This is a genomic window from Bradyrhizobium sp. CCBAU 11361 (genome assembly GCF_028128935.1).
Classification (GTDB): domain Bacteria; phylum Pseudomonadota; class Alphaproteobacteria; order Rhizobiales; family Xanthobacteraceae; genus Bradyrhizobium; species Bradyrhizobium niftali.
Genome location: NZ_LBJZ01000001.1, coordinates 504 through 58,174, shown reverse-complemented (window position 1 = coordinate 58,174; position 57,671 = coordinate 504). Strand labels below are relative to the sequence as shown.

The following is a 57,671-nucleotide window of genomic DNA, read 5'->3' as shown; positions in this document are numbered from 1 at the left end:
ACGACTACATGCCCGCGACGGTGGTCGGCTATTCCGAGTGGCCGAAGAACAGCCCGAACTATTGGGCGCTGCCTGCCATGGGCGACGCGGTGGGCTGGACCTATCGCAAGGACTGGTTTGCACGGCCGGAGATCCAGGCGGATTTCAAGGCCAAATACGGCCGCGATCTCGCCGTGCCGAAGACGCTCGATGAACTGCGCGACATCGCAAAATTCTTCCAGGGCCGCGAGATCGACGGCAAGAAGGTCTATGGCGCTTCGATCTATACCGAGCGAGGCTCGGAAGGCATCACCATGGGCGTGTCGAACTACCTCTATGATTACGGCTTCCAATATCAGGATCCCAAGAAGCCGTATTCAATGGACGGGTTCGTCAACTCGCAAGGCGCCGTGAAGGGGCTCGAGGCCTACAAGGAGCTCTACAAGTGCTGTACGCCCCCCGGCGCATCCAACTCCTACATGTCCGAAGGCCTTGATGCGTTCAAGTCGGGGCAAGTCGCGCTGCAGATGAACTTCTTCGCCTTCTTCCCGGGCCTCTACAAGGATCCGAACGTCGGTGGGGACAAGATCGGCTTCTTCAGCAATCCCGCAGGCCCCGCGACCCAGGCGACGCAGCTCGGCGGGCAGGGCATCTCGGTCGTTTCTTATTCCAAGAACCAGGCCGAGGCGCTGCAATATATCAAATGGTTCTCCGGTGGAGATGTGCAGAAGAAGTGGTGGGCGCTGGGCGGCTATTCCTGCGCCAAGTCAGTGTTGAACGATCCGGGCTTCCCGAACAGCGCGCCGTTCGCCGGCGAGTTCTTGAAGTCGATGGGAATGGTCGTCGACTTCTGGGCCGAGCCTTCCTATGCGCAACTGCTGCAAGCCGAACAGAAGCGCGTGCATGACTACGTGGTGGCGGACAAGGGCACCGCGCAGGAAGCGCTCGATGGCCTGGTAAAGGACTGGAAGGCGATCTTCAAAGAAGAAGGCAAGAAGTTCTAGGGCAAACGCCTGGAGCGCACGCCGAGCGCGCTCCAGGCTCTCTTCGGTAGAACCCGCAGGCGTCGCATGGACGACAATCGCGACGCCAGGATTGACCAAGGCCATGAACGATTTAAGTACCTCGTCGCAGATCACCTACCGGGCCGTCCCGATCCGACCAGGCGTGATACGTCGTATCCGCGGCCTTTCGGACCAGGCGCTCGCATGGCTCTTCATCACTCCGACGATCGTGCTGCTGCTGGCGATCAATATCTTCCCGCTGGTATGGACGATCTACCTGTCCTTTACCAACTACCGCGCCAATCGGCCGAACGCGCCGACGCTATGGCTGGGGACCGATTGGTACCAGTCGATCCTGACCGATCCGGATATCTGGGCGGCGATGCAGGTCACGGCGCATTTCGTGGTTTGGACCGTGCTGATCGAGACAGTGCTCGGATTCGGCCTTGCATTCCTGATCGACAAGAAATTCCGCGGCCATGGCCTGTGGACCACGATCATTCTATTGCCGATGATGCTCTCACCCGCGGTTGTCGGTAATTTCTGGACCTTCCTCTATCAGCCGCAGATCGGGCTGTTCAACTACGTGGTCGCCTTCTTCACGGGGCGCGGCGCTTCGTCGTTCCAGATGCTGGGAGACGTGACCCTCAGTCCGTGGGCCATCGTCATCGTCGACGCCTGGATGTGGACGCCTTACGTGATGCTGATTTGCCTGGCGGGGCTGCGGTCGATCCCGGATTACATTTACGAGGCAGCGGAGGTCGACCGCGCGTCGAATTGGCGGCAGTTCTGGTCGATCACGCTGCCGATGGCTCTGCCGTTCATCATGCTCGCGGTGCTCTTTCGCGGGATCGAGAATTTCAAGATGTTCGACATGGTCAACCTCCTGACCGGTGGAGGGCCGGGCTCGACCACGGAAGTCGCTTCGATCACACTGAAGCGCGCAGCCTTTGAGAGCTGGCGAACCGGCTATTCTTCGGCCTTCGCGATCATTCTGTTCGTGACAGTGTTTGGCCTTGCCAACATCTACGTCAAGGCGCTGAACCGGGTGAAAAGCCGATGAGCGCGTCAAACGCAGCCCACTCAGTCGTCGAGCCGTCGACCGGCACTCGCCGCTTTGCCGGCCTGCTCGTCATACTCTATGCCATCATAACGATGGTTCCGCTGATATGGATCGTGCTCACCTCGTTCAAGTCGCCTGACGATGCGATCTCCTATCCGCCGAAGGTCTTCTTCAAGCCCTCCCTTGAAGGCTATTGCAACGTCTTCACAACGCGCTCGCGCCAGACCCAGGAGTTTATCCAGACGCTGGGGCCACCGCAGGGGCTCTGTGACAACATCGCGCGCAGCCGCAACATGGTTGTCGCCGGGCCGTCGAACTATGTGCCGCGCTTCATCAATTCGCTGATCATCGCCTTTGGCTCGACGGTGCTTGCCGTCGCGCTCGGTACGCTCTCGGCTTATGGCTTTTCGCGCTTCCGTGTGCCTCTCAAGGACGACCTCCTGTTCTTCATTCTATCGACCAGGATGATGCCGCCAATCGCGGTCGCGATCCCGATCTACCTGATGTACCGGACCGTCGGGTTATCGGATACCCGTCTCGGGATGATCCTGCTCTACACTTCGGTGAATGTCTCGCTCGCCGTCTGGCTTCTCAAGGGCTTCATCGACGAAATCCCGCGCGAATACGAAGAAGCAGCAATGATCGATGGCTATACGCGCTTCCAGGCTTTCGTGAAGGTGGTTCTCCCGCAGGCAACGACCGGGATTGCCGCAACGGCAATCTTCTGCCTGATTTTTGCCTGGAACGAATACGCCTTTGCGGTCCTCCTGACCTCTGGCAACGCCCAGACCGCGCCCCCTTTCATTCCGATCATCATCGGCGAGGGCGGTCAGGATTGGCCCGCAGTAGCCGCCGGTACGACGATCTTCCTTGTGCCGATCGTGGTGTTTACGGTGCTGCTCCGCAAACATCTTCTGCGCGGCATTACCTTTGGAGCCGTCCGCAAATGAACCTTGATGTGAACACGTCAACGCCGCACGTCAGCCTGACGAGCAGAATGTTGCGGCGCGGTCCGCTGGAAGCGGTCGCGACGACGATCATTGCCGCAGGTGTGGTGATGCTGATGCAGCCGTTTTCTCTAACGCTTTATTCCTGGTCTTTCGTGGTCACTCTCTTTGGGACGGTGATGTTCACAATCGTCTCGAAGGTCCGGGAGTAGCGCTCGATGGCACAGATCAGGGTCGAAGCGCTCAATAAATCCTTTGGAGAGTTTCACGCAGTCAAGGGCGCGAGCTTTACGGTGGATGATGGACAGTTCCTTTGTCTTCTTGGGCCTTCCGGGTGCGGCAAGACGACAACGCTGCGGATGATTGCAGGACTGGAATTGCCGACATCCGGCACGATCAGCGTCGACGGTGAGGACGTGACGATGAACCGTGCCTCCGCGCGAGATATCGCCTTCGTCTTTCAGCTATTTGCGCTCTATCCGCACATGAATGTCCGGCGCAATATCGGCTTTCCGCTCAAATGCGAGGGGATTGGAGCTGCGGAGCGCGACCGGCGCGTGGTGGAGGCCGCTCGGATCCTGCGTATCTCCCATCTCCTTGATCGGTCGGTTTCGACCCTCACCGGCGGCGACCGTCAGCGCGTCGCGCTTGGGCGGGCGATCGTCCGCAAGCCGGAATGCTTCCTGATGGACGAGCCGCTCGGAGCGCTCGATACTGAAATGCGCGAGGCGATGATCCAGGAATTGCGCGCGTTGCATGACCGGCTTGGCGCGACGACCGTTTACGTCACGCATGATCAACTGGAAGCCATGGCAATGGCGGACCTGATTGCGGTGATGAACAACGGCGTGGTCGAGCAGATTGCGAGTCCGCGCGACATTTATGACCGGCCTGTTTCGCTCTTCGTAGCCGACTTCATCGGTTCTCCAGCGATGAATTTCCTGCCGTTTCGCGGTAGCCTGCAATCCGGGGCGCAGGCGATCCGGCTCGGGGATCGCGAAGTTGCGATACCCACCGCACGCGAGGCGTTGGTGGAGAGCGACCTTGTCCTGGGCGTCAGACCCGAGCATGTGCGCTTCTCCGATAGCGGGGTGGTGCGGGGCGAGATCTATGGGTCGGAATATCTCGGCACGACGCAGATCGTGACGGTGACGACGTCTTACGGCGCTCTCAAGGCCCGCTCGCCCGCCAGCATGCCCTTTCAGATTGGGGTGAATGTCGGGCTCGATTTTCGGCCCGATACGTTGTCGCTCTTCGATCAGGGGTCGGGACGGGCAATACGCACCGCATTGTACGAGGGAGGCGAGCATGGCTGAAGTCGAGATCGGGGCGGTCTCCAAGGCGTTTGGCAAGACGCAAGCCGTCGTCGATCTGTCCCTCACCATTGGAGACGGCGAATTCGTTGCGTTGCTGGGGCCGACCGGCGCCGGCAAGACGACGACGCTGCGTCTCGTCGCCGGATTAGAGGCGCCCGGCAGCGGTTCGGTCCGCATCGACGGACGCGATGTGACCAGTGATGCGCCGGCGGATCGCGACGTCGCCTTCGTATTCCAGCAATATTCGTTGTACCCGCATCTGACCGTGTTCGAGAACATGGCCTTTGCGCTACGCGCACCGACGCGCCGGCTGCCGGAGGCCGAAATTCGCGCAAAGGTCGAACAGGTTGCGCGTCTTCTCCATATCGAAGCCAAGCTCCACAGCAAGGCGACCCAGTTGTCGGGCGGGCAGATGCAGCGCGTTGCGATTGGCCGCGCTCTGGTGCGCTCGCCCTCGATCTACCTGATGGACGAGCCGCTTTCTTCGCTCGATGCCAAGCTGCGCGGTGAAATGCGCCTGGAGCTTAAGCGCATCCAGATCGATCTCGGCGCGACGATCCTCTACGTCACCCACGATCAAACCGAGGCTATGACCATGGCATCGCGCATCGGCGTGATGGAGGCCGGGCGATTGATGCAGATCGGAACGCCGCGCGAGATTTACGAGAACCCGGTCAACACCTATGTCGCTGCCCGGCTCGGCCAGCCGATGATCAACCTGCTGCCGGCCGGTCTGTTTGCGGGGGCTCCGTCGAGCGCCAAGACCATCGGGGCGCGTACCGAGCACCTGGCTATCACGCGCAATGGCGGAGACGTGTCGGCAACCGTCACGCGGGTCGAGCATCTCGGCGACCAGAGTCATCTGCACCTGGATCTCGGTGGCCAACCCGTTGTGACGTTGGCGGAGTCTGAGACCACGTTAGATGTCGGCGACGTCGTGTCACTACGCCTCAACAAGCCGCTGTTCTTCGACGCGGCCGGCAGGAGGGTCGCAGCATGAGCCTCGATCGGGCCTCCAGGGAAGAGCTGGTGCGAGCGCTTGCGGAAGCGGTGATCCAGCACGCCGACGAGCTGACCGGCCTTGATCAGGCGATCGGTGACGGCGATCATGGTTTGAACATGAAGCGCGGCTTCGAAGCCGTGCTCGCGACATTGCCTGGCCTTGCGGACAAATCACTGCCGGAAATGCTGAAGTCGATCGGAATGACGCTGGTCATGAAGGTTGGCGGGGCCTCCGGGCCACTGGTCGGGACTTTCTTCATGGAGCTGGGCAAGGCGCTTCCGGAGCAGCCGACACGTGCAGAGTTCGTCGCGGCCGCGGATATGGCGATTAACGCCGTGAAGGCCCGCGGACGCTCAGAAGCAGGACAGAAGACCCTGCTCGACGTGCTGGTGCCGGTGCAAGCGGTATTGGCCGCGGGTGGCGATGCGCGGGCGATTGCGATGGAGGCAGCGCAGGCGGCCGATCGCACGACGCCGATGCTCGCCATTCGCGGCAGGGCTTCTTTTCTCGGCGAACGTTCGATTGGTCACATGGACCCCGGTTCGCGCTCAGTGTCCCTGTTGATCGGCGCTGCAGCCAAAGTATTGGAATTCGAGGCAAGGTTATGAACAGTCAAGATCGCGGTAATGTCGGAATCGTCATCGTTTCACATTCGCCCAAGATTGCGGAAGGCGCGGCCGATATGGTGCGTCAGATGGTGGGCAATGCGGTGCCGCTCGCCTGGACCGGCGGCGATGTCGATGGAGGGCTCGGCACGAATGTTGCTGGAATCCTGGAGGCGATCGAGGCGGCGTGGTCCCCATCAGGTGTGGCTGTGCTCGTTGATCTCGGTGGAGCGGAGACAAATTCCGAGATGGCAGTGGAAATGTTAGCCGAAGATCGGAGGGCGCGCGTCGTCGTCTGCAATGCTCCGGTGGTCGAAGGAGCGGTGATTGCAGCGACGGAATCCTCGGGTGGCTCATCGCTCGCAGCCGTCAAGCGTAGCGCGGAGGAATTCTATGCATGATGCCCACGCCAGCCGGGCAGGTGAGACGTCGGTGCCGCTGACCGCCTCGGCGGTTCTCGTCAACAAGGTCGGTCTTCATGCGCGGCCGTCGGTCAAGCTCACGCAGTGTGCGAAGAGGTTTGCCGCAAAGATCGAACTCGCCCTCTCTGGAGATGGGCCTTGGACGGATGCCAAGAGTCCGGTGAAGGTGATGCGTGTAAAAGCTCCGCAGGGGGCGACGCTGCATTTCCGGGTCACCGGACCGGACGGAGAGGTGGCGCTTGCTGCCGTGCTTGCGCTTGTGCATGACGGTTTCGGTGAGGCTTAACAGCAGTGGCAGAGATCCAACTTATCGGCCGTGCCGCATCGCCGGGCCTCGCGTTCGGGCCGGTCGCCGTGCTGACTGCGGCCGTGGCCGGGCGAATGGCGAGCGAGGATCCGGAGCAGGAGGCTGCAGCGCTGCGGTCGGCGATTGAGGGGGCGAGGGCGGAACTCGCCGAGCAGATCAAGACGATTCAGAGTGAGGCGGCAGACATTCTGGAGTTCCAGGCCGCCATGTTGGAAGACGATGCACTAACAGACACGGCATATGAACTTATCGCGATCGGGATCACTGCCGACCATGCCTGGCGCCGGGCACTCGACCTAGAGATCGCCGGCTATCGCGCGGCTGAAGATGAATATTTCCGTGCCCGCGCCGTTGATATCGTTGACATCCGCGATCGCGTGCTTGCGCATCTGGGCGGTGTGGAGGCTGTCGCCGGAATCGCGGGCGGTTCGATTGTTGCGGCCGAAGATATCACGCCTTCGACCTTTCTTGCGACTGACTGGTCGCAGGGCGGCGCGATCGCGCTGGCCAGTGGCTCACCTTCCTCGCATGTCGCGATGTTGGCGCGCGCGCGGGGGGCGCCGATGGTCGTTGGATTAGGTCCGTTGGCGTGGCACGGACAGCCGCCGGTCTTGGCGCTGGTAGACGGCGACGCCGGAAGGGTCATCTTCGATCCGGAGCCGGAGACCATCCGTCTCTTTGAGCTGCGTATGGCGGCTGCGAAGGCCGAGCTGGCTGTCGCCGAGGCGACCAGCCTTGCGCCTGCCTTCGTCGCCAATGGTCGGCGGATAACGGTTCTGCTCAATGTCGCCGGGCCTGAAGACCTTGCAAACCTTGATCCCGCAATTTGCGACGGCATCGGCCTTGTACGCACGGAATTCCTGTTCGAGGCGGCTCACGGCCTGCCGGACGAGGAAACGCAATACAGGGTCTATCGAGACATTCTCGTCTGGGCTCAAGATAAGCCGGTGACGATCCGGACCTTGGATGCAGGCGGAGACAAGCAGGTTCCCGGTTTGACGGTCGAAGGTGAGAGCAATCCGTTTCTCGGCCTCCGCGGTATCCGCCTCTCGCTCGCGCGGCCGGAGGTGTTTCGCATGCAGCTCCGCGCGCTCTGCCGTGCGGCTGTCCATGGCACCCTGAAAGTGATGTTGCCCATGGTTGCGGTCCCGTCGGAATTGGACCGCGCGAACGAAATACTTGACGCGGAGTTCACAGCCCTCCAAGCGAAAGGAGTTGCCTGCGCTCGCCCGCCGCTCGGCATTATGGTCGAGGTTCCAGCGGCGGCGCTCTGTGCAGCGGATTTTGGCGCTGCATTCTATTCCATCGGTTCGAACGATCTAACCCAGTACACGATGGCGGCGGCGCGCGACATCGGCGCAGTCGCTGACCTTAATGACACCAGCAATCCAGCCGTGCTGGCACTGATAGCCGCGACCGTCGAGGCCGGGCTAAAGCGTGGAGTCGAGGTTTCGCTCTGTGGCGACGCCGCGGCCAACACCCACCTGACGGCGGCGCTGCTCGCGACCGGATTGACAACTCTCTCGGTGTCGCCGATTGCCGTCGCACGGCTCAAGGCCGCAATCGCAAAGGTGAGTTCATGAAGGACGATGTCGGCAAGGACACGCCCGGTGACAAGAATGTCGCAGAATACAAGATAATCCTGCGAAAGGTACTCGACAATCGGCCCTCGGGGACGCGCCTGAAGCTTGCGGCGGCGCTGGGCAAGAATCGCTCTTTCGTGAGTCAAATCACGAATCCGGCTTATCTGGTGCCGATCCCGGCGAAGCATGTCACGGTCATCTTCGACGTCTGCCATCCGTCCAGCGCCGAGCGTGCGGCATTTCTCGATGCGTATGGCCGCGCGCACCCCGGAAGACTGCGCGCACCCCACCGCGAAGCGCGCACGCGTGTCATTACGGTGACCGTTCCTGAACTTGGCGACGACAAGAAGAATCGTGCGCTCGAGCAGCTCATCGTGGATTTCGCCGCGCAGCTCGCGCGCTTTGCAGAAAGCGTCGGTTAGCCATTGAATTGAACTTTGGACCGGACTGGGAGAACGCTCATGAAAAAGCTGATCAACAGCGCAGATACGGTGCTCGAAGAAAGCCTTGACGGTCTAGCCGCAGCGCACGCGGATCTGCTTGTGCTTGGCCCCGAGCGCAAATTTGTGCGTCGTCGGACTCTGAAGCCAGGCAAGGTCGCGCTGATTTCGGGAGGCGGTTCGGGGCATGAGCCGCTGCACGCGGGCTTTGTCGGCCTCGGCATGCTTGACGCGGCTTGCCCCGGCCAGGTCTTCACCTCGCCGACACCTGACCAGATGATCGAGGCCGCGGAGGCCGTTGATACCGGCGCAGGCGTGCTGTTCATCGTCAAGAACTACGAAGGCGACGTGATGAATTTCACCATGGCAGCCGAGATGGCCGGCCGAGAAGTCGCAAGCGTGGTGACGAACGACGACGTGGCGGTCGAAAAGTCGACCTACACGACCGGTCGTCGCGGTGTCGCTGGAACGTTGATCGTGGAAAAAATGATCGGCGCCGCGGCCGAGACGGGTATGCCCCTTGCCGCGCTCAAGACGCTCGGTGACGACGTCAATCGGCGTACGCGATCGATGGGGGTCGCACTGCTGCCATGTACCGTGCCAGCGGCCGGACGGCCAAATTTTGCTTTGGCCGACGATGAGATGGAGATGGGCGTCGGCATTCACGGTGAACCTGGCCGTCGCAGGGTGCCGTTGGCTTCCGCGGATGCGATCGCCGCTGAGCTGGTCGAGGCAGTTCTGAAGGATCTTGGGCCCAGCAGAGGCAGCGAAGTGCTGCTTCTCGTCAATGGGTTCGGCGCGACGCCTTTGATCGAGCTCTATCTGATGGTCAATGCCGCCAAGCGGATCTTGGATCGCGCAGGAATAGCGGCAACGCGTTTCCTGACCGGTCCCTACGTCACATCGCTAGACATGGCCGGCGTCTCGATCACCGTATCTGTACTCGATAACGACGCCGCAAAATTGTGGGATGCCCCGGTGCATACCGCGGCTCTGCGGTGGGGAGCCTGATATCGGCTTCGTGACGAAGTGGTTTTGCTGCAGGCGAAGACCCGTCGCTTTCACACCGCCGGGGTCCGCAAGATCGCGCAGCGGGCTTCGGCGGCGTCCACGCCGACTTCGACGCGAACAGCACGGCAGCCACTCCAAATTAGTGCGATTTCCTTGACGCCCATTTGCCGAATTCGCTCAATCTTGAAGACGCTCAATCTTGAAGACACTGAATACGAGGGTTCGATTCCCTTCACCCGTTCCAGAACAATTTCAACGGCTTAGCGCGGATTTTCCGATGTCATTCTGACAAACAGGCTGAACACCGTTCCAATTGTTGCCGGTGTTGTCAGTCCCTGGGCTCGACGTTGTCGTCGCGATGCCCGCGAGCAGTTCACTGCACCAACCTCTACCGCTCTTTCGCTTCCATTCTTGCGCAATCACTGCCGATCGTCGTCGGCCGAGGTGACGGCACGCGATTCCAGCGCTGCAACGACGGATTGAGGCCGCGCCACGCAAAAGCTAATCGCTGGGAACTACCCTCAGGGCCTACCTGTCAGGTCGCAACCGTCAGAGAATGTCGGTCGGCGTGTTGGTGCATCATTAAGTAGAATCCCGACCACTCCTTTGCAGCGGATTCTAGTCCAGGTGCCTTGCGCGCAGATCTTGAAGGTCCTTTTTCAATGCCACCAGATCCAGCCCGCGAGGAAAAGTGAGGCGTCCAGAGCGGATCACGAGCCGGACATACGGATACCGTTCTTCGGCAAGCATCGGAGAACTGATCTTGTACTTGTGCCAATCTTCGACGATGTGCGCCTGTTGTTCGACGTTGTATGAGTCCCAGCTATCCCCGGGCGTGTAGTCGTAGCCGGCACCGACCGTCTGCGCCCAGAAGGAGCGCGCCATCGTCCAGTTTGAATCGTTGAACGCCTGCCACACGTGGGTCATTTCGTGCACGAAGAGGTCGCAAATGCGACCGAAGTTGTCGCACAAGAGGCCGAAGGTGGGGCTAGGCGATGCCAGGTTACTGAACGCGACATTGCCAAGATTGATGGCATACCGCATGCTCGGCACCATGGGATTGCTTCCTCTAAAGAACGGTCCATCGTTCGTCCACGGTCTTCCGCCTGCTCCCAGGCCATTGGTAATCGCGATTGTCTCCCACGGCGGCAACGTCGGGCCGAAGACGTTGCGCGCGAAATCCCGTTCGCTGACGTCCAGCACGCGCGCGAAGTCGGGTCGGCTTCCTTCACAGTCCGGCGGGGTCGGAGCCGCTGGGGTGGGCGCAACCGGTGGAGTGGGCGCAATCGGCGGGGGAGGCGGCGTACCTGGCGGCAGATAGATGAATCCCCCTCGCCATCCACCTTTCCCGCCGGTCGTACCGGAAGAGAACGCAAAATTCTGGCGGTCGGGCGACATCGCGCGGCAGCCTACATACTCGGCCAGGTACCAGTTCACCTGCCGTGTCGCTTGTTGGAAATCGCGCTGTTTGACGAGCTTGATGCCCGGAAAATTGAACTCGATGAGGTCCCAGGGGTCGATGCCGATCCGCTTGGCGAGGGATATCCAGGTCTCGCCTGCCGTCACCGCATGCCGGATTCCTGCTGGCGGTACATAGCTTTCGACGACAGGCTTCAAGGGCCTTTCCTGGTTCGGCAATGTGAGACCTCCCCTGCTGGTTCCTGCGGAACTGCGCGTTCTCGCCACCAATATCCTGGTCGCCGCTATCTCGAGGCGGTTCGATAGTTCCATTCATTCGGGCCACGAACTGGCAGTGGCAAATCGAGGAGCCTCATTCGTAGCTTGGAGGCGTAGACACGGAGCAATGTCGAACGAGCAATGTCCGCTTTAGCGCCGGCCTTTTGACTTCGAACCAAGCAGATCATGCGTTCCGCTGATGCTCACCGTTCCCGAGCACTCGAAGCCGCCGAAAATTCCGCAGGAGCCGGTGACCGTAACGCGCAAGTCTTTGCGTTGGTACATGTCGACCGAAATGCCCAGGCGCGAAAAGTCGTTCGCGCTGTTCGGCAGGATCAGATCGATGTGCTCTGCGGCCCATTGCGGTATATGCTTGTTGCTCTTCCAGAACAGTTCATTGCCGGCGTGATGCACGAAGTTCGGCCCGACCGTAAGCGCACCGTCCACACCCTCGAACACGAAGCCCGTTTCGTCGATGTGCACGTTCACCCGATCAGGCGCTACGGCGAAATGCAGCGAGGTGATGTCCTGGGGCTGCGGGTCCTTGCCGAATTGCGAGCTGTAGGCGTCGCTCCATTGTCCGCGGTCGCGCCCGAGCCCGAAGCCGTGGCGGCCCGGGAGATCCCGCGTTGAGAGCGGCCTGTCCGACAGCTTTGGGCGCCAGATCTCCCGAAACCCCTTGCCGATCGTTGCCGCCATCGACAGATCGAGGGCCCAATGCGACGCTTTCTCCGGGCTTTGCCCTTCGGCGAAGGCGTCGAATCCGTCGGTCGTCTTGGCAATGCGCAGCTTCTTGATCAGCTCTTCCCAGTCCTTGGGCAGGAAGGTGACGCCGTCGAGCGTGGTCGTCGCGGCAGCAACACCATACTTCTCGAGTTGGTGTCGGATGTAGGGCTTCTCGTCATAAAGGCGCACATCCGGGTTGGGGCCGGCAAAGTAATTCTTCAAATCGATCTGCGGCCGAAGCATGGTCAGTCGCGCCGCGATCTTCCGGTAAGTGTCGGTCGTCGTCGGATCAGTCGTCGTCATGGAACGCCCTCCGAGCCAATCCTCCCCTCAGATTGGTCTCACCCGAACGGGCTCGGGTTCAATGCCGGCTCGTTCGATCACGCTGCCGCCCGGCCCAGGTCATTCGAATTCCTGTCGCGCCAGCGCAGTGACTGTTTGAACCTGCCGATCGGAAACTGCGACCACCATCCGTGGGGTAGTGTGAACAACGAGGACGATCAAATGTCACTGCGGAGCAGGGTGTTAGACGTACTCAATGGCCCGGCGGTCGCACGCATGCGGTTCCGGTTTCCGATCCGCGGCAGCCATGTGACGATTGCGCCGCAAACGTTCCATCACGTCGCCCGCGCTATCCGGTTGGGGCAGGTCACCGTCAGACCTCCGACGGATCTCGCGGCAGGCGTTGCTGCGCAATACAACGATGTCGCGAGGACCAGGGCGGACGGCACAGCGGTTGCGGCGAACACGCTGGAGGTCGTGTCGGCGACGGGGCGGCTGGACGAGGCCTATATCGTCCACGAAAGCCTGCATGCGGCATATGATTTGTTGCGTACCGGCCTTGATGCCAATGCGGAAGAGGCGTCTGCGTACGTCTGCACGGCGCTCTATTGCCGCATGACAGGCCTGCCCCGCCCTCGCTGGGCCAACGGACCGATCTACGCCAATGCCGCAGAGGTCGCCCGAACGCTCCTGTCCCAGTATCAGAAGGGCGATCCCGGGATTCCCTGGGTCGGCGAGCATGAATGGAGGATGCTGCGCGCAGGTGTTGGCTTTGATCCGGTCTATACGAGCGGACCAGGCGGTATTCTCACGGGATGGCTCCTCGGCCAGCAATATACCCACGACGGCTAGAGTGCCGGGGCCGCATCCGTTTCAGGAAATGGCAGGAGCTTCCAACTCCTGCCGTTCATCGCCAACGGAGCCGACGCACTTGAGCGCGTCATGCGACCAGCAGGCCCAGCTTGCCGACCATCGCAAGCGAGCGTTGAACGCTTTCTCGCGTTGACAGCAACAACGGATCGGCGGGCTTCCCGGCACTATCCTTCTGGTCTACCTGGATGGTCGGGCCGAATCTTTCGGTCATTTCGGCCGTGATCTGATCGATAGTCCGCGCACCGTCGAGCAATTGCAGGAAATCCCTGGTCCGATCGTCCTCCAACTGTACCGTCTGGTGGAGGAGGTTGGTGACGAGCGGACCTGTTTGCGCTTGTCTTCGTGCGAGCAGGCTCGCCTGCGGATGGTCGGAAGCTTCCTTCAACAGAAATGGGCGCGAGAGCAGGAACGAAACCTCGCCGCTGCAAGCCAGGATGAACATTGCCTCCGTCAGCACCTTTTCGGCATCATCCGCGTGGCGGCCGCCCAGCAGCGCGCGGGCGCCATCGAGCAGCTCGCCAAATGATAATGCGCGCGGCCAGGCCCGGCCGAGACATAGATACGCAGCCTTCAAGAGCGGATTGGTTGCCGTGACCCTGCTGCCGTCCTGGTTCTCGAACTCCATCGCGGAATCGTCGGTCACGCAGGCGCCGGGGTCAACCGGGTTGGTCGTGCTCAGCAAATGGAACCTGGTGACGAAATCTAGGTCGATCTGGCGGGATAGCGAAATGCTGTCGTGGCAGAGCAAGGTGCGCCGAAAGCCGTTGCCGTCGATGAAGTCCTGATATTGATCGCGCGCCATGAACTCGCTTTCCGGGAAGCGCTGCAGCGTTGCGCGAACCTCCTCGGAATAGCCGGCAAGATAGCGTCGTGAGAAATCAGCGTCGCCCAGATATTGCAGGCCATGGCGGTTTGCGTCTTCGGCGACCTCATGCAGGAGAAATGCCTCGGCACCATCATCGAGATCGTCGTGAAATAAAAGTTCGTCGGGGGACTTGAGGACGCGGTTGTACTGGTCGCGCATAACTGCGCCGTGCACCGAGTTGGCCTTCGAGCCCTCGCTCAGGAACTTCAAGATCGCGCGGGCCTGTCCGACCTTCTCCTTCATGTCGGTGAGACGGCGGGTGTGATACCGCATCATGTCGCGGACCATGTCGCGAAGATGCGAGAACGGGTGCGCGTTGTAGCTCACATAGCAGACCCCGCGCGGAGCCAGGTTCTGCTTGAAGATCATCATCATCTTCTCGCGCACCGCCGGCGGCACCCAGGAATACACGCCGTGCGCTATGATGTAGTCGAACTGCCCGAAGCTCGCGTCGACGTTCATGATGTCGCAATGGAGGAGCTTGATATTGCTCAGGCCCAATGTGGCGATATTTCGCTGGCCGCGCTCGATCGTCACGCCGCTCAGGTCGACACCGACGAATTCGCTGTTTGGATATTGAAAGGCCATCGGCAACAGGTTGCCGCCAACGCCGCAGCCAAGCTCGAGCACCCGGCAACGCTCGACCGGAGCCGCCTGCATGCCGTAGACGGCAGCAATGGTAGCGAGATGGTTCGGATGAGTGAGCCCGTAGACGTGGCCAGGGTAGTAGACCTCGTCGTAAGGCGTTGGACCGGTGCTCGGGTGGCGATGCTCGGTTTGAATGTTCATCGTCCTCAATTCCACGAATATGCGAACTTGTCGTTCTCGATCGAGACCCGCGCTTGCTTGACTTCCTCCTTGGCAAGCGTCTTGCTGAGGAATTCGCGCGACAGCTCCGGGAGCAGGGTGTTGGTGATGATGTTGTCAATCATTCGCCCGCCGGAGTCCGGGTCGTTGCAACGTGACACAATGTGCTCCACGACGGCGTCATCGTAGCTGAAGGCCGCGTTATGGTTGTCACGGAGGCGTCGTCCGATCCGGTCGAGCTGCAACCGAGCGATCCCGGCGAGCATTTCGTCGGATAGCGGGAAGTACGGTATCGAGACGATGCGTCCGAGCAGCGCTGCAGGAAACACCTTCAGCAATTCCGGCCTCAGCATCTTGGCGAGCTCTTCCGGCTCGCTGCGATACCTTGGATCTCGCGAGAGGCCCATGATCAGATCGGTGCCGACGTTGGTGGTCAGGATGATCAACGTGTTCTTGAAGTCGATCCGCCGCCCGTTGCCGTCCTCCATGGTTCCCTTGTCGAACACCTGAAAGAAGATCTCGTGGACGTCGGGATGAGCTTTCTCCACCTCGTCGAGCAGAATGACGCTATAGGGCTTGCGCCGAACAGCCTCGGTGAGGCGTCCACCTTCTCCATAGCCCACATAGCCGGGAGGCGCTCCCTTCAAGGTCGAGACGGTGTGCGCCTCCTGGAACTCCGACATGTTAATCGTGATCATGTTCTGCTCGCCACCGTAAAGAGTCTCGGCAAGCGCCAGGGCGGTTTCGGTCTTGCCCACTCCGGACGGACCAGCCAGCATGAACACGCCGATCGGTTTCGACGGGTTGTCAAGCTTGGCGCGGCTGGTCTCAATTCGCTTGGCGATCATCGTCAGCCCATGGGACTGTCCAACGACGCGGCGGTTGAGGATCTCCGGTAGCTTCAGCACGGTTTCGATCTCGTCGCGCATCATCCGGCCGACCGGGATGCCAGTCCAATCAGAGACAACGGACGCCACCGACTGCTGGTCCACATGGGCATAGACCATCCGCTTTTCCGGATTGATGCTCTCAAGTGTGTCGAACTTGGCGCGCAGCTCCGCGCGGCTGACGGCCGGATCTTCGCCTTCCTTGGGCTCTGACAGGATCTCCCGAATGCTCCGGATGTCCTTGACGAGCTCCTGCTCTGTGGCCCAATCGGATTCGAGGTTTGTCAGCTTGTCCTTCAGTGCCGCGATGTCGTTGTCGATCGCCGTGATGCGGTCGCTCTCCTCAATCCCAAGATCGCCGTCGCTGACGAGCGCTGATCTCTCAGCTTCATGAGCGGCAATCGCAACGCGTGCATCCTCGATCAGGGCCGGCGTCGCGCTCTGGCTGATGGCCACGCGTGCCGAGGCGGTGTCAAGCAGGCTGACCGCCTTGTCCGGCAACTGCCGTGAAGGAATGTAGCGGTGGGACAGGTTGACCGCTGCGACGATCGCTGCATCCGAGATACGAACGCCGTGGTGCTTTTCCATCGGACCGAGAAGTCCGCGCAGCATGATACAGCAGGTCTCCACGTCCGGTTCATCGATCTGGATCGGCTGGAAGCGTCGTGTCAGCGCGGGATCTTTCTCGATATACTGGCGATATTCTGCCCACGTGGTGGCGGCGATCGTGCGCAGCGTGCCACGGGCGAGGGGTGGTTTCAGGAGATTGGCCGCATCACCGGTGCCGGCCGCGCCGCCGGCGCCGATCAGTGTGTGGGCTTCATCGATGAACAGGATGATGGGGGTGGGTGAGCTCTGGACCTCGTCGATCACCGACCGCAGGCGCTGCTCAAACTCACCCTTCATGGAGGCACCGGCCTGCATCAGGCCGATGTCGAGCGCACAAAGCCTTACACCGCGGAGCGGTGGCGGCACGTCGCCGGCGGCGATACGCTGCGCGAAGCCCTCAACAACTGCGGTCTTGCCGACGCCAGCTTCGCCGGTGAGGATTGGATTGTTCTGCCGCCGACGCATCAACACGTCGATCAGTTGGCGGATTTCTTCGTCCCGGCCAAGGATCGGATCCATCTCGCCCGATTTGGCCTTGGCGGTGAGATCCTGGGAGAACCGGTCGAGTGGCGTCGTCCCCTTGGGACCCGCGTGGTCCGCGCCTTCAGTGCCGGCGCCGACCAGGCCCGCACCGTCCATCGGCCGCATGGTCTCCTCGTCGGAGCCGGCCCAGACGGCGCGGCGCTCCGCAGCCAATGCGTCGACGTTGACCTTGGCGAATTCCTGCGAGAGGTTGTTCAGCGTGCGACGAATATCGTTCGATTTCAGGCCCGCCACGAGCAGATGACCGGTGCGGATCTGGGTCTCGCCGAAGAAGAGCGTGGCATAATGCCAGCCCCGATCGAGCAGATCGATGACCGAATTGGCGACGCCCGGCATGTCGGTTTCGTTCTTACGAAAGCCGTTGATCACGCCGGCAAGGTCCGACAACAAGCGCGCCCGGTCGAGCTTGTAGTGATCGACCGAGAGGCTGAGATCGTTGCGCTCCTGCTGCAGGATATGAAACAGCCAGTGCGCAAGCTCAACATTGCGATTGCCGGCGCTCTTTGCATGGCGCAGGGCCTGTATGAAGGCATCATAGCCGGCCCGGTTCAGCTTGCCCGTTACAGCTTCAATGCTGATGTCGGTCACGGCGGCTCCTCCTGCTCAATTCCTCCGCGGATGCTTGCCATCATGCGGAAATCGCTTCAAATTCCATAGCATTAGGCGATCAGCGCGATGGATAGGTTCAAATCGCCGCGGCATTGGCTGCGGCGCTCCGGCGGGCTCCCAATCGCTCACCGAGCTGAAAGCGGGCATCGCGGCGATATTCTTCCGTTGAAGTCCAGTTCGGCGAGACCCAGGTGGTCCATCCAAGTCGTCCACTCTGTCCCAGCCTGACCGGTACGACCTCTCCCGCAGGAATGGCGAGCTCCACCTCCCATTCCAATTCGTCGCCAACATAGAAGAAAACAGCGTCGGCCAATGGTTCCGACAGGTTGGGCGTTTCCGTCGGCAGGAACTGCTCGTACTGGGCAAAAGTTTTGACAAACACTCGAACTCTGATCTTGTCCTCGACACTGAACACACGCGAGCCGAGAAGGGCGTCCTGGCCGAGCCTCGCATGCGTTCCGCCGAGCCGGCTGCAGTGACTTGGGTCGAATGAGAGCCAGGTGCCGACGAATTCGTCGATCTCGACCTTGACGTCGAACAGTCCTTGCAGGAACCGCGTCAACCGTGATGCACACTTCGCCCTGGGCGCGACCAGTCCAGCGAAGCTGAGCTTCGCCATGTCCGGAACCGCATCGCGATCGGCGAAAACATCGGAGCCCAAGCCGGCGAATGAGCCGACATAGGCAATGAAGCGATCGTCCGCCGGGCGGTCATGCTGCGCGATCGGGCGCGCGTCGGCCCAGGCACGAAAGAAGAGTTGCAGGAAGCGTCCGTTAAGGAGGTCGAGAAAGCGGGGGAAAGCGTCATCCCGCATCAGCCACCAGCTGAGGCTTTCATCGGTGGTGGCAAGGGGCAGGGCGCCCTGCGGGCCCAGGAGGCCGAGAAATTTGACGAGTATCCTGAGCCGGCCACCCTGGTCGTCCACCGCCGCGAGGTTCGAGGCGGGGAACTCCAGATAAGGCACCTGGCCGAGGTCGACATATTCGTCGCGACGCGCGGCACTGTCGCCGATCCGCGGTCGATCCGGGTTGGCGCGCTCGAACTGGCGTAACGTATGGAAGAAATCGAAGCGCCAGGGCTCGGCCTTCATCTGGTCGATCAGCGTCATAGCGGCCTCCGCGTGCCCATGCGCGGTGGCCACCGCATGATCTCGCCGCGCTCCGGCGTCGAGATGACCGTCTGAGTGAAGGTGTTGAAGCCCGAATAGTCGGCGAAGAAGCGCTCCAGCACTGCCCCGAGCAAAAACACGCCGCTGCCCTCAAATGCCTTCTCGTCGAGCGTAACGGTAATCTCCAGGCCCCGTGCTGCGCCGCTACCCGTGCGCTCGCGCACGCGCCGCACGACAGGTCGGCTTTCTATGCTGCGCACGCCGCGGATCTTGCGCTCCGTAGCGTCGTCGAACTGATCGGCGAACAAGGATAGCATCTCGCGCAGCGCTCCGGCGTTCTTGCCGCCACCGCGCTCGACGAGGCCAAGATAGTTGAGGCTGAGCATATTGATCAGCCGCCAGCTGACAATCCCAATGTTGGCGATTTCGCTGCGGCTGCGCAGTTGGGCGATCACCGGCTCGCGTGGTGGCGTGGGACCTGCGACGCACATCAGATCGAGGGAGGTATCGTCAAGCAGACGAAAGTCCGCGCCGCCTTGGCCGACCGGTAGGTGCTCGGTGAGATGGCGATTGGAGCAGAGAGCCCGGACGCTCAGTTCGGCGACGGAGCCTTGGCCGCTCAATTCACCAGGCTCGAGCAGTGAGAGGAACATGTCCGTTCCGGTGTAGTCGGAGGAAGAACCGTATGTCTTCTCTTCCACTGTGCGGCGCCGAGGTAAGCGGCGGACGGTAAAATAAAGCCCGTCGACCGATCCGCTGGTCCGGTCGACGGCGGCCGAATATAGCGGGCGCACGGGCCGTTTATCCTTCTCTGCCGGCAGGTGCGCGTAGACCTCGAGCACCTGATGCGGTTCGTATTCCAGATAGCGGCTGCGATCTGGCACCACATGGTACTCGTAAGTATTCGACTTGACGGGAATGCGATCGCTCGTTTTCTCGAACAGATTGATCGCCGGTGCAGTATAGAGCCTGAAGGTCTCGGGGCGCACCGAGGCGGCCAGCCGCGAATTGTGTTCATCGAAAGCGAAGACAATATCGATCGATTTGCTGCGCAGTCGCGACATCACGCTGCGTAGTCCCGTCAAGTTTATGCCGAGGAACTTGCGTGGAAACATGAAATATTCTCGCAGCAGCTCCGAGCCGCGAAAGATCCGATTGTCGTTAGGAAACAGAGACTCGGTTTCGTCGAAGCCAATTTGCTGCACGCAATCATGGGGCGCACGAGTCACCACCGGATCGCCGAAGTCGTCGAGATGCCGGAAGTAGACTCCCGTGCAGTTCGAGATCAATTGCTCGTAGAGCGCGATGGCGTCGGATTCCGCGCCTGAGAGATAGATCGGAAGTTCGCTCACGCGGCAGCCTGCGAACCAGGTTTCCGGCTTGGCTCGGGCCTCTGCATCCGGTAGTTCCTCGTCGAGCCGGGCTGCGGTGCGATGGGTCAGCGACAGCTTCAGCCCCGCGATGACGTCGCCACCGACCGGGATCCCGAGCGCCTGCAGAGTGCCCGCTGTCGAGAAATACTCTGCGCTGGTGACGTCGAACGGCCAGAGCACGATGTCGCGGCAAAGTCGAAATCGGCAGGAAAGACTTCGTTCTCTCTCGCGGTAGGTCGCGTCGAAATAGGCGCCGCGTACAATCTTCTTGCCGTCGCGCAGCGCCGGGTCGGCGTAGGGTGGCCGTGCCGTGACGAGCATCGCCGACGGTGTGGGCGCAAGATAGTTCGGTACCAGCTGCTCAAGCAGGTTTGCAGTGAATTCCGGGAATTCGTGCTTGAGCTTGAGCTGAACGCGGGCGGCAAGAAACGCGGCGCCTTCCAACAGTCCGGTGATCATCGGGTCCGAGCGGTCCCGGATGAGGCCGCCGAGGCGCTCTGCGATGCCAGGATATTCTTCGGCGAAATCTCCCGCCTGCTCGTAGAGCAATGACAGTTCACGATTGTAGAAATCGAGGAATTCGCGATTCATGCTAAAGTCGATTGATTTGGATGTCGCCGCTGTCGAGGTCGACGTCGGCGACAAATTCCACGGGGACGTTGAGCGGCTCAGCCTTGAGGTCGGCGTGAACGATGAAGCGCAGCTTCAGCTGCTCAGGACCGACCGAGCCGTCGCGACGGACCCGGATCGTCTTGCGATCGAGTCTTGGCTCGTACGTCGTCAGAGTCTCGCGCAGGGCGTCGGTGAGTTCGTCGTCCGTGACCTCGTCGATCGAACGGTGGGCGATATCGGGGAAGCCGTAGTTCAGGATCGAGGTTCGAACGCTATCCCGCCCGCTCAGATCCAAGGTCGATTCCAGAGCAATGGTATTGAGGAGCGTTTCAAGGTCATGGGAGACCTCCCGCCGCAACAACGTTTCCGAGATCGGAAAGCGGCCTGCGCTGCGCCGCCCGGCAATGATCCGCTCACCGAACTCATCGCGCAGATTGAGCTTCTTGCGCGCATCGCGTGCTTCATGAGCCGAGCGAAAGGCCAGCATCAATGGAGGAGAAAGCCGGTCCCTCTTTGGAGCAATAGTCATTTACGGTCCCCAAGATGGCCGCCCGACTCGCTATTCTATTCCGCGGCGCATCAGCTTGTCTCCAAGATGATGTCGCCTCGACAGGCGGTCGGGCCCACAAAGACGTACGACCGCAATTGCGTCGCCTGGCGCCGGTTCGCGCTTATCGCAACCGGCGCCAGGTAGGGCCGACAATCAGGCCCATTCCTTGTTGGCGGGAACGTCCCAGCCAAACACCGGTGCAGCTCCAGCGCCGCCTTTTTCCGTCTGGGTCTTGTAGGTCATCTTGACCTTCGCAAAGTTCAGACTCACGTTTTCGGTGAGGCGATCTTCACCGTGTGATCCGCCCGTCGATACGCTGGTGACTAGGATGTGCTTCATCTCGATCTTGAGATACTCCAGCGGATTTTCACCCGCTTTGCGGACCGTGAGGATCGCCGTATCAATGTGCTTGCCGTTCGCGCAGACCTTGAAAAGCTCCGGCGTGGCCTTGTCGACGAAGTGTGTAAAGTGGAGATCCTGGACGCTGACCTTGCCGGCGCCGCCGCCCGAACCGCTGTGGAAAGTGCCTGACTGGCTCTCGCCGAAAGACCAGCTCAAAATATCGATTTCGTCCTTGTGCTTGTCGTCCAGCGACTCGCCCTTGATCGGATCGAGCTTCAAGAAGATGTCGACAGCCATAGCGTAGTCCTCTCAAATTTCTGCATGTTTACGGTTGCGATGTCGCGGCGTCAGGAACCGGGGCCGGGCAGGCGTGAAACCAGACTGAGGCCGACGTCCATCGCCTCCAATTGAAAGTGTGGACGAAGAAAGAAGCGCGCGTTGTAATATCCCGGGTTCTCCTCGTTTGCGATGACTTCAACCTTCGCAGCGGCCAGCGGCTTGCGCGCTTTCTGAGCTTCTGACGAGAGGGCTGGGTTGGCATCAACGTATTCGTTGATCCAGGTTTGCAGCCAGATCGTCAGCTCATCCTTCTCCTTCATGGATCCGATCTTGTCGCGAACCATGCACTTCAGATAGTGGGCAAAGCGGGACACTGCGAACATGTAAGGTAGTCGTGACGACAAGTTGTCGGACGCGGTGGCATCCACGCCCTTTTCGCCGAAGTACTTCTTCGGCTTGTAGAGTGACTGGGCGCCGATGAAGGCGGCCTTGTCGGTGTTCTTGCGATGGATCAGCGGGATGAGGCCCGCCTTTGCAAGTTCGTGCTCGCGGCGATCACTGATGGCGATCTCGGTGGGGCATTTCAGGTCGACGCCGCCGTCATCGGTCGGGAATGTGTGCGTCGGCAGGTTGATGACTTCGCCACCGGACTGCACGCCGCGGATGCGCGTGCACCAGCCAAATTCCTTGAAGGCGCGGTTGATGTTGACCGCCATTGCGTAGGCGGCGTTGATCCAGCCGTATTTGTCGCCGGTGTGTCCGTCCGTCTCCTCTTCGAAGGCGAACTCTTCCACGGGCTCCGATTTCGCGCCGTAGGGGAGGCGGCCGAGCGCACGGGGCATGCACAGGCCGAGATAGCGCGAGTCGTCCTGATCGCGCAGCCCCTTCCATGCGGCATATTCCGGCGTGTCGAACACCTTGCCGATGTCGCGAGGGTTGGACAGCTCGGTCCAAGAGTCCATTCCCATCAGCGTCGGCTCGGCGCCGCTGAAGAAGGGAGCGTGCGCGGCGCCGGCGATCTTGCTGAGATCGCGGAGCAACTGTACGTCGGTTGGGAGGTGGCTGAAATAGTAGTCGCCGATCAGGCAGCCGAACGGCTCGCCGCCCAGCTGGCCGAATTCATACTCGTAGATCTGCTTGAACAGGGGACTCTGGTCCCAGCGCGCATCGGGGTAAAGCCGCAGATTCCGATACAACTCGGTCTTGGAGACGTTCATCACCCGGATCTTGAGGTTGGCGTCGGTCTCGGAATTGAAGACGAGGTAGTGGAGGCCGCGCCAAGCACTTTCGATTGCCTGGAACTCAGGTGTGTGAAGAATTTCGTTCATTTGCGCGGTCAGCTTCTGGTCGATCCGCGCGATCATCTCCTCGATGGTGTCGAGGACGTCCGACTTGATGACGCTCGTGTCCTTCAACGCCTCTTGAACGAGCGTGGATACCGCGTTTTCGACTTCGGTCGCTGCACGTTCAGTGCGCGGTTTGAAGCTTTGCTTCAGCAGAGTGGCAAACTCGTCAGCTTCGACGGTCTTGACCTGGGTGGTGCTCTCTTTGTGAACAGCTTCTTTTGCCATGGTCCCCATTCCTTCCTTAGCTCTCGGTGCCAGGTTCGGTCGACTGGCTTGTCGCGCGTTCCCGAAGCGCCGCCATCAGTTGAGGATCGGCGAGAAGTTTTTTGAGCTGGTCCTCGGCGGCCACCTTGCCATCCATGTAGCGCAGCAGGTTGGCGAGTTGTTCGCGCGCCTCGAGCAGCTTGGCAGTAGCCGGCACCTGGCGGGCGACGGCCACCGGCGTGAAGTCTGCCATCTTGTTGAAGCGCAGGTTGACCGAGATCTTTTCGTCGGATCCATCGCTGAGGCGATTGGCGACACGCGCCGTCACGCCGGGCTGGATTGCCGCCATGCGGTTGTCGAAATTGTCCATGTCGAACTCGAGGAACTTGCGCTCCTCGACCTTCGTCTTCTCGACGCCAGGGTTATTGCCGGAGAGGTCGGAGAGGACGCCCATGACGAACGGCAGTTCGATCAGCCGCTCGGCGTCGTAAGGATCTTCGTATGTGATGTGCACGCGTGGTGCGCGGTTTCGCCGAATGAATTTTTGACCGCTGTCTGTAGCCATGGTTCCCTCACTACGAAATCGCATTAGACATCGAAAAAGACATCGAATTTGCGCGACGCAGAGTGGCTAGGGCGCTTCAAGTTGCTGCGGTCGGCAAACATCCTTGTGTCCAGTTAGTGCCCTCGAGCGAAAGCTGGGTTCAATGCGATCTGTCGATTGTTTTAAGGGCTCCCTCAGGAAGAACATCATTCAAAAGGCTGAGGAAATCTCGTTGTGCGAGGTCGCGCGCGCGATCGACCAAAAGGGGGATGGGGCTGGACGGCTCCGCGGTTCGGAAAAACGACGCCACCTTGGTCAGCAAGCCCAAGGCCTGTGCTCTATTTTCCACTGAAAACACAATATCTTGAGCGCTGTCATCGGTCGTCGATGAGAGCGAGGTTGCTAGCTCGGCCATCCGTTCGATCGGCAGGTCGAAGACCTTGTCGCGTCCGATGTTGATCGCGGCGCTCTCCACGTGGGACGGCACCAGCATCCGCATCACTTCAATGAATGATTTGCCGACCATCTCCTGCGCTTGACGCACCAACAACAGTGCCGGGTTGGATGGTTCCATTCGGGCGAAATAATCGGCTGCCGCTGCAAGCGCTGCAGATGCCTGTGCGGATGAAGCCACCACCCCGATCGTGTCTGACGGCACCTGTGTATCGACAGGACCGACATCTTCCGCAGTTTCGGCGATTGCCGTAGGATCCCGCAACGCAACAAGACCCGCAAGCCAGGCAGCCATCCCGTTAACCAAGCCCGAGAGCCTGTCGAGGCTGATCGGTTGCCCCGAGTTCAACTTCTCACGCCAGGTCGCCTTGATGCCCGCGATTTCAGCCGCGACCGCGGAGCACCGCGCGCTGGCTGTCTTGAGAGTGTCGAGATCCGTCTCGCTGACGATGCGCTCGATGGTCGCGAGATCGAGCCCGTCGGCGTCGGCGTCACCGGCGGGAATTTCGCCCTGGGCGATTTGGTAGGCACGATAGTTGAGGTTGCCGTGTCTGCGGTTCTCGATCAGGGGAAGGAACTGGAGCGGGTTGATCACGGTCGGAAACACGTCGATTGCTTCGACCGTGACAGCCCGAAGCGCGTAGTCGCCGTCCTCGCCTCTCGGATGCACCGCTTCCCACTGCTCGCGCAGCAGCAGGTTGGTCGCCTTCAGGCAGCAGAGAAAGCCGTCGAGATCGCGGTTGAGAATTGAAAACTTGGCCAGCAGCAGGTTTAGGCGCAGATCGCGGGTACGAGCAAGAAGGGGCTGTGCGGCGGCAAATTGGCCGGCAAAATCGACTGCCTTTGGATCGAAGCGTCCACGCTCCCCATTGGCATTGACGACCTCGAAGAACGACATTGGCAGTAGGGATTCCGCACCTGCGAAGAAATTCAGATACTGGACGTCTCCGATGGCGTCGAGATCCGGCCCGCAGGGATCGTCAGCGGCAACGGGGTGCGTCAGGGAGGCGACATCAAGCATACGACGATCGTCCATCTGCTCGGTCACGGCCCCGCTGCCGAGCCCGTGGCGACTGCCGGATCGCGGGGGATCCATGATCCGAGTCTATATCCATGGGTCAGATGCCTGCTGGTGTTGGTTCATTCCCGAAGATCATGCCATTTTCGCGTGAACCGGCAAGCTCTTGGAGCCGACTACTTGATGACCGGGGCGGTTCTTTGGACCGCTGTTGTGGAACGTCCGGACCAGCCCTGGGGCGGACCTGCCGGCACTGCCGGTGGCGGGTAGGATTTCTGTGGTTCTTGCATAACGTCTGATCAGCTCTTCGCAGCGGGTCATTCGATCGAAGGAGGGAGTTTAAGCCCACATGGGCCAGCTTACTCAGGATACCCGCCTCTGCGAACTCAAGACGCCTCTTGGCAAGGACGTTCTGGTTTTTGCCGGGTTCGAAGGCTCGGAAGGTCTCAGCGAACTGTTCGAGTATCGCATCGAGTGTCTCAGTGAGGATGCCGACCTCGACTTCGATCGTGCCATCGGTCAGCAGTGTACGCTGACCATAAAGCTGCATGAAAAGGAGCGCGAGTTCAGTGGCATTCTGACGGAGGCCCAATGGCTCGGGGTGAAGAACGACTATTTCAGCTACCGGATCGTGCTGAGGCCCTGGTTATGGCTGTTGTCGCGGACAACTGATTGCCGGATCTTTCAGGACAAGAAGGCGCCCGACATCATCAAGGAGGTATTCAACGAACGTGGCTTCACCGACTATGAATCCAAACTGACCGAAGAGGGTTCCTGTCCGAAGCTCGAATATTGCGTTCAGTACCGCGAGACCGACATGAATTTCGTGTGCCGGCTGATGGAGCAGCACGGCATCTCCTACTTCTTCAAGCATGAGGGCGGCAAACACACGCTGGTGTTGGCGGACTCCAAATCGTCGCACAGCCCGATCAAAGGTCTTGCTACGATTCCCTACATCCCGCTGACGGGTGCCGATCGTCGAGGCGAGCAGCACATCTATGAATGGGTGTCGGAGCGCCGATTTCGTACGGGCAAGATCGAACTCAACGACTACAACTACCAGAAGCCAAACGCTCAGTTGATCAGCGATGCCAAGGGCTCCGAGCATTACACTCGGTCGGAGATGGAGTATTACGACTATCCCGGGAAGTTCAAGGAAAAGTCCGACGGCGAGCGCTACGCGAAGATCCAGCTCCAGGCGGAGCAGGCGATGGACCGGCGGCGTCGCGGCAATGGTGACGCGGTCAACCTGTTCCCCGGTGGGCTGACGAAGCTCGAAAAGCACTCCAAGGACTCGCAGAACGTGGAATATCTCGTGGTGCGAGCCACGCACTCGTTCTCGATTGAATCTTACCGCACAGGCGGTCCCAGCGACGCCGGGCAACATGTCTATTTCGGCAGCTATGAGTTTCTGCCGAGCGATCGGCCGTTTCGAGCGCTGATGATGACGCCGAAGCCAAGGATCAACGGCGTCCAAACGGCCAAGGTGGTGACCAAAGACGATAATTCGAACGAGGAAATCGACGTTGAATCGCTGGGCGAAATCTATGTCCGCTTTTTCTGGGATCGGAAGAAGAAGCGGTCGTGCCGGTTGCGCGTGGCTCAGGTTTGGTCTGGCAAGCGCTGGGGCGGTCAGATCATCCCGCGCGTCGGACAGGAAGTGGTTGTCGAATTCCTAGAGGGGGATCCGGACCGGCCCCTGGTGATCGGCACCGTGTACAACGACGAATACAAGCTGCCCTATGATTTGCCGTCGAAGAAGACGGTTGCAGGATTGAAGTCCGACTCCACCAAAGGTGGTGGCGGCTTCAACGAGTGGAACTTCGAGGACAAGAAGGGATCCGAGAAGATCACGGTGCATGCTGAGAAGGACCACGACGTGACGGTCCGCGACACCGAGACACGGACCATCGGCGAAGCTGCATTCGGCGGTGACACCCGCAAAACCACGCTCAAGAAAGGCAATGATAAGCTCGATATCGAATTGGGCGGTCAGCACATCACGCTGGCCATGGACCAGTCTGTCAATGCGGGCATCAGCATCACGCTCACGGCCAATGCCAATATCACCCTACAGGTTGGTCCCAGCCAGATTATCCTGAGCCCGGCGGGCATCGTAATCAACGCGCCGACGATCGCCATGACAGCGCAGGCCGGCATGGCGCTTGCAGCCGGCGGTCCGCTGGTCGCGCACGGCACTCCAACTCTTGTCGGCTGACGGTCATGGGGCAGGTTCGGTTCGGCACGGTGCGGGATCTGTTTCAAGCCTATCCCTTGGCGCGTTATGATGTCGGCAAAGCCGATGCCGACAAGCCTTCGCTGGATTTCCTTCAGGAGGCCGCCGATGCCCGCAACTGGTACCAGGCCGTATCTTACTGCGCCTATCTGCTTCCCAGGCGCGTGGCGATCGCCTGGGGATGCCGCTCTCTGCGACGGATGTTCGACCATTTCGACGCCTACGACAGCAGGTCGCTGAATGTCGTGGAGACCTGGGTCCGGCAACCGGACGAGCAGTCCCGGAACAAGGCGCTGGCCGTCGGCAATGCCAACGATCCTGAGCAGCCAGCGACATGGCTGGCGCTGGCGGCTGGCTGGTCCGGCGGAAGCGTGGTTCCCCCGGAATTTGCGCCCGTGGAAGCCAAGCCAGATCAGGCCGCACGGGCGGTGCGTGCAGCGCTGCTGATTGGCCTCTGCCAGCTCCCCCGTGACTCCCGGGACCAGATAATGACGTCATGCCTGGAGGATGGTATTCAATTGGCACGCGGCGAACCGCGCCCTCCGCGCTAACGAGACGATGTGATGGTGCTTCGCTTTAATATCGAGAACGAACCGAACCTTCCGGACGGCGGACCTGTGTCGTTTACGGTCACCGGCAGGCGCTCGGTCGATATTGGCCGGGATCGTCACCTCGACTGGACGCTGCCGGATCCGGCGCGGACGATTTCCGGAAAGCACTGCGAAGTGCACTTTCGCGACGGCGGCTATTGGCTGCACGACGTCTCGACCAACGGCACCTTTCTCAATGGTGCCGACCAGCGCATGCGGGGGCCGCACCGCTTGCGCGACGGCGACCGACTGACGATCGGCCACTACATCATCGGAGTTTCGCTGGAGGATGAGGCTGGCGGGCGCAGCCCAAACCATGAGGCGCAACTGCACGAACCCTCGGTCCAGCAGCATGCCGATTACGGAGAGCTTTGGACGGCCGATCGTGACGTTCCGCCGCCGATCGATCCGAACCTCTTGAAGAAGCCACGCGAGGCTGCGCGGCCCGTTAATCCGGGGTTCCTGGATTGGGCGGCGAGCGTCCCGGCGCCGGGTGTAGACCCATTTCGACCGTCATCGCCGACGTCTCCGTACCAACCGTCCGTGCAGGACGACGACATGAACTGGGCAGCGGGTCCGGTCACCGCGCCGAAACCGCAAGTCGAGCGCCCCCCAGTCAAGCCGACCCCACGCAGGCCGTCGGTGTGGATCGATGATGAACCAGCCGGTGCACAGCCGCCGGCATCGCCATCACACCAAGAGGTTGCGACATCGCACCAGACGCAAGCAGCAGGCGAGGGGCCTGTCACGGCCAAGCCAGCCGGCGGTACCGAGTTCGCGCGACTAGTGGCGCGCGCTGCAGGATTGCCGGACAATTTCTTTGCCAACAAGTCCGACGCCGAACTCGCCGAACAGCTTGGCATCATCTTGCGCATGACCGTGGACAATCTCATGGCGCTGCTGCAAGCGCGAACCCAAGCCAAACAGCTGACCCGCAGCACCAGCCAGACCACCGTCCAAGCCCTCGAAAATAATCCGCTGAAATTCTCGCCGACCGCGGAAGAGGCGATGCGCATTCTCTTTGGGCCGCCGACGCGTAGCTACCTCGACGCACAGCGCGCCTTTGCACAGGGCTTCAGTGATCTCAAATCACATCAGTTGAAGACCTACATGGCGATGCAGCACGCTGTCCATGAGCTGATTGCGGACATAGATCCGACGCTGATGGCGCGCGAGCTCGAGCTTCAGCGTGGCGCAAGCTCCTGGCTCGGCACGAACAAGGGCAAACTCTGGGACGAGTTCTTGACGCGCTGGAAGGCGCATCTTGGCCGCGACAACAGCGCGCCGATCGAAACCTTCATGTTGCACTTCTCGGACTATTACGACCGCGGCGACAAGCCCGGTTCAAAGTAAGCTATCGGCGACCATGCGGTCGCCGACATTTTCTAAGTGGATGTAGGAATGTCTTGGTACAGCAAGGTTTTCTGGTCGGAAGGTCTGTTTCTGCGGCCGCATCATCTGCAGCAGAACGACCGCTACATCGAACACTTGCTGGAAAAGCGCGTTCGCTACACGACACCATACCCCTGGGGCTTTGCCCAGCTGGAGATCGATAAGGATCTTACCGAACAAAGCAAGTTCGCGGTGCGCAATGCGTCCGGCGTCATGCCGGACGGTACGCCGTTCGATATCCCTGCGGACAGCCCAATTCCCGAAGCGATCGATGTGCCGGAGACGGCCGCAGGCCAGATCGTCTGGCTGATGATGCCTGTCGCGGCACCAAACACCCGCGAGGTCGACGAGGACCGCACCGACAGCGCCAGTCGTTATGTTCGTACTTCGGAAACCTTCATTGACTCGACCTCGGCGCTGCGCATCGAGGAAGAGATCGACATCGCTTATCCGCGCTTGTCGTTCGAACTGCGCAAGACCAGCAAGCCCGGATACATGGGCCTCGGCATCGCGCGCATTCTGGAAGTGCGCGACAAGAACATCCTGTTCGACGACAAGTTCGTGCCGCCGATGTTGGTCTGCGCCGCGCATCCGATCATCGATGGTTGGCTCAACCGCATCATCGGCTGGGTTGAGACCAAACTCGACGAGCTGGCGCGTTACGCGGTCGATCCGTCATCCGGCGGTGGGTTGCAGAGCGTCGACTATCTGGTCCTGCAAGTGCTGAACCGTACCATTCCCGTGCTGACTCATTTCCAACGCTCCGGCAGCGTGCACCCCGAGCGCCTGTACGAGGAATTGCTGAGGTTCGCGGGTGAACTTGCGACTTTTTCCACGGCGGAACGGCGCGCGCGCAACTATCCGGCGTACGATCACGACGATCTCGAGAACGTCTTCACACCATTGGTGAGCGACATCCAGGACTTCTTGAGCGCGCGGCTGGGCCGGCGGGCGATCCGTCTGGAGATCATCGAGCGCGCGCAGAATGCGTTCGTATCGCCGATCCGCGATCGAGCGCTGTTCCGAAATGCGACCCTGGTGCTGGAAGTTGCCGCACGGCGGCCGCTCGTGGAGATCCAGAACGATTTCCCGCACCTGTTCAAGGTCGGGCCGAACACCAAGATGAACGAGATCGTGCACGCAAACTTGCCGGGCCTGACCTTGGTGCATTTGCCGACGCCGCCGCCGCATATCCGGGCCATTACGGATCACGTCTATTTCTATCTCGACCGCAAGTCGCCGCTGTGGCCCGAGTTCAGCACGGCGGCCTCGATCGGAATGCACTTCTCCGGCGACTGGCCGGAGCTTGAGCTGTACCTTTGGGCTATCCTGGAAGACAGGCCATGAGCGACAGGGACAAGCCGGTCAATCCTTTCGGTCGGGGCGAACGGACGATCATCCGTCCCAACCCCGGCGGGAAGTTGCCGCCGACGCCGACCTCTCAGCCTCCGCCGGGTGAGGGGCCTGCAGCACGTCCGGCCTATTCGCCATCACCCGTACCTTCTCCCGGCGCGCCAGCGCCACCATCATCCTTTTCGCCCGTTCCACAGGGCCCGAACTACGCCTCCGCGCCGGCCAGCCATCCAACCGAGGAATGGATCTCGACACCCGCGCAAGGCCAGGTGCCGCAACCCATGTTGCCGCCAGGGCCGCCGTTGCGCGTCGACGATCTCGTCGCGCCAAATGCCAATCCAGTGATGCGCGCTGCGGGCCCGTTGCTGCAGCTCCTTGGTCGGTTGCGGGTGGCGCTCATGCGCGCGTCATTCGCGAGCCTGATGGAGCAGGTCGCAGACGCTATCAAATTCTTTGAGAAGGACATCCGTTCAGCGGGCATTTCCGAGCATCAGGCCAACACAGCGAAATACATCCTGTGTGCCACAGCCGACGATATCGTGCAGCACATCCCAACCGAGGAGCGCCACGTCTGGACGCAATATTCGATGCTGAGCCGGTTCTTCGGCGAGCGTGTCGGCGGCGTCCGTTTCTTTGAGATCCTCGACCATTTGAAGGTTGATCCACTGGTCAACTATCCGGTCCTCGAACTTCAGCACGCCTGCCTTGCTCTTGGTTTTCAAGGCATTCACCGGACGTCAGGGGGCGGACTTGCAAACCTGCAGCTGATCCAGCGCAACCTCTATGAATTGCTGCGCCGGGTCCGGCCGAAGACGATGAGCGACCTGTCGCCCAACTGGCGCGGGCAGGCGCTGGCTGGGCGCCGGCAGCGTTTGCGTGTTCCGGTCTGGCTCGTGGCGGCCGTCGTCGCCGCGCTGCTGACCGGGTCCTATTTCGTCCTGCGGACGCTCCTCGCTGGCCGGGCAGAGAACGCTGCCGAGGTGGCGCTCGCGCTCCATCCGGCCGGCCCGATCGAGCTCAAGCGCCAGGTCGTTGCACCACCGCCGCCGCCTCCGCCTCCGCCGCCACCGGATCGCATCACCCAGTTGCAACGCATCCGCAACGCGCTCGCGAAGGAGAACACAGCCTGTGCCATGACCGCGGACCAGACCCCCAGTTTCATCGTGATCAGGGTCTGCGATCTGGCCTTGTTTGCATCGGGCCAGGCGACCATCCTCGACGGTTTCAAGCCGATCGCACTCCGCGTCGCAGCAACCCTCGACAAGGAGCCGGGACGGATCCGAGTCGTTGGCCATACCGACAGTTCGCCGATCCGCACAGTCCGCTTCCCGACAAATTTCGAGTTGTCGGTCGAGCGCGCCAAGGCGGTTGCCGCGGCACTGAAGCCTGGCTTGACCGATGGTTCGCGCGTCGACGTCGAGGGCAAGGGAGCAGATGCGCCAATCGCCAGCAACACGACACCCGAGGGACGCGCCAAGAACCGGCGCGTCGAGATCTTTATCGAACGCAGCGAATAGGCAGATTCCACCGGGTCAGGTGGTTTGCGACAGGTACGGTTAGATGCTTGCCAAGGACATTCTTCGCATCGTTCTCTACGGAGTCGGGCTCAGCTCGCTCGGAGCGGTGATCTATTTCGCCGGTCCCTTCATTGCGTTCGGCGATTGGCGGCCGCTGGAGAACCATATCGTCCGGCAGATCGCTATTCTGCTGCTCACCACGATCGTGGCAGGCATCGTTGGCCTCAATCTGTTCAAGCGGCGCAAGGGTGCCAAGGAGATTGCCGATGGCATCGCTGGTGCGGACCAGCCCGTCAGCGATGAACCGGTGCTCAAGGAGCGCATGAAGGATGCGCTCGCGACCCTGAAGACCGCCAGCGGCAACAAATCGGGCTTTCTCTACGATCTGCCGTGGTACGTCATCATCGGTCCGCCCGGCGCCGGCAAGACCACGGCGCTGGTCAATTCCGGGCTCAAATTTCCGCTCGCGCGCGGGGCGACGCCCGCGGCGATCGCGGGGGTCGGCGGGACCCGCTACTGCGATTGGTGGTTTACCGAGGAGGCGGTGCTGATCGATACCGCCGGCCGCTACACCACCCAGGACTCCAATAGCAAGGCCGACAAGGACAGCTGGCTGGCGTTCCTGGACATCCTGAAGAAAAGCCGATCACGCCAGCCGATCAACGGCGTGCTTGTCGCCATCAGTATCGAAGACATTCTAACGCTGCCGAAGCAGGAGCTCGCACTTCACGCCGATGCCATCAGGATGCGCCTGCTCGAGCTGCATCAGAGGCTCAAGGTCAGCTTCCCGGTCTACGCGCTATTTACCAAGGCCGATCTCGTTGCCGGCTTCACCGAGTATTTCGCCTATCTCGGGGATGCCGGCCGCCGCCAGGTCTGGGGCGCCACGTTCCAGACCGCCGACAAGACCCAGAATCTGGTGGGGCAGATCCCGGTCGAGTTCGACCGTCTGCTGGAGCGCCTGAGCGAGGAGACGCTCGACCGTCTGCAGGACGAGCCGACGCCCCAGCACCGCGTGCAATTGTTCGGCTTTCCGGCACAGATGGCGCGGCTCAAGCCGCAGATCCACGATTTCCTCAACCTGATCTTCGAGCCGACGCGCTATCACGTGAACGCGAACCTGCGCGGTTTCTACTTTACCTCGGGTACGCAGCAGGGCACTCCGATCGACCAATTGATCGGGTCGCTGGCACGTACGTTCGGCGCTGAGGAGGTCGGTCCCGGATCCTATTCGGGCACGGGCAAGAGCTTTTTCCTCGCCGATCTGATTTCCAAAGTCATCATCGGCGAAGCCGACTGGGTCTCGACCGACCGTGCCGCGGTGCGCCGCGCGTTGATCCTGAAAACCGCGGCCCTGTCATTGATCGGCCTGGTCTCGATCGGACTGATCGCAGCCTGGCTGACGAGCTACAAGCGGAACTCCGATTTGATTGAGCAAAGCCTGCAGGCCGATAGCGAGTATGCAGCCGCCGGCGCACCACTTATCAAACAGACGCTGATTGCTGATCATGATCTAGACAAGGTGCTGCCGCTACTCTACCGGCTGCGCAACGCCCCGGCAGGCTACGGATCGCGCGGCGAGTCGGTGCCTTTGTCGGCTCGCTACGGGCTCAGTCAGCACGCCCGGCTGCTGTCGCCCTCGAAGGCGGCCTATCATACGGCGCTTGAGCGCATGTTCCGGCCGCGCCTGCTGTATCGCCTGGAGGAGCAGCTCAATGCGCGCATAAACGAGCCTGCCTTCGTCTACGAGGCGCTCAAGGTCTATCTGATGGTCGGCGGCCTGCAGTCGCCGGACCGCGAGTTGATCCGCTCCTGGATGCAACGTGACTGGGCGGACAACCTCTATCCTGGCGCCACCAACGCGGAAGGGCGGCGTCTTCTCGACGAGAACCTCGTGGCAATGTTCGACCTCGAGACCGAACAGCAGCCGCTGGTCGAACTCGACGGCCGGTTGATCAAGCAGGCCCAGAGCTCCTTGGCGCGCCTGAGCGTGTCGCAACGTGCCTACGAGTTTCTGAAATCGGAGGCTCGCGCATCGACCGCTGGCGACTGGATCGCCAGCCGCCATGGCGGACCCGACATGGGTGTCGTGTTCGAAACCACGACGGGGCAGCCTTTGGACGCCGTGCGGGTACCCGAGTTCTTCACGTATAACGGCTTCCATCAGAAGTTCGTTGCCCGGCTGTCCGGATTGTCTGAGCGGATGAAGCGGGAGCGATGGGTTTTGGGGGATGCCGGCCAGCAGTCGGCCATCGACCAGCAGTACGACAATCTGGCCGGCGATCTGCTCAGCATCTATTCCAACGATTTCGTGACGACCTGGCGAATGGCGCTCGGGAGCCTGCGTCTGAAGAAGCTGCTCGCCGACAAGCCGAAATATGAGGTGCTGCGGGCGCTTTCGGCGCCGACCTCGCCGATGCGGCAAATTCTGGAATCGGTGCGCGACGAGACGGTGCTAACCAAGGAACGGGCGAAGCCGGCGGCGAGCGCTTCGGCGCCAGCTGCTGCACCGGCGCCAGCACTCTTCACGAATGCCCAGGATGGACCGCCTGGCGCGACGATCGAGGCGCAGTTCAAACCTTACCACGCGGCGCTCGAAGGCGAGAGCACCCGCCGGCCGATCGACTCGACCGTCGCGAACCTGAACGACATCGCGCAGAACCTGACGCTGATCATCGAGAATCCCCAACTGACCGCACAGGCCACAGCTGCGCTTCAGACCCAGGTCGCAGCGCTCCGCAACAATGCCTCGCGCATGCCGCCGCCATTCTCCGACATGCTGCGAGCAGCAGCCGCGGAGTTCGAAGGCAGCATTGCGGCTTCAACCGCCGGGCAAATCCTTCAAACGTTGCGCGATCAGGTCACGCCGGTCTGCCAACAGACCGTGACCAACCGCTACCCGTTTATCCGCAGCAGCAGCCAGGAAGTCCCGCTGGCGGATTTTGCCAAATTGTTCAGTCCGAACGGCGTTATGGACAAGTTCTTCACCCAGTATCTGGCACCTTATGCCGACACGTCGCGATCGGACTGGGTTTGGCGAAAGGAGAGCCCCGTTGGTCGGTCGTTCTCGCCGGATACGCTCAAGCAATTCCAAAATGCGGCCTATATCCGCGACGCCTTCTTCCAGACCGGCGGCGGTGTGCCGGCGGTATCGTTCGCGATCCGGCCGCCTGGGGCAGCCGGGCCAGGCGTGACCGTCAAGACCGAGATCGGCGGCACCACAATTACAAGCCCAACCACACCTGGTCCAGCGACCTCATCCTTGTTCGGCGGTCCGCAACCTACGCCGCCGCCACAGCCACAGAGCAACTCGCCAACGACCGTCCTATGGCCGGGTCCCGCGCCGCGAACGGCAATTTCAGTCAGCAACGACACCGGCCCGCCATCTGTGCTTGAGCGCATTGGTCCCTGGTCGTTGTTTCGGATGCTGGAGGCGGGCTCGTTAGTGGTGAAAGCGGAAACGGCCAGCGCGACTTTCATCGTCGCCGGGCGCGAGCTCAGCTATCAAATTTCGACTGGATCGTTGCGCAACCCGCTGAACCTGTCAGTGCTGCGTGAGTTTCGTTGCCCGACCGGGATATGACCATGCGTTGCGGGTTATTCGGCAAAATCGGTGCGAAGCGCGATTTCATCGCGATCGCAACCCCGCGCAGCTTCCTGGAAGCCTGGGAGCCGTGGGTACAGGCTGCGCTGTCGGCAAGTCGCCACCAGCTTGGCCCAGGATGGCAGCAGGCCTTTCTGACCGCGCCGGTCTGGCGGTTTTGGCTCGGTGCCGCAATCTGCGGAACGACGGTGGCGGGGGCGATTATGCCCTCGCTCGACGGGGTGGGGCGATACTATCCCTTGACCCTGCATGCCGTGACCGGCGAGGCCGTCTCGCTGCCGCCGCCGAGCATTGATCCGCAGGACGAATGGTTCGGGCAAGTGGAGGCGTTCCTGCTTTCGACCCTGGATCGGGCCGCGACCTTCGAGCAGATCTCCGATGGATTGGACCGGCTTGCGGTGCCACGACTGCAGGAGACCATCGCCAGCGGTCCGCCGATCAAGTCGCTTGGTACTGCGGCAATGGGGAGGGCTTCGGCGGTCGACGCTTTCGCGGGGGCGTTTGCAGCACTTTGCGCCGCCAACCCACAGGTCTACGCCGCGGCTAGCTTCTGGTGGACCGCCGGAGGGGAAGGCTTTCCGCCAATGGCGCTGAGTTGCCGCGGATTACCAGATCCGTTTCACTACATTACGCTGCTGACCGGTGATCCCGGCCTCGCGGCATCCGGGAATGGATGACGCACGATGGTGCATACTCCATCCTTGTTCGATGTTGGTAGCGTTACCCATGCCGGAAGGGTGCGGGAGCGGAACGAGGATTCATGTTTGGTACGAACCGACGTTGGCCTGTGGGCCGTCGCCGACGGTATGGGTGGTCACGAGGCCGGCGATCTCGCCAGTCGCATTGTAGTGCAGTCGCTTGACGCGATCGGCACGCCAGAATCAGCCGCAGACCTGCTGGCGGAATGCGAGGAGCGGCTATTCAGCGCAAACCAGCAGATACTGGCGCTTAGTCATGAACGACAGGGGGCCACCGTCGGGACTACAGCGGCGGTTCTGCTCGTTCGCGATAGCTACTATGCCTGCATATGGGCGGGTGACAGCCGGGTTTACTTGATCAGTCGTGGCGCAATTAGCCAAGTGTCGCATGATCACAGCGAACTGGAGGAACTGATCGCCGAAGGTGCGCTGTCGCGCGAAGACGTGAATGATTGGCCGAGCAATGCCATTACTCGCGCCGTCGGTGTCGCCGATGATCCGGAATTTGAGGTGGTAACAGGCCCGGCCGAGCCGGAGGATGTCTTCGTGATCTGCAGCGATGGCCTGACCAGGCACGTGCGGGACGACGAGATCCTGCAGCACGCGGCTACGCGACGCGCCCAGGCAGCTTGCGATGACATGCTCGCGCTGGCTCTTGATCGTGGCGGGCTTGACAACGTAACGATTGTGATCGTGCGACTGCTGACGCCGCGATCTCAGGAGGCGACAAGATCTCCGCTTAATCGCGAGCCGCAACCATGACCCCGAACGATCCGTTCCGACCGTCCTATCAGGGTGTGCCCCCCGGCACCCGTCTCAACGGCATCTACGAGATCGAAGCGGTGATCGGCGCGGGCGGCATGGGTGAGGTCTACAAATGCCGAGAGATCCAGACTGGATCGCCTGTTGCCGTGAAAATGCTATTGCCCGACATGGTCGATAACGAGGCGGCGCTCGCGCTGTTCCGTCGAGAGGCCGCGGCACTCCACAATCTTCCGCATGACGCGATCGTTCGCTACTTCCTGTTTACGGTGGAGCCGGTGCTGCAGCGACCGTATCTCGCGATGGAGTTCGTGAATGGCCGCTCGCTCTCGAACATGCTCGACGATGGACCGTTGACTTTCGAGGCGCTGATCAAGCTGATGCTGCGCGTCGCATCGGGACTGGAGGCTGCCCATGAGCACGGCATCATCCATCGCGACGTTTCTCCGGACAACATCATTGTTCCGCTCGACGACGTCAGGCGGGCTAAGATCATCGACTTCGGCATAGCCCGGTCGACCCAGATGGGTGACAAGACCATCATCGGCTCGGGCTTCGCTGGCAAGGACAACTACGCATCGCCGGAACAGGTAGGGTTGTACGGCAATGACGTGACTGCGAAATCCGATGTCTACAGCCTCGGTCTTGTGCTGTTTCACGCGCTGACCGGACAGAAGCTCGACATGGGTGGCAGCCAGTTTCAACTGGTGGAGAAGCGCCGGCGTGTGCCCGATCTCGGTGCGGTGGATATGCGCATCCGGCCTTTGCTGGAGCGGATGCTGCAGCCTGATCCGGCATTGCGCCCGACCATGGGAGAGGTCGCCAGCTGGAAGCCGACCGGTTTGGTGCAGACGCCGGCCGCGCCGTTATATGGCTTCGATCCGCTGCAGCGGCCGGAAGGCGCGGCGTCGGTGCCGCAGGACAGGATGCCGTCGACCGCGCGGAGTCCGCGCGGCCGCTGGCTGGGGGCGGGCGTGGCGGCTCTGTTACTGCTGGTCGGCGGTGGTGGATATGCCTTCTACAAGCTGGTCTGGTCAGCGCCCGGCACCGTGGTCTTGCCGCCACCTCCAAAACTCGCTGGAACAATAGCGCCGCCGAAGGTCGAGCCCGCTGGACCACAGCCCGGGCGCCAAGAGCCGGAGAAGTTGTCCGCGCAGCCGACGGCGACGCCGTCTCCGGCACTCGATGGCGCGGCGCGAGCTGAGCGCATCCGCAAATACGTGGCCCAATATTCTGGCGGTGACTGCTTCTTTGTCTTGCCGATTGCCGTGAGCCCAAATGCCGCTGTCATCGAAGGGTTCGGTGCCTCGACCGCCCCATTCGACACCTTCGACAAAGCGTTTCGGCGTGAGCAGGGTTTCGAGGCTTCGATCGGCGTCAGGCAAGTGACCCAGGCGCAATGCCCAGCCGTCAAGTTCTTGAGTCAGGTCGGGAGCGATCAGGCGCGAATGCCACGCATCACCCTGTCAGCGACAGAGCTGAAGGGTGGTGAAGCCCTCAATGGGACCATTGAGAACTTTGCCAACCGCGTGGTCGAGCTGCTCATGGTGTCGGATCGCGGCGAAGTCCAGAGCCTGTCTTATCTTCTGAAGCCGGGCATCGACGCGCTTTCGTTTACGCTCCCGACAGCGCGCGCGAGCGGTCCGCAATTGCTGTTGGTCGTGGCGGTTCCGCAGGTTCTGGACTCATTGCGCCAGCCGCGACCGATAGCTGCCGATACGTTCTTCCTCCAGGCGCTGAGCGAGGCTCAGCGCAACAAGGTGACTATCATCGCGGCCGCGCGCTACGTGCTGCTCACCAATTGACCGACACGCTCAGAATGTTCCGATCACCAGGATTTTCAGGTCGGCATCCGGCTTGAAGTTGTTTGCCGTATATTCAAGCGTGTTTCCGGTAGCAGACGATGCCTTGAGCCGCCCAGGACAGAAGCTCACCAAGCGGTCGTTGCCGCCTGGGTCGATAGTCAGTTTGAACGACCGGATCGGCCCGGCCCAATTCGCGCCGGTCTTGAGCACGTATGATATGCGCCTCTCCTGCAGGTTCGCGCTGTTGGTCTGGTTACTGCCCGCGCGCTTGTCAAGCTCGGCGAGGAACGTATCCTGGACGCAGTATTCTTTCCGGTAACGGGCGACTTGCTGACCCAGTGCGCTGCTGCGGCGTAGGCTCGGGCGCAGGATGGTGTCAGGACTGGAGCCGACGCTCGGCCGGTACTGGTGTTCGACCGTGACGGTGCGCATGGGCGGAAACACCTGCTGGCGTACAGCCGAGGTCTTGATAATCCAACCTGGCGCATACTGCTGGCGACCGTTGTCGCTCATTCCGGCAGGCATCATAAGTCCGTCGTCCACGAGCCGGGTCCGAGTCGCCGCGGGCAGGTCGCTCACCCGGATCTCGCGGCCACCAATCGGCAGCAGCGGCAGCTTGAGTTCGCGGAGCAGGGCACTGACATCCCTGTTGCCAACCATGGCGCGCTGATCGACGGTCAGCGGCGCCGGGCTGCCGTCGACCCTGGTCTCGAAGTCGACGAAGTTGATCGGATCATTTGAAGGCAGTGCAATGTTCTCAGCCTCCGACAGGTCGATGTCGGGCAGCGGAAAGGCAACAGTAAGCGTGACCGGCTTGGCAGTGACGTTGGCGAATTGGTAGCGAACACTGATTCTGTCGAGCCCGATACTAAGGATCTCGCTCTCCATGGCCACGTCATTGGTGCGCACGATCTGGAGCCCGCCGATCGACAATTCCGCAGCCGAGTCGTTGGCGCGTGCCGGCCAGCCCGTCGCAACCAGCAGCGCGACCGTCAAGGCCCGTATCCGGAACGACGGTCGGATGCAGGCTCCGTTCGGCAAGCTAGTCTCCATGCGGCGTCGCAACATATGCTGGTTCCATCCGATGCGGGTCAATCGATCGGCTGATAAAGATCGCCCCACTCGGACTTCCAGACCCCGTCTGGATCGCACACCACCAGCGCCAGCTTTACGTCATTTGCCAGCCGGATCGCGCCGCGAAAAGCATCCTGAGCCGGCAATTGCGCGCTGATCTGGTCGGTGGTCAGCCGTCCCCGGCTCGCGGCGGCCGGTAGCACGATTGATCCGCAGGCGCCGTCATTGTCGCGTTTCAGGACCAGCGTGATCGCGTCGGGCTGAACTTCGCTCACCTTCTCAAATCTGTTCCGGGCCATGTTTTGCACCGCAAGCTGAAGGAAATTCGGACTATCACCGTCAAGTGATAGAATTGAACGTGATTGAGATTGCTCACCACTAATTGACGCGCCGCATTAACGGCATCTCGGATTAGTCGATCCGACGCCGCGATCGGTTCGGGGTACATTGAGGCGAACATGCTTCGTCCAAATCGTTGGATCTGGGTCTTCATCGTTGGCGCTGGCATTTTCGGAACCAAGGCGCATGCCGACGATACTGTCGTCCGCAGCTTTGCCAGCGGTTTGGCTGCTTCCATGGTCGGCATCGTTCCGGCCAGCCAGGACGTGGAACTCGCGGGACCACAAGCACTCAGCGCCGACGGGCAGGGCAACCTGTTTGTGCTCGATCAGGTCAACGGTCGCATCCTGCAGTTTGACCCGAAACAGCCGAATTCAGATCCTGATGTCCTCAAGATGCCGAAGGACGTCCAGCCGACCGATCTTGTAGTCCACAACGACGACATCATGGTTTGGGACGGCGGCGTACGGACGCTGAAGGCGGCGCCAGGGCAGTCCACGCGCGGAATCGGTGGCGACGTGATCCAGCTTGAGGAGGTCTCGAGCCGTGGCGCGGACGATCAGCTCGCCGTCTCCGCTTTCGCCCAGATGGGATCGCAGGCGCCCGGCAGCGCGGCCGACTTGCTCGACCAGAATACCCGCGCGGCCATCGTCACGACGACGCGGCAGCCCGACCGGCAATATGTGGCTTCTCGAAGTAAGGGCTCGGTGATCGCCGATATCATTCCGGACAAGGGCAATGCCAGCGTAAGGGTCGAGATCCAGACCATGGTCACCAACGAGACGATCGGACAGCTAAGCCTGCGGGTGCGCAACCAGCTCGGAACGGTGGAGTTTCTTGAGATCGACAACGGCGACCGCTTCTACGTGCTTGCCGAGGACGTTCCGCCATCGGGAAAGAACGCCTCCACGTTCGTCGCACGCTATGCTGCGAACGGCCGTCTCGAAGGAATCTATGAGCTTCCTTTGGAAAATACGCCGCTGACCCGGCGGTTCGTAACGGTTTCGGGCGATGGCGATGTCTATTTCCTGCGGACCAAGCCGGACGGCATTGAAGTGGTTGGCGTCGGCTTCAGGCCTCTGACCAACGCTTCGATTATCGACGTGCGGCCGTCGCGAACGGCAGCCGCGCCGGCACCGCGATCCGACGTCAAATTTGACGCGTCGGCCGCCGTGAGACCGTCCAATCGCCAGCAGGCGATCGAGACCGCGTTTGCGTTCGAGGGCATCCAGTGGAAGCTGACGCAGGCCAACTACGGCAGCGATCCCGACAGCCAATGCAGCGGCTTCAGCCGTGTTCGTCGGCCGTGGTATCTGCAGGGAAAAGTGAACCAGGAGGTGCGCGGCGTACCTTATTGCTGGGGCTGCCACGGATCGCTCGCGAACTTCCGTCAGCGGATCGAGAGCGGAACGCTGGCTGGCAATGTGTGCACTCGCAATGCGCCACGGCCGGATGTTGCTGGCGTCGACTGTTCGGCATTCGTCAGCGCCGCGTGGGGACTTTCCGTCCACTACACGACTGCCGCTATTCCTGCGATCGCAGCCCCCGTGGCAAATCCCTGGGACCTGAGGCCCGGCGATGCGCTGAACAAGCCGGGCTCGCACGTCATGTTGTTCCTGCGGTTCACGCCCGATCGCAAGGCCGAGGTGATGGAATCCTCGACCGGTGGCTGCAACGGCCGCGTCTGCCGCAACGTCTACCCGTTGGCGAGCCTGCTTTCGCGTGGCTACGTTCCGGTCCGCTTTCGGGCGTTCGCGGATGACCAGGCGACAGTCTCAGCGAGCGCCTATCAAGAGGCCGAACCGCAGGCAGGCCGCAAGACGGCAAGCAAAAGGCGCTGAACCCGGTGTGTCGCTGGCGCTACAGAATGGATAGGAAGGAAGTCGAGGTGGATCACGATGCGGATGCCCAGGGAACTTGATTGCGGGATCAAGCGGCTATGCGCCACCATCGGGCTCGCTGCGTTGATCGGGCTGATATCCCCGCAGGCGCATGCGGCAGGAGGATTGTCGATCAGCAATCCGGACGGGGCGGCGGTGCGCGCGCTCGTGATCGGGATCGATGACTATCAGCACGTGCGGAAATTGAAGGGCGCGGTCGCCGACGCCACTGACATCGTGACCAGCTTGAAGAGCATGGGGGTTGGCGACGTCGTCGTACTGACTAACGCACAGGCCGACAGGGCAAGCGTCTTGCGCGAGATCGGTTCACTGGTGGAGCGGACCAAGAACAACGACCTCATCTTTCTGTCGATCGCAGGTCATGGAACCCAGGAGCCGGAGCGCGTCAAGGGCTCGGAGCCGGACGGGATGGAAAACGTGTTCCTGCTGCCAGGCTTTGAAACCACGCCAACCGGGTCCGTTGAGCGTGTTCTGGGCAGTGAGTTCAACCATTTCATCCGGCAGTTCGAGCTTCGCGGAGCGAAGGTGATCTTCGTGGCTGATACCTGCCACGGCGGCGGTATGGTGCGCGATATCGATCCGCGTGCCGCTGAGATGAGCTTCCGGCAGGTCCCGCGTTACACGTTGCTGGTTGACGAACTGAAGCCGGTGTCGGACAGCAACGATCCGAAGTCAGAACTCGATCTTGACCACACGGCGTTCCTGGCTGCGGTGGACCGCTACACCAAGGCGCCGGAAGTCCGCATCCCTGGCATCGATGGCCTGCGCGGGGCTCTCAGCTATGCAGTCGCGCGGGCGGTGGAGGGGAGCGCGGACATCAATCACGATGGGAAGGTGACGCTCAAGGAGCTCTTCAGCAATGTTCGCCAGGTGGTCTATCAGCTCTCGGACCAGCGCCAGAACATTGTGACCATATCATCGCCGCCTCAGACGCCGGATACCGACATCGCCTTCGAATTGACGCGCGGTGTCGTGCTGATTCAGGGGCCGGCCGCGAGAGCGGCCTCCGGCCCGGCCGGATCCGGGGCGCCCGTCGAGGGACAAGCGCCCGCGCCGCCGGCTGTCACGGCCAAGGCACCAAACATTCCCACCCTTGCCGCGGCAACGACCAAGGAACTTCCGACCGGCGACGCGCCGGCCCCCCTCCGTCTCGCTGCGCCAATCCGGCTGGCGGCGCTCGACGGCAAGACGAACTATTTTGCGAGCGTGGTGCCAAAGGATGTTCCCGTGCAAGCTGTTCAACCGACGGACAATCCCGACCTGATCTGGGATCCCGTGTCGCACGACGTGATCGCGTGGGGCGACGTAGTCGCCTACGGGATCGACGTTGCCAGCCTGCCGACGGTCGTTGACCGGACAGCGGCAATTCGTGAACTGAAGCGCATTGCGACCCGGTCGCCGCAGATCATGCGCATCTGGCCGGACGATCGCCAACAGCGTGCTGGCCAGACGGTCGAAGTTGATCTGTCTGATGTGGGGTCAAGAGCGGTGTTGCTGTTCAATGTGTCTGGCGATGGCACCATCCAATTGTTGTATCCGGTGGGTTCCGATGCTGCACTGGCCCGATCGGCGAGTTTGCGCCTACCGCTCAGGGTCGGCGAGCCGTTCGGTGCGGAACAGATCGTTGCAGTGACCTCGCAGCAACGCATGGTCGATCTTGAGACAGTCCTGATGCAGCTCAACCGACGCCGCGCTTCGGGGCAGGTGATCAAGAGCCTCGAGCGGTACTTGCCTGCGGACGCGCGGATCGCCTCGATCGGCTTCTTCAGTGCTCCCTGACTTTTAGGGAGAGCAGGCCATGCCGTCATCGCAGCCGATCCGCCGGGAGCGACCATGGCTCGCATTCCTGCTGCTGCTGGCGAGTAGCGGAGCTTCGTCCGCAGCACCGTTGCCGTCGGCATCGCTGAATGTCGGCACGACGTATGCACCCTGGCTTTGGCCCGTACAAGCGGCGCGCAGGCCGGCCAATATCGCGAGGGTGTCCCTTCAGATCCTGCCGGGTCAGACCGTCAACCTCGGCGGCAAGGTCACGTTCGGCGTCACCGCGAGGAAGCCGGGATATCTCATTCTCGTCGACGTCGACGCGGAAGGGCGGATGTCCCAGATCTTTCCGACTCCCGAGCTATTGGCGCAGTCGGACGGACGCGACATCAATCTCGTCAAGCCCGGCGTCGAATTCGTCGTTCCAACCCCGGCGGCTCGGCAGCGTGGTTTTGAATATGTCGTCTCACCGCCGACTGGGTCAGCAGTAATGATCGCCATCCTGAGCGAGCGGCGGGTGCAGTTGCTCGATTTGCCGGACTTGCCGCGCAAGCTACAAGATCAGGCCGAGGCGCTGAGCTATCTAACGGCCTGGACCAGTGAGCTGCGTGTGCCGGACAGCGGCAGCGGAAAGCTGGTGACGAATAATTGGTCGTTCGACGTCAAATCCTATTCCATCAAGTGAGCCCGGCAAGGCCAAGGCCTGTGAAGGCTAAAGCTTGCTCAGCCGACTGAAGAAGCCGCCCCGGGCGATCATGTAATGAATGTCCTTTGGAAAGGGAAAAGCGCTGCGAACGTTGGAAATCGCGCCCTGAAGGAATTCCCCGCGCTGTGGCGCCGGCTTGTGGTGCAGACGCGGCTGGTCAGCGACCTGCGGTATCATGAAGCGATCCACGTAAGCCGGGTCCAGGTCGTTGACCCTGACCATCTGGCCAAATGCCGGGAACAGGTCGTAATGACCGACCCTTACGCTAAGGTTCTTGAGAGCAGGGCGTTGTGGCTGCGCTTGATTGCCATCGGCCGTCGCCAGCCCGCGCCCGATCAGGTCCAGCTTCACCGATTGCGGGAGAGTTGATGGACCATACACGATCTCGAGCGCGCGGCCGCTCTGTCCAGACAGCCACTGGTACCAGAAGGTCGCATCGTCGGGCCGCGCATTGGCACCGTAGAGGCAGTCAAATCCCCAACAAGCCGTCAGCTTCCCCTGATACTTTCCAAGGCTCCCGACGAGATTGCGCATGCCGTTACCACCGCCGGAGTGGCATGCAATGATGAGCTTGCCGATCTGGAGCTGAGGAATGGACGTCGAGGAGAGACCCAGGAACCTGGCAAGAGCTCCAAGAATCTCCTCGAGATAGCGTTCGCCCCAGTTCGCGGTTGCCAGGTCAGACACGCTGTAGTTTCCGGCAAAGGTGTCGCCAACGGCATATTCGTAGCCCAGGAACGGCGCGATAAGCACCACGTCCTTGCCGGAATCCCGGACTTGTTCGCGCAGTCGCGCTGGATCGTTGTGGAACAGGAACTCATGGTTTTTGACGTAGAAGCCGTGAAGCCAGATCACGACATCGAACTTGGTGGCGGCTGTTGGGTGCTTTGGCGGAAGATAAACCGCCGTCGGCTTCATGCCGGGCGCCTGCCGCTTCGTGAAGAGCGTCACCCCTGGAAAGGCGTTGGCGTCCTTCTGCTCGAGCTCACACGCCACCACGCAGGTCGCTCCGCTTCGGCCAAGTCAGACACAAGGTCGTCGACCGAGCCGAGGTTAGGCTCAGCGGCTCGGCGCACTCGAGATAATCCGGCGTCCCGATAGCTTCCTGACGCCGCCGGCGTAGCGTCTCGCCGCGCTAGTTGCAGACCTCGGCATTGGGATTGGCGTAGGGGCCACCTCCGCCGCGATATTCGAGATGGCAGCCGCGCTTGACGGGGCGGCACAAGAGGTCATTGCAGTAGATCTGTCCGCCGGCGCCTGATGCGCTGCGCTTGGCACCATCCGCCTGCGGCTTCGGGCTCGCCTGTCGCGGCGGAACGTCCGCTGTCGGCTGCCGACTCTGGCGGGCCGAACGATCCGCGCGCGACGGACGGTCATCCGTATTGCTCTTGGCAACCGGCTTCTTCCCGCGCTGCTTCTCGCATTCATTGTCGCCGTTGAGGAACGAGCCCTCGGCACAGGTGATTTTGCTGCACTGGTCGCCGTCGGGCCTGTAGCCGCGATCGCAGATCAGCGGGCAGACCCGCGATGGCCTAAGCTTGATCGCGTCAAGAGCATCCAGACTTGCAAGCTTGACGTCCAGTTTGGTGCCTGCGTGCCGGTTGAAGAGAGCCAACGAGCGCTGTGAGGCCGCATTCCATTGGCCATCGACGGGGCCGGCGAAGCAGCCGACGCGGCTCAATTCGCCTTGTACGGACTTGGCGATATCGGCTCTTGCGATATCGGTCTGGCGCGGCTCGTCGCTCAGTGCCGCAAGCTTGGGCGTCTTGCTGTCCTCACCGGGCGCAGCGGCCGTGGGGTTATCCGCGACGGTACTCTCAACGGCCGGCTTATTCCCGGAGAGTGCAGCGACGATTGTAGATTCGGATGCAGTCCGTTTCCGTTCCGCCTCGGTGGCCTGCTCCAGCGCCGCTTGCTTCGTCCTCTCGGCGGCAATCCGGGCCTCTTCCGCAGCCTTCAGATCCGCGGCCGCCTTCTCCTGTTCGGCACGCTGGGCGCCCTGGGACATCAGGCGAGCTTGTTGCTGCTCGGCCTGCTGCGCTTTCGCCGTCGCCGCGACGCGTGCGTCCTCGGCCTCGAGCTGATTAAGCTGCAGCTTGGCCAGATTTGAGTAGTATCCGTCCGGATGCTGGGTCAGGAACGCGTTCAGAGCGGGCTTGTTGCGGAGCTGCAAGGCCAATTCGTAATCGCGACGAATTTCCGACTGCGGGTTGGCTGCTTGTATCGGCTCCTCGGCCTTGGCAGCCGGAACAAGTGCAACATCTTCGCCGCCCAGCGAGCCGTAGACATAGGGCTCCTGTCGGTTGCCCGTGGCTTGCAAGACATCGTCGCGGACGAAGCCGAAAGCCCTGCGCAAGTCGAGCCCCGGCTTTGCAATATACTTCACGAGAGCCGTCGCGTACGGACTATTCTTGCTGTTGCCATCCAGTGCGGTTAGTCCGGCTTTCGCGGCAAACGCGATCAGCGTGTTGGAGACGGCAGGTTCGACCCTGGCCAGCCCGCGGCTGATTGATCGCGAGGCAACTGTACGCTTCATTGAGTCGGCAAACGGATTGTTGCGGCACGCGTCGACGATCACAACGCGCAGCTGCCTCGCAGGCTCGATCGCCAGCAGGACACGGTCGAGCGAGAATGCTTCGTCATAGATATCCGTGTCACGCTCGAGTCTGGCGTCTGTCGGGATCAGATAGTTCGTTCCGTCGATCTCGATACCGTGGCCAGCATAGTACACCAAGGCAATGTCGGCATTGCGGGCCTGATCGGCGAATTCTCTCAGGGCCCGCCGCATGTCGGTCGCGGCGAGGTTGAGCCTTGAGTCAACCACATCGAAACCTGCGCCCTTCAAGGTCGCGGCGATGGCCGCAGCGTCATTGGCCGGGTTTGGAAGCAGTGGGGCGTTTTGATAGCTGGAATTGCCGACCACCAAAGCCACGCGCTTTGTCGCCCAGGCTGGCTGAGAGGCCAGGAACAGCGAAGCGGCGAGAAGAAGACAAACCCAGAGGTGCCTGTACAATCTCATGGCGAACACCCAACCTATGCCCGTAGAATGGTTACGTCGCGAGGACGGCCGCGTAAGAAACAATTCCTGAATTCGTACGCTACTGGCGGCTGCTGCATACAGTACCGATCTCGAGCCCGATCCATTCCTATCTGTTGTTTTGAAATGCGGAGGCGTTCAAAAGGTGCGGAGGATTATTGCGGCCGGGCGTTGTGCGCCGATTCATGTGGATGATCGGCGCCCGCCAATGTTGTGCTGTCGTGCGACCTCGGTATAAGATATTGATATAAAACAGTTATTATATTCCTGCTGGCCTGCTCGCGGCAGCGCACCAGAAGGCTCTGGCGTGGCTCAAACGAAAGTTCCGCTGACGGCGATCGAGGGGACGTGAAGTCCAAGGACGGGCTCGCGGATCGACGGTCTCGGTCGCAGCTTGCATTCAGGTCAGCAGCGCGGAGCAAGGCCGTCAGTTCGGCTTCGGGCAGTGATGGACTTTGCCAAGAATTCGCGTCCATCGAGCTATGGCTTGGCGGCCACGAAGCCGTAGAAGTTCTCCAGAAGCTGATCCTCCGTGAGAGAGGACGTTCTTGTGGCCCTTGTACACGTAATCTCCCCAAGTGAAGACCGTCATCTTCAAAGTTCCCGCCGGAGCGCTCGATCTTCGAGCGCAGGACGATCCGATGACGAGCTTGAGCCTCATCGAGCCCGACGTCGCCTGATCCGACGCGTCGAGCAAACTGAGCGTCGATAAGCAAACAGACGCGGTAGCCCGCGGCAAATAGCCGGCTCGCCCTGTCTATACTGCCGGTGCCCGACGGTGAAACACGAGATCGGCGTCTTCTTGGATGTCGGTGTAGCCGGCGCGGTGAATCTCCATCGGGGTCATGTCCCCCGGACATTGTTCCTTCGGTAGAGTCGAAATGAAACCGGTCCTCCGAATTGCGGAGGACAGCGCGCGGAGATACAATCGTAAATTCCGAACTTCGGAGAAACTAATGCCTATTCCCTTGAGGATTTACATCACGCCATTTGCCGAGAGAGGGGTCGTTGAGCCCAGGCAATGGAGCAGCGACACGGCCAAGAAGGCGCTCGACGTGGTCAATACGATCTGGTCAAAGGCCAAGATCGCGTTCGTGATCAGCGATTGCTTGATGGAGAAGCCGCTCGACATGGCAAAGAGCGCACGCAGCAATGATCAGCGATTGCTGGGTGTTCTTACCTCTCGGCACGATCCGGACAATGCCGTCCACATCTACCTCGTCAATTCGATTGAAAATCTATCCGCTGGCGGAGGCTCATACCCCAATAGCGAACCCGAGCCGGCAAGCTTCGTCCAGTGGTATGGCAATGACCACGCCAATGGACGTGCCTGGGCTCACGAGCTTGGTCATCTGATGAGCCTTGATCACGTCGAGATCGATTATTCCAATGAGAAGCAGGCGGCGCAGCGCGTCAAGAACCTCATGACGATAGGATTGAGCGCTGGCTCCGACTTGACTGGCCAGCAGATCGATGCAGCCAAAGGCTCAAAGCTGGTCAAGCGATTTGGCGGGTAAGTCGTCGGCCGACCGCAGAAGTCGTCGCCTCCGTCGTCCTGCAGATCGCGCGTGCGCGCGAAACGATCCGAACGTCCTCTGCACGAGGCGGTCTCAACTGAATTCAGCCAAACGATTGCATTGTAGCAATCGGCGCAGTCGTATGCTCCCAACCCGACGTCGAGGCGGCCGGACTTACGGCAAGTTCCATCGCGCCAGACCTCGTAGGCGGAGCTCTTGGCGAGCCCCTTGTCGGAAATCGAAAAGCAATTGAATGATTGCGTTTCGCGCATGGTAGCGACAGCCTTAGTGAGAGTAGCTCGAGGAAACGACGCCGGGTTCCTGTTCGCGAGAACCTCTTCGCTCCAGTTCAGACGTTTAGCTGCCGTTTTGACAGCGGTTGGGTAAGGGCTTCCAAGTCTAGGGAAATTCCGCGAAGTCGTCGTGCTGTACGAGTTCCACGGCCTGTCCTACCGCGACTCCTCCTAGGTCGTCGCTGCTCCGATCGCGACAATGATGTCGCGTTGCACAGCGCACACTGCTTCGGCGCCAGATCGAAATGGGAAGAAGATCACAACCTTCGTTGTAGCTGCCGATTTCATGAACTTATCTTCTCTTGCCCGCACTAAAAACAAGGCGGTCCTGCGCCGTCCGGCCGATCGCCGACGAGTTGCTATCTGTTGACTGCAGGTCGAAGAGACATGTTTCACAAAACTGGTCCGGGCAGGGTTGACGTCGATCTGGATTTTTCAGGAGTGGGGGTTCTGCACGCGCGGCTCTGGAATTTCGATTTCGATGACTTTGCCGGCTACCAGTTTCGGGGCTTGAAGAAAGAGCATTCCGAATTTCTGAAGAGCAAAGTGGTACCCCTACTCGAGGACGACGCCGGTCAGATCTGGATGACGGGTTCCGCGAGCCGGATCGGTGCGGCCGATTGGAATATGACGACGTCGGCCAACCGCGTGATTACAGTCGCGCGGTCTCTGTCCGAGATGGGCATCCACCCGGAGCAAATGCAGACGCACGCCATCGGCAATACGCAGGCGGCAAATCACAGGCTGGACGAAGACAGCGATAGATCAGTGGTCCTTTGGGTGCTCCCGAAGGTCTATTTCGAACCGATCATAAAGCCAGACTTGCCGCGACCAGTTCCGCCGAAGCCAAAAGTCAGTCGAAATTTCAAGATAGCCATGCTGCTTGAGGTCGACGGTTCGATCTCGTTCGCCGCGAGAGCGGCCATCAAGCGCATCGTGAAGGGCAGGGCTGGAGCCGGGATTGCGTTTGCCAGCGCCTTGTTCTCCATATGGGACACGGAAAACAATTTGAAGTGCACCTACGTCTATGCGGCGGTCGGCCTGGGCTTTGGGTTAAGCCTTCCGAAGACTGGCGGTAGATCGGGTACCCTGCATGGCCCCTGGAACTCGTTTACGACTGAAAAGCCAATCTCCTGTTCGCAGTTCGGCAAGTCGATGCGCTTTACGACTATCGGCATAGGCGATGTGAGCAAGAACTGGATTCTGCTGGAAACGCCCAAGGGGGTGAAGGACGTCTACTTGAGCATCAGCACCGGCACGACCATAGGCGGCGGCGCGTCGACATACCCAGCCCATCTGAGCGCTTTCGTCCCGCTGGAGAGACCAAAGCCGTTTGGCGGGCCGTGAGTGAACCGGCTCATCGTAACTTTTAGCCCGATATCGGCTCCGCCATGTACGCCGGACACCGTTTCAATGATCACAGCACGCATCCGCAGCGGGCGGATTGAGCATAGGCCAAAAGCCGAAGGTCAGCTCTAGAATGCGCCTCGCAAAAGCGATCGATGATTTGGGTCACCTTCTCACTGTAGTCTCGTTGCCAGTGTCCCAACCCGTGCAGAGCGCTCTCCCGACAAGCAATCGAGTTGAGGTGAAGGATCCGCTCCATCGTACACAGCGCGCAATCGTGGAGAGTTGGCAGGTCCGGATCATTGGCAAGAGCCAAGCTCGGAAACACATCCCACCACATATAGCAGACACAGTTTAGTGTCCCCGCATCGGCTTCGCCCAGGTGAGACAAGCTGGGAGTGCACCGCGGCTCGAACAATTTCGCAAATAATTCTGCGACAGACTTCACGCAGCGGACACGGTCTTTGATCGGCACATCAGTTGAACATAGCCATCTGCTATCGCCGCTTGCGCTCGTATTTGCGAGGTAAGTTAAGCCTTGTGCGATTTGGCTGTCGGCAAATCCCTGTAATGCGGTCTCCGGGTCTTCAAACAGTCGCGTGAGATAAGACACAGCTTCTGCTGGTGGCGGGTCCCACCAATCATGTTCGGGATCGAAGTACCAAGGTAATTGCTGAAAGCGGACCTCGCGTCCAAACGTGTGATCCAGCCAATCATCAAACGAGAGCTTTTGCAGGCGCATCATAAAGTCCGCATTCTCGGAGACATGAAGCGTACAATGCTATGCTAGACTCGGAATTAAGCCAACGCGCGACCAATCGATGAGTGAGACCGGTTCTTCACCTTGCCCCAATGGCGGCAGCGGCCCGTTTCATAAGCCCGATCTCGAAGGCATTGACGAACACGCCCTCGGGACGCCGCTCCAGCAGGCGCTCCAGGTTCGCCTTCGGGCGGGGAGGGCGGCCGACCTCGTGCATATCTTCAACATAAAGATCGAATTGCCGACTGGAAGACAATGTATGGCGAATGTCGCTCACGAGGAAAAGATCTGGCAGGAGATCGTTGGGGCAAAGGATAGGGCCCAGGCGACACGACAAACCCGGATACGCGAACTGGAACTACGGCAGGCAAGCCAGCCAGCGGAAAAACCGCTCGGAGCCAAAGAGCGCGACAGCTCGTGATCGGGTTGGCGCTCGATAGCTACAAACATGATCCAAAACTGAGCTGCAGCCCTGTGCCGCAGGAAATTGCCGACAACCTCGCCAAGCACGGCATTGTCTTGGACGTGGACACCGTGCGGAAGTGGTTGAAGCAAGCAGCCGGGCGAATAGTTGGCATTACGCTCCAAGATATACGCGATGAGGATGTGCTCCTTCGAAGATCGCGATTGACCCGCTTTTAGGCCAGATGGAAATCGTGGTAGCTGACCAACGTTCCCGTCGTCTTATCTGCCTCAATCTGGAAGCCGGTGGGATCAAAGCTACCCAACAAAGCAATGTTGGCGGTATGGGATCCGTCGGCGATGCTCAGAGTCCCACCGCTGCTGTCGGCGTTGGGGGTGTAATTCAGCGTCGGCGCGTTGGCGAAGCTGAAGTCGAGAAGATCAATATGATCGTCTGCGGTCATCCCGGACACGGTTCCTGAGAAATTGAACGAATCGCCAAGGATAAGGGTTCCGGTTGCGCCTGTCGCAAACGTGGTATTTTCCGCCGAAGCATGAGCAAACTCCAGCGTCGCGGTCCCGCTGATCAGCGCTGAACCGTTGCCGCTGACGTTGCCGTCGATCGTGACGTTGCCGTCGTTGGCCCACAACATGCCCGTATTGATGACGTCGCTGTGAATGACAAGCCCGCCGGCGCCGGTGGCCTCGAGGGTTCCGGAGTTGGTGATGGCGTTGGTCCCGGTATCAATGTCGAGAGAATTGGTGCCGGTAGCGATAATGGTGCCCTCGTTGACGAGGGTCATCACGCCATCCCCGAGGTGTCCCGCGCCGGCGATGATATTGTCCACGTTCGTGAGTGTGACGTCCGAGACCGTTCCGGTGATCACGTTCTCGCTGCTGTCCGTAAGGTCAACGTGGCCACCGCCCAGCAGGGTGATGCCGAACTCGATCAGCTGTAGATCGGCCTCGCTTCCGGTTGAGTTCAACTCAATCGTGCCGGTGTTGTCGATGATGCCGGAGAGCGGCAGGATCGCCCCGTCACTGATCACGATGTGGCCGGCATTCTCCGTGACCGGCGTTTGATCGAACACGAAGTCATCAGCCGTGAGCGAGTCGGCATCGACCCCATTCAACGTGATCGACTGACCATCGGCGAGCGTGAGCACCGCGTTGCCGGCAGCGTCGTTGGTCATATGCGACTGGATATCGCCGAAACCGGTAAAGTTGGCGTAGCCGATCAGATCGATCTGATCCGAGGCGGCGTCGAAGCTGTAGATCACGTCATGCCCGATCGGCTGGGAGAACACGAACAAGTCGCGGCCGGTCGAGCCGGTTAGGTTATCGTCGCCTGAGAGCGCGAAGATTGGGGAGCCGCGTCCATAGGCTTCGACGTTGTCGGCGATCATGGCCAACTCGGTGCCGCCCGTAGAATCAGTCCAAGTTTCCGATATATGCAGCGACACCGCGCCCGCGTAGTCATCAAGCGTGGTGATAGAGAGCGCGGTGACGTCGTTTGTCTGCACCGACCAGGTCCCATCGCCGTTGTCGGTGCCCTCGCTCAGCGTCCAACCCGCCGGAATGCCACTGATGCTGATGCTGACCGTGCCAACGTGATCCGGCGGGTTTGTCAGTCCAAGGTTGATGGCTTCGCCGGCAATGCCTGCGGGAGCGAGATGAGCCTGATTGATGTTGGTCAGGGTGACCCCTACGAGATCGACCAGGATGTCGTTAGCGGCGTTCGGAGTTGTGCCGACCTGCTCAAAAACATAGCTATGAGCAGTTCCGGCGATGTTCGCGACAAAAGCAACCGCTGCGCCGGTGCCGGTGGCTATATCGTTGTTGTGAAGGTACTGCACTACGGCTGCGACGTTAGCGGCGGACGTCAGGGTTAGTGCTGACGCGAAGGCATTGGCATCATCGAATGTGATGACGCCGTTCGTGATGGCATGCGATTTCACCGTCTGACCGGAAATGGTCAACGTGGAGTCAGTGCCGTTAGTGCCGGCAGTATTGGCCGTCACGTTGGTGACCGGAAGATCAAGGATGTCGTTGGTGCCGGTCGTGGCGAAGTCGTTGATCACGTCATAGCCGGAAATCGTGCCGGCATCGCCGGTGCCCCCAACGGTGCCGAGAGATTGTCCGCTGTTAATGACAAACGTGTCGCTACCAGCTCCGCCGGTCATTGTATCAGCGCCGCTGCCTCCGGTAATGCTGTCGGCGCCCGAGCCGCCGGCGAGCGTGTCATTTCCGGAGCCGCCGATCAGCGTGTCATTCTGTGCTGAACCGGTGATGGCCGCCGCTGCGCCGGTATTGGTGACCGTAAAGCCGTTGGCGCCGGTCGCCGCGCTCAGGTCAGCGGCAAAGCCGTTGCTGCTCAAGTTTGCCGTACCAGCGTTGCTGGTCGATGACGTGACCGTAAAGGCTGCCGTGACGGTGGCGTTGGCCGTGGCCCCTGCGCTTACGACAAGGACATCATTCCCTGAAAGATCGGTGATGCTGTCAGTGCCAGAATTGACGTTGAACGTGTCGTTGCCGGCACCACCGGTAATGGTATCGTTACCCAAGCCGCCGGTGAGGGTGTCGTCGCCCGAGCCAGTCTTGAGAGTGTCGTCACTGTCTCCGCCGACAACAATGAAAGCTCCGGACGTGACTGCGCTTGCATCCAAATTGAGCTTTCCATTGCCACCGATACCAGTCGCGTCGACGGTCAGTGTTCCATTATTTTGGAAAGTCGAAAGGAACGTTACGTTATCGGTATGATTTCCGCTGTTGGTGTCGACCAGTTTCAGAACTTCAAAATTTGTTAGAAAGAGGTCTCCCACGCCATTCCCAAATGTGAATGGTCCAGGGGAGCCGCCAGTGACGATGAGCGTGTCTGTGCCGGTTCCGCCGGTGATGCTATCTGTACCGTTCAAGGTCAGATTGGTGGCATTTACCGTATTCGTGCCGCTGGCGTAGAAGATGACGTCGGTCGGACTCGTCGTCATGGTCCCTGGGTTAGGGCTTTCCTCATTGATGGTAACGGTGTCGCTATCGCTCAATCCACCCTGATCCGTCGTCGTGATCGTCAAAGTATCGGCGCCGACCAAAGTGTCGGTTGGATTGTAGAGAAGACCATTCAAGGCGTTGTTGATGTTCGCGCCCGTGCCGGAGAAGGTCATGGTCGCGTCGGTCGTACCGTCGCCGGTGGTGAACGAGAGGCCGGTTGTACCCGATAGCGTCAGCGTGCCGTGCGCGACCGACAGCGTCACTGTCTCGGTCCCAGCGCCTACGTCAACGTCCGAGATTGAGATGAGTTTGGCGCCATTGAATGTCACATTGGTATTTTGCACCGCCTCCTGCGTACCGGGCACCGTATTCACCGGCGCATCGTTGGCGCCGTTGATGGTGACCGTCACCACCGCGGTGTCAGTCAGGCTGCCGTCGCTGACGGTGTAATTGAAGCTATCGGTGATCGTGCCACTGGTATTGAGCGCCTGCACCGCAGCGTCGGTTTCGTTGACGACGTAGGTGTAGCTGCCATCGGCGGCAATCGTCAGCGTGCCATGCGCGCCAACCAGGCCAACACCCAGCGAGCCCGCGGTGCCGGCACCTTCGGTGCCGCCAGTGCGGATCGCAGTCACCGTCAGGCTGCCGCTGTCGACATCCGTGTCATTGGTGATGACGTTGCCGGTCGCGTTGTTGCCGCCCGAGCCGTTGGCCGTGCCGCCCTTCTCGGTCGCCGCGGTGGCGCCCGCGCTGGCGCTGGTGTCGTTCACAGCCACCGGGGCGTCGTTGGTTCCGGTGACGGTCACCGTCACCGACTGGGTATCCGACGCCGCGTTGTTGTCGGTGCTCTGGACCGTGTAGGTCAGCGTCAGCGACTGGCCGGCGGCCAGATAGTCGAACGCCTGCGTTCCGGAGTTGAATGTCCAGGTCAGGTTGTGGGTATCAGTCGGATCCGCCACCAGGCCGGATGCCGGCGCCACGCCGAGCATCGCCAGCAGCTGGGCGTTGGTCAGCCCAAGCCCCGTCGTGGTGCCCGAAGCGACCACGGCATTTACCGACGAGCTCACCGTGTCCGACAGGTCCGCATCGGTCACCGTCAGCGTCCCGCTGATGGTGAGGCCGGCATTGGTCTCGGTCAGGGTCGCGGTCGCGGTGTCGGGCGTTCCCGTTGCGACGAGATGGACGTCCGGCGCGTCGTTGGTGCCGGTGACGGTCACCGTCACCGACTGGGTATCCGACGCCGCGTTGTTGTCGGTGCTCTGGACCGTATAGGTCAGCGTCAGCGACTGGCCGGCGGCCAGATAGTCGAACGCCTGCGTTCCGGAGTTGAACGTCCAGGTCAGGTTGTGGGTATCAGTCGGATCCGCCGCCAGGCCGGATGCCGGCGCCACGCCGAGCATCGCCAGCAGTTGGGCATTGGTCAGCCCAAGCCCCGCCGTGCTGCCCGAAGCGACCACGGCAGTTACCGACGAGCTCACCGTGTCCGACAGGTCCGCATCGGTCACCGTCAGCGTCCCGCTGATGGTGAGGCCGGCATTGGTCTCGGTCAGGGTCGCGGTCGCGGTGTCGGGCGTTCCCGTTGCGACGAGATGGACGTCCGGCGCGTCGTTGGTGCCGGTCAGGGTGATGGTCAGCGTTGCACCCGAGGTGGCGCCATGCTCGTCGGTGACGGTGTAGTTCGCCACCACATCGGTGGTCGCGCCCTGCGCCAGATGCTGGTAGGCGGCATTGCTGGCATCGAGGCTGTAGCTGCCATCCGGGTTCAGCGTCAGCCCGGCGACCGCGCCGGTCTGCGCATAGGTCAGGATCGCCCCGTCATCGACGTCGCTGTCATTGCCCGCGACCGTGCCGGTGATGGTGCTGTCCTCGCTGCCGGCATTGGTGTCGGCGACCGCGACCGGGGCGTCGTTGGTGCCGGTCAGCGTGATGGTCAGCGTCGAGCTCGAGGTGGCGCCGTGCTCGTCGGTGACGGTGTAGTTCGCCACCACATCGGTGGTGGCGCCCTGGGCCAGATGCTGGTAGGCGGCATGGTTGGCATCGAAGCTGTAGCTGCCATCCGGGTTCAGCGTCAGCCCGGCGACCGCGCCGGTCTGCGCATAGGTCAGGACCGCCCCGTCATCGACGTCGCTGTCGTTGCCCGCGACCGTGCCGGTGATGGTGCTGTCCTCGCTGCCGGCATTGGTGTCGGCGACCGCGACCGGG

General features: G+C 61.0%; 45 protein-coding genes (1 of these 45 only partly in view). 28 read left to right on the top strand and 17 right to left on the bottom strand.

Features of this window, described 5'->3' with window-relative positions; translation table 11 throughout:
• The 12 genes from XI08_RS00225 to dhaK form a co-directional block, all read left to right on the top strand.
• On the top strand, positions 1-983 hold the 3' portion of the coding sequence (locus XI08_RS00225) for an ABC transporter substrate-binding protein (protein ID WP_271572852.1). It extends 364 nt beyond the left edge of the window; the window shows 983 of its 1,347 coding nt (coding positions 365-1,347); the start codon falls outside the window, past its left edge; the stop codon is at positions 981-983.
• A gap of 103 nt (positions 984-1,086) precedes the next feature.
• A complete protein-coding gene (locus tag XI08_RS00220) occupies positions 1,087-2,046 on the top strand; it encodes a carbohydrate ABC transporter permease (RefSeq protein ID WP_014492573.1) in 960 nt (319 codons plus the stop codon).
• Positions 2,043-2,996 (top strand): carbohydrate ABC transporter permease, encoded by a 954-nt coding sequence (locus XI08_RS00215; protein WP_027548772.1) that lies wholly within the window; start codon positions 2,043-2,045, stop codon positions 2,994-2,996. The genes XI08_RS00220 and XI08_RS00215 overlap by 4 nt, the downstream gene beginning before the upstream one ends.
• Positions 2,993-3,205, top strand: coding sequence for a hypothetical protein (locus XI08_RS00210; protein WP_271572851.1), 213 nt, complete (start codon positions 2,993-2,995; stop codon positions 3,203-3,205). The genes XI08_RS00215 and XI08_RS00210 overlap by 4 nt, the downstream gene beginning before the upstream one ends.
• 6 nt (positions 3,206-3,211) lie before the next feature.
• Positions 3,212-4,309, top strand: a complete 1,098-nt coding sequence (locus XI08_RS00205) for an ABC transporter ATP-binding protein (protein WP_271572850.1) — start codon at positions 3,212-3,214, stop codon at positions 4,307-4,309.
• Positions 4,302-5,309 carry an ABC transporter ATP-binding protein gene (locus tag XI08_RS00200; protein WP_271572849.1) on the top strand — a complete coding sequence of 336 codons (1,008 nt, stop codon included), beginning with the start codon at positions 4,302-4,304 and terminating at the stop codon, positions 5,307-5,309. Before XI08_RS00205 ends, XI08_RS00200 begins: the two co-directional genes overlap by 8 nt.
• Positions 5,306-5,920, top strand: a complete 615-nt coding sequence (dhaL, locus tag XI08_RS00195; protein ID WP_271572848.1) for a dihydroxyacetone kinase subunit DhaL — start codon at positions 5,306-5,308, stop codon at positions 5,918-5,920. Before XI08_RS00200 ends, dhaL begins: the two co-directional genes overlap by 4 nt.
• Positions 5,917-6,318, top strand: a complete 402-nt coding sequence (gene dhaM / locus XI08_RS00190) for a dihydroxyacetone kinase phosphoryl donor subunit DhaM (protein ID WP_027548767.1) — start codon at positions 5,917-5,919, stop codon at positions 6,316-6,318. The genes dhaL and dhaM overlap by 4 nt, the downstream gene beginning before the upstream one ends.
• The gene (locus tag XI08_RS00185) at positions 6,311-6,625 is read left to right on the top strand and encodes an HPr family phosphocarrier protein (RefSeq protein ID WP_027548766.1); all 315 of its coding nucleotides are present in this window, start codon (positions 6,311-6,313) and stop codon (positions 6,623-6,625) included. Before dhaM ends, XI08_RS00185 begins: the two co-directional genes overlap by 8 nt.
• Before the next feature lie 5 nt (positions 6,626-6,630).
• Complete coding sequence (ptsP, locus tag XI08_RS00180) at positions 6,631-8,229, top strand: phosphoenolpyruvate--protein phosphotransferase (protein WP_271572847.1); 1,599 nt, start codon at positions 6,631-6,633, stop codon at positions 8,227-8,229.
• Positions 8,226-8,651 carry a hypothetical protein gene (locus tag XI08_RS00175; RefSeq protein ID WP_027548764.1) on the top strand — a complete coding sequence of 142 codons (426 nt, stop codon included), beginning with the start codon at positions 8,226-8,228 and terminating at the stop codon, positions 8,649-8,651. Before ptsP ends, XI08_RS00175 begins: the two co-directional genes overlap by 4 nt.
• Before the next feature lie 39 nt (positions 8,652-8,690).
• A complete protein-coding gene (dhaK, locus tag XI08_RS00170; protein ID WP_271572846.1) occupies positions 8,691-9,680 on the top strand; it encodes a dihydroxyacetone kinase subunit DhaK in 990 nt (329 codons plus the stop codon).
• Between the two features lie 618 nt (positions 9,681-10,298).
• On the opposite strand, the gene XI08_RS00165 is transcribed toward dhaK, so the two are convergent.
• Together XI08_RS00165 and XI08_RS00160 are read right to left on the bottom strand one after the other, a co-directional pair.
• Positions 10,299-11,297: a hypothetical protein gene (locus XI08_RS00165; RefSeq protein WP_245284425.1), complete on the bottom strand. Its 999-nt coding sequence runs from the start codon at positions 11,295-11,297 to the stop codon at positions 10,299-10,301.
• A gap of 210 nt (positions 11,298-11,507) precedes the next feature.
• A complete protein-coding gene (locus XI08_RS00160; RefSeq protein ID WP_027548761.1) occupies positions 11,508-12,386 on the bottom strand; it encodes a hypothetical protein in 879 nt (292 codons plus the stop codon).
• Positions 12,387-12,521: 135 nt separating this feature from the next.
• On the opposite strand from XI08_RS00160, the gene XI08_RS00155 reads away from it, so the two are divergent.
• Positions 12,522-13,217, top strand: coding sequence for a hypothetical protein (locus tag XI08_RS00155; protein ID WP_271572845.1), 696 nt, complete (start codon positions 12,522-12,524; stop codon positions 13,215-13,217).
• A gap of 88 nt (positions 13,218-13,305) precedes the next feature.
• Here the strand turns inward: XI08_RS00155 and XI08_RS00150 are convergent, their stop codons facing one another.
• From XI08_RS00150 to XI08_RS00110, 9 genes are all read right to left on the bottom strand, one after another.
• Positions 13,306-14,892 (bottom strand): class I SAM-dependent methyltransferase, encoded by a 1,587-nt coding sequence (locus tag XI08_RS00150; protein WP_271572844.1) that lies wholly within the window; start codon positions 14,890-14,892, stop codon positions 13,306-13,308.
• Between the two features lie 5 nt (positions 14,893-14,897).
• Entirely contained in the window at positions 14,898-17,537 is a 2,640-nt protein-coding gene (tssH, locus tag XI08_RS00145) for a type VI secretion system ATPase TssH (protein WP_271572843.1), read from the bottom strand.
• Between the two features lie 97 nt (positions 17,538-17,634).
• Positions 17,635-18,699 (bottom strand): type VI secretion system baseplate subunit TssG, encoded by a 1,065-nt coding sequence (gene tssG / locus XI08_RS00140; protein WP_271572842.1) that lies wholly within the window; start codon positions 18,697-18,699, stop codon positions 17,635-17,637.
• Positions 18,663-20,630: a type VI secretion system baseplate subunit TssF gene (gene tssF, locus XI08_RS00135; RefSeq protein WP_271572841.1), complete on the bottom strand. Its 1,968-nt coding sequence runs from the start codon at positions 20,628-20,630 to the stop codon at positions 18,663-18,665. Before tssF ends, tssG begins: the two co-directional genes overlap by 37 nt.
• A 1-nt stretch (position 20,631) precedes the next feature.
• On the bottom strand, positions 20,632-21,180 hold the full coding sequence (gene tssE / locus XI08_RS00130) for a type VI secretion system baseplate subunit TssE (protein ID WP_135172897.1): 549 nt from the start codon (positions 21,178-21,180) through the stop codon (positions 20,632-20,634).
• 174 nt (positions 21,181-21,354) lie between these two features.
• Positions 21,355-21,840, bottom strand: a complete 486-nt coding sequence (locus tag XI08_RS00125) for an Hcp family type VI secretion system effector (protein ID WP_011086373.1) — start codon at positions 21,838-21,840, stop codon at positions 21,355-21,357.
• Positions 21,841-21,890: 50 nt separating this feature from the next.
• Entirely contained in the window at positions 21,891-23,393 is a 1,503-nt protein-coding gene (gene tssC, locus XI08_RS00120; protein WP_027548754.1) for a type VI secretion system contractile sheath large subunit, read from the bottom strand.
• Between the two features lie 16 nt (positions 23,394-23,409).
• Positions 23,410-23,937, bottom strand: coding sequence for a type VI secretion system contractile sheath small subunit (tssB, locus tag XI08_RS00115; RefSeq protein ID WP_027548753.1), 528 nt, complete (start codon positions 23,935-23,937; stop codon positions 23,410-23,412).
• A gap of 139 nt (positions 23,938-24,076) precedes the next feature.
• The gene (locus tag XI08_RS00110; protein WP_271573068.1) at positions 24,077-25,390 is read right to left on the bottom strand and encodes a type VI secretion system protein TssA; all 1,314 of its coding nucleotides are present in this window, start codon (positions 25,388-25,390) and stop codon (positions 24,077-24,079) included.
• Positions 25,391-25,736: 346 nt separating this feature from the next.
• Here XI08_RS00110 and XI08_RS00105 point away from each other — a divergent pair, with 346 nt between their 5' ends.
• Genes XI08_RS00105 through XI08_RS00065 form a run of 9 tightly spaced genes read left to right on the top strand, consistent with a single transcriptional unit; the run spans position 25,737 to position 39,344 of the window.
• On the top strand, positions 25,737-27,605 hold the full coding sequence (locus XI08_RS00105) for a type VI secretion system Vgr family protein (protein WP_027548751.1): 1,869 nt from the start codon (positions 25,737-25,739) through the stop codon (positions 27,603-27,605).
• 5 nt (positions 27,606-27,610) lie between these two features.
• Positions 27,611-28,174 (top strand): DUF6931 family protein, encoded by a 564-nt coding sequence (locus tag XI08_RS00100; RefSeq protein ID WP_271572840.1) that lies wholly within the window; start codon positions 27,611-27,613, stop codon positions 28,172-28,174.
• Between the two features lie 12 nt (positions 28,175-28,186).
• Positions 28,187-29,566 (top strand): type VI secretion system-associated FHA domain protein TagH, encoded by a 1,380-nt coding sequence (gene tagH, locus XI08_RS00095; protein WP_271572839.1) that lies wholly within the window; start codon positions 28,187-28,189, stop codon positions 29,564-29,566.
• Between the two features lie 48 nt (positions 29,567-29,614).
• On the top strand, positions 29,615-30,952 hold the full coding sequence (gene tssK / locus XI08_RS00090; RefSeq protein WP_027548748.1) for a type VI secretion system baseplate subunit TssK: 1,338 nt from the start codon (positions 29,615-29,617) through the stop codon (positions 30,950-30,952).
• The gene (gene tssL, locus XI08_RS00085) at positions 30,949-32,475 is read left to right on the top strand and encodes a type VI secretion system protein TssL, long form (protein ID WP_271572838.1); all 1,527 of its coding nucleotides are present in this window, start codon (positions 30,949-30,951) and stop codon (positions 32,473-32,475) included. The genes tssK and tssL overlap by 4 nt, the downstream gene beginning before the upstream one ends.
• Before the next feature lie 43 nt (positions 32,476-32,518).
• On the top strand, positions 32,519-36,058 hold the full coding sequence (tssM, locus tag XI08_RS00080) for a type VI secretion system membrane subunit TssM (RefSeq protein WP_271572837.1): 3,540 nt from the start codon (positions 32,519-32,521) through the stop codon (positions 36,056-36,058).
• A complete protein-coding gene (tagF, locus tag XI08_RS00075; protein WP_271572836.1) occupies positions 36,055-36,756 on the top strand; it encodes a type VI secretion system-associated protein TagF in 702 nt (233 codons plus the stop codon). Before tssM ends, tagF begins: the two co-directional genes overlap by 4 nt.
• Before the next feature lie 6 nt (positions 36,757-36,762).
• Positions 36,763-37,539: a PP2C family protein-serine/threonine phosphatase gene (locus tag XI08_RS00070; RefSeq protein ID WP_135172907.1), complete on the top strand. Its 777-nt coding sequence runs from the start codon at positions 36,763-36,765 to the stop codon at positions 37,537-37,539.
• Complete coding sequence (locus XI08_RS00065; RefSeq protein ID WP_271572835.1) at positions 37,536-39,344, top strand: serine/threonine-protein kinase; 1,809 nt, start codon at positions 37,536-37,538, stop codon at positions 39,342-39,344. The genes XI08_RS00070 and XI08_RS00065 overlap by 4 nt, the downstream gene beginning before the upstream one ends.
• Before the next feature lie 9 nt (positions 39,345-39,353).
• On the opposite strand, the gene XI08_RS00060 is transcribed toward XI08_RS00065, so the two are convergent.
• A complete protein-coding gene (locus tag XI08_RS00060) occupies positions 39,354-40,412 on the bottom strand; it encodes a DUF4424 domain-containing protein (protein ID WP_442869740.1) in 1,059 nt (352 codons plus the stop codon).
• A 23-nt stretch (positions 40,413-40,435) separates the two neighbouring features.
• The gene (locus XI08_RS00055; protein WP_271572833.1) at positions 40,436-40,717 is read right to left on the bottom strand and encodes a hypothetical protein; all 282 of its coding nucleotides are present in this window, start codon (positions 40,715-40,717) and stop codon (positions 40,436-40,438) included.
• A gap of 159 nt (positions 40,718-40,876) precedes the next feature.
• Here XI08_RS00055 and XI08_RS00050 point away from each other — a divergent pair, with 159 nt between their 5' ends.
• Genes XI08_RS00050 through XI08_RS00040 form a run of 3 tightly spaced genes read left to right on the top strand, consistent with a single transcriptional unit; the run spans position 40,877 to position 45,104 of the window.
• A complete protein-coding gene (locus tag XI08_RS00050) occupies positions 40,877-42,598 on the top strand; it encodes a hypothetical protein (protein WP_271572832.1) in 1,722 nt (573 codons plus the stop codon).
• 57 nt (positions 42,599-42,655) lie between these two features.
• Entirely contained in the window at positions 42,656-44,437 is a 1,782-nt protein-coding gene (locus XI08_RS00045) for a caspase family protein (RefSeq protein WP_271572831.1), read from the top strand.
• A gap of 19 nt (positions 44,438-44,456) precedes the next feature.
• The gene (locus tag XI08_RS00040) at positions 44,457-45,104 is read left to right on the top strand and encodes a DUF4384 domain-containing protein (RefSeq protein WP_271572830.1); all 648 of its coding nucleotides are present in this window, start codon (positions 44,457-44,459) and stop codon (positions 45,102-45,104) included.
• Positions 45,105-45,131: 27 nt separating this feature from the next.
• On the opposite strand, the gene XI08_RS00035 is transcribed toward XI08_RS00040, so the two are convergent.
• Together XI08_RS00035 and XI08_RS00030 are read right to left on the bottom strand one after the other, a co-directional pair.
• Positions 45,132-46,124: a hypothetical protein gene (locus XI08_RS00035; protein WP_271572829.1), complete on the bottom strand. Its 993-nt coding sequence runs from the start codon at positions 46,122-46,124 to the stop codon at positions 45,132-45,134.
• 136 nt (positions 46,125-46,260) lie between these two features.
• Complete coding sequence (locus XI08_RS00030; protein WP_271572828.1) at positions 46,261-48,144, bottom strand: caspase family protein; 1,884 nt, start codon at positions 48,142-48,144, stop codon at positions 46,261-46,263.
• 974 nt (positions 48,145-49,118) lie between these two features.
• On the opposite strand from XI08_RS00030, the gene XI08_RS00025 reads away from it, so the two are divergent.
• Complete coding sequence (locus XI08_RS00025; RefSeq protein WP_092183599.1) at positions 49,119-49,679, top strand: hypothetical protein; 561 nt, start codon at positions 49,119-49,121, stop codon at positions 49,677-49,679.
• 680 nt (positions 49,680-50,359) lie between these two features.
• Positions 50,360-51,319 (top strand): hypothetical protein, encoded by a 960-nt coding sequence (locus XI08_RS00020; protein WP_271572827.1) that lies wholly within the window; start codon positions 50,360-50,362, stop codon positions 51,317-51,319.
• A gap of 70 nt (positions 51,320-51,389) precedes the next feature.
• On the opposite strand, the gene XI08_RS00015 is transcribed toward XI08_RS00020, so the two are convergent.
• Positions 51,390-52,061 (bottom strand): hypothetical protein, encoded by a 672-nt coding sequence (locus XI08_RS00015; RefSeq protein ID WP_271572826.1) that lies wholly within the window; start codon positions 52,059-52,061, stop codon positions 51,390-51,392.
• Positions 52,062-52,140: 79 nt separating this feature from the next.
• On the opposite strand from XI08_RS00015, the gene XI08_RS00010 reads away from it, so the two are divergent.
• The gene (locus tag XI08_RS00010; RefSeq protein WP_271572825.1) at positions 52,141-52,500 is read left to right on the top strand and encodes a hypothetical protein; all 360 of its coding nucleotides are present in this window, start codon (positions 52,141-52,143) and stop codon (positions 52,498-52,500) included.
• A 217-nt stretch (positions 52,501-52,717) separates the two neighbouring features.
• On the opposite strand, the gene XI08_RS00005 is transcribed toward XI08_RS00010, so the two are convergent.
• Positions 52,718-57,671: VCBS domain-containing protein (locus tag XI08_RS00005; RefSeq protein ID WP_271572824.1), on the bottom strand; the 4,954-nt coding region annotated here is incomplete at its 5' end.

Coding starts and splice junctions, on each gene's coding strand:
- XI08_RS00220 (WP_014492573.1), top strand. CDS start 1,087: ATGAACGATTTAAGTACCTCGTCGCAGATCACCTACCGGGCCGTCCCG.
- XI08_RS00215 (WP_027548772.1), top strand. CDS start 2,043: ATGAGCGCGTCAAACGCAGCCCACTCAGTCGTCGAGCCGTCGACCGGC.
- XI08_RS00210 (WP_271572851.1), top strand. CDS start 2,993: ATGAACCTTGATGTGAACACGTCAACGCCGCACGTCAGCCTGACGAGC.
- XI08_RS00205 (WP_271572850.1), top strand. CDS start 3,212: ATGGCACAGATCAGGGTCGAAGCGCTCAATAAATCCTTTGGAGAGTTT.
- XI08_RS00200 (WP_271572849.1), top strand. CDS start 4,302: ATGGCTGAAGTCGAGATCGGGGCGGTCTCCAAGGCGTTTGGCAAGACG.
- dhaL (WP_271572848.1), top strand. CDS start 5,306: ATGAGCCTCGATCGGGCCTCCAGGGAAGAGCTGGTGCGAGCGCTTGCG.
- dhaM (WP_027548767.1), top strand. CDS start 5,917: ATGAACAGTCAAGATCGCGGTAATGTCGGAATCGTCATCGTTTCACAT.
- XI08_RS00185 (WP_027548766.1), top strand. CDS start 6,311: ATGCATGATGCCCACGCCAGCCGGGCAGGTGAGACGTCGGTGCCGCTG.
- XI08_RS00175 (WP_027548764.1), top strand. CDS start 8,226: ATGAAGGACGATGTCGGCAAGGACACGCCCGGTGACAAGAATGTCGCA.
- dhaK (WP_271572846.1), top strand. CDS start 8,691: ATGAAAAAGCTGATCAACAGCGCAGATACGGTGCTCGAAGAAAGCCTT.
- XI08_RS00160 (WP_027548761.1), bottom strand. CDS start 12,386: ATGACGACGACTGATCCGACGACGACCGACACTTACCGGAAGATCGCG.
- XI08_RS00150 (WP_271572844.1), bottom strand. CDS start 14,892: ATGAACATTCAAACCGAGCATCGCCACCCGAGCACCGGTCCAACGCCT.
- tssF (WP_271572841.1), bottom strand. CDS start 20,630: ATGAATCGCGAATTCCTCGATTTCTACAATCGTGAACTGTCATTGCTC.
- tssE (WP_135172897.1), bottom strand. CDS start 21,180: ATGACTATTGCTCCAAAGAGGGACCGGCTTTCTCCTCCATTGATGCTG.
- XI08_RS00125 (WP_011086373.1), bottom strand. CDS start 21,840: ATGGCTGTCGACATCTTCTTGAAGCTCGATCCGATCAAGGGCGAGTCG.
- tssC (WP_027548754.1), bottom strand. CDS start 23,393: ATGGCAAAAGAAGCTGTTCACAAAGAGAGCACCACCCAGGTCAAGACC.
- tssB (WP_027548753.1), bottom strand. CDS start 23,937: ATGGCTACAGACAGCGGTCAAAAATTCATTCGGCGAAACCGCGCACCA.
- XI08_RS00110 (WP_271573068.1), bottom strand. CDS start 25,390: ATGCTTGATGTCGCCTCCCTGACGCACCCCGTTGCCGCTGACGATCCC.
- XI08_RS00105 (WP_027548751.1), top strand. CDS start 25,737: ATGGGCCAGCTTACTCAGGATACCCGCCTCTGCGAACTCAAGACGCCT.
- XI08_RS00100 (WP_271572840.1), top strand. CDS start 27,611: ATGGGGCAGGTTCGGTTCGGCACGGTGCGGGATCTGTTTCAAGCCTAT.
- tagH (WP_271572839.1), top strand. CDS start 28,187: ATGGTGCTTCGCTTTAATATCGAGAACGAACCGAACCTTCCGGACGGC.
- tssK (WP_027548748.1), top strand. CDS start 29,615: ATGTCTTGGTACAGCAAGGTTTTCTGGTCGGAAGGTCTGTTTCTGCGG.
- tssL (WP_271572838.1), top strand. CDS start 30,949: ATGAGCGACAGGGACAAGCCGGTCAATCCTTTCGGTCGGGGCGAACGG.
- tssM (WP_271572837.1), top strand. CDS start 32,519: ATGCTTGCCAAGGACATTCTTCGCATCGTTCTCTACGGAGTCGGGCTC.
- tagF (WP_271572836.1), top strand. CDS start 36,055: ATGACCATGCGTTGCGGGTTATTCGGCAAAATCGGTGCGAAGCGCGAT.
- XI08_RS00070 (WP_135172907.1), top strand. CDS start 36,763: ATGGTGCATACTCCATCCTTGTTCGATGTTGGTAGCGTTACCCATGCC.
- XI08_RS00065 (WP_271572835.1), top strand. CDS start 37,536: ATGACCCCGAACGATCCGTTCCGACCGTCCTATCAGGGTGTGCCCCCC.
- XI08_RS00060 (WP_442869740.1), bottom strand. CDS start 40,412: ATGTTGCGACGCCGCATGGAGACTAGCTTGCCGAACGGAGCCTGCATC.
- XI08_RS00055 (WP_271572833.1), bottom strand. CDS start 40,717: ATGGCCCGGAACAGATTTGAGAAGGTGAGCGAAGTTCAGCCCGACGCG.
- XI08_RS00050 (WP_271572832.1), top strand. CDS start 40,877: ATGCTTCGTCCAAATCGTTGGATCTGGGTCTTCATCGTTGGCGCTGGC.
- XI08_RS00045 (WP_271572831.1), top strand. CDS start 42,656: ATGCGGATGCCCAGGGAACTTGATTGCGGGATCAAGCGGCTATGCGCC.
- XI08_RS00040 (WP_271572830.1), top strand. CDS start 44,457: ATGCCGTCATCGCAGCCGATCCGCCGGGAGCGACCATGGCTCGCATTC.
- XI08_RS00030 (WP_271572828.1), bottom strand. CDS start 48,144: ATGAGATTGTACAGGCACCTCTGGGTTTGTCTTCTTCTCGCCGCTTCG.
- XI08_RS00025 (WP_092183599.1), top strand. CDS start 49,119: ATGCCTATTCCCTTGAGGATTTACATCACGCCATTTGCCGAGAGAGGG.
- XI08_RS00020 (WP_271572827.1), top strand. CDS start 50,360: ATGTTTCACAAAACTGGTCCGGGCAGGGTTGACGTCGATCTGGATTTT.
- XI08_RS00015 (WP_271572826.1), bottom strand. CDS start 52,061: ATGCGCCTGCAAAAGCTCTCGTTTGATGATTGGCTGGATCACACGTTT.
- XI08_RS00010 (WP_271572825.1), top strand. CDS start 52,141: ATGAGTGAGACCGGTTCTTCACCTTGCCCCAATGGCGGCAGCGGCCCG.